The following is a 55,955-nucleotide window of genomic DNA, read 5'->3' as shown; positions in this document are numbered from 1 at the left end:
CGCGGGGTTGCCCTGGGCGAAGGCCCCGATGACCGAGCGGACCCGGTTCGGGTTGTGCAGGTCGAAATCGGGATGCCGGAGCAGGGACTGGACCCGTGCCAGTGCGCCGGGATGACGCGACATGGCCTGCACCCGGAACCACTTGTCCAGCACCAGCGGCACGTGACGCCAGCGCTGATGGAAGTCGTCCAGGGCGGCCTGCGCTGCGGCGTCGTCGCGGTCGGCCAACAGGCTGAGGGCGGCTAGGCTGTCGGTCATGTTGTCGGCTTGGTGGTATTGACGCTCGACCCGCTCATCGTCCTCGGCCGCGCCGGTGGCCGCCAGGTAGCCGAGGGCGAGATTGGCCAAGCGCCGTCCGGCAATAGCCGCCGGTTCGAGCCGCCATGGGCCCTGGGGCCGGTAGCGGCTATAGACGGTCCGCCAGGTGGCGGCCAGGGCGCCCGCCAGTTCCGCGCGCACGCCCTCGCGCGCTGCCCGGATGGCCACGGGATCGGCCTGCTCGAGCTGCTGCGCCAGGTAGGTCTCCTGAGGCAGGGCGAGGGCCTCGGCCGCCAATGAGGCGTCGAGCCCGGGATGCTCCAACACCCCCGCAAAGGCGCGCCGGAGCTTGTCCAGGTCCTCCTCCCGACGCTCGCCGTGCACCCGGCGCAGGATCACCCGCACGGCGAGCTGCTGACCGGCCTCCCAGCGGGCAAAGGCATCGCTGTCGTGGGTGAGCAGGAAGGCCAGGTCGTCGTCGCTGTAGTCGTAGTCGAGGATGACTGGCGCGGAAAAGCCCCGCAGCAGGGAGGGCACCGGCCGCTCGGCCAGGCCCTCGAAGACGAAAGCCTGCTCCGAGCGGGTCAACTCCAGCACCCGGGTCGTGGCCTGGCCCTCGGGCTCGCCGGCCAGCCGCAGGGGGAGCGCCTGCCCGTCCCGTCCCACCAGGCCCATCGCCAGCGGGATGTGGAACGGCTGCTTTGCCGGCTGACCAGGGGTGGGCGGGCACTCCTGCACTACGCGCAGGGTGTAACGCCCGGCGTCCGCGTCGAAGGCATCGCGCACTCGCAGGCGGGGTGTGCCGGCCTGGGTGTACCAGCGCCCGAACTGGGTGAGGTCCCGGCCACCGGTCTCGGCCATGGTCTGGAGGAAGTCCTCGATGGTCACTGCTTGGCCGTCAAAGCGCTCCAGGTAACGGCGCACACCGTTGCGGAAGGCGCCGTCGCCCAGCAGGGTGTGGTACATGCGGATCACTTCCGCGCCTTTGATGTAGACCGTGGCGGTGTAGAAGTTGTTGATCTCGACGTAGGCGTCGGGCCGGACCGGATGGGCCATGGGGCTGGCGTCTTCCGGGAATTGGGCCGAGCGCAGCAGGCGCACCTGCTGGATGCGCTGCACCGCCGGTGAGCCCATCGCCTCGCTGAACTGCTGCTCGCGGAAGACCGTCAGACCTTCCTTGAGACTGAGCTGGAACCAGTCGCGGCAGGTCACCCGGTTGCCGGTGTAGTTGTGAAAATACTCGTGGCCGATCACCGCCTCCACCGCCTCGAAATCGGCGTCGGTGGCGGTCTCCGGGCTGGCCAGGACGTACTGGGTGTTGAAGATGTTGAGCCCTTTGTTCTCCATGGCGCCCATGTTGAAGTCGCCCACGGCCACGACCATGTAGATGTCCAGGTCGTACTCCAGGCCGTAGGTCTCCTCGTCCCAGCGCATGGCGCGCTTGAGGCTCTCCATGGCGTGGCCGGTGCGTCCGGCGTTTGCGTGCTCCACGTAGAAGGCCAGTTGCACGTCGCGACCGGAGGCGGTGCGGTAGCGGTCGCGGTGGCAGTGCAGGTCCCCCGCCACCAGCGCGAAGAGGTAGCTGGGCTTGGGCCAGGGGTCGTCCCAGCGGACCCAGTGGCGGCCCCCCTCGCTCTCGCCGCGGTCCACGGCGTTGCCATTGGATAGAAGCACCGGGTAGCGCTCGCGGTCGGCCTCGATGGTGGTGGTAAAGCGGCTGAGCACGTCCGGACGGTCGGGGTAGTAGGTGATTCGCCGGAAGCCCTCCGCCTCGCATTGGGTGCAGAACATGCCACCGGAGCGATACAGGCCGGACAGCGCGGTGTTGTCCTGGGGCCGGAGGAGGGTGTGCACCTCCAGCTCGAACCGGTCGGGCACGCGCTCAATGGTCAGCCCCTGCCGGGTAAGCAGGTAGTCGTCGATCGCCAGCGCCTGGCCGTCCAGGTAAAGCGCCTCCAACTCCAGGGCCTCGCCATCCAGGTGCAGTGGGGTGTGCGGGTCGGTGCCCTCGGCACGGCACAGCCGCATCCGCGAGCGCACCCGGGTGTACTCCTCGCCGAGGGAGAAGTACAGGTCGATATGCTCCACCCGGAACGCGGGCGGGGTGTAGTCGCTGAGCTTCACCGCCGCACGCTGCTTGTGATCCGTCATGAGGTCCCCCGTGGCATGCCGCGCAAAGCCATATCCTAACACTCTAGCTCAGGCACACTTTACTCCGTGCGACCGGCCCGGCGGGCTGTTACAGTGTTATACAAAACTTATAAGCGAGGCGCCATGTCCCCGATCCTATACCCCGCCGTCGGCTTCTGGCCCGCATCGCGTGCCGGGCTTGAGTTGGAAACCATCTGTCGCGGCAGTCGTTCCGACGCGCCGCCGTTGCTCTTCGTGCATGGTGCCTATGCCGGCGCCTGGTGTTGGGATGCCCACTTTCTGGCCTGGTTTGCCCGTCGTGGGCGGCAGGCGTGCGCGGTGAGCCTGCGCGGTCATGGTGAGAGCGCGGATCGGGCGCACCTCCACGGTGCCAGTCTGGAGGACTACGTGGAGGACGTGCTCAGTGTGGCCGGGCGCTTCCACCGGCCCCCAGTGCTGGTCGGCCACTCCATGGGCGGTCTGGTGGTCCAGCGTTGCCTGCGGCATATGGATCCGGCCGGCGTGGTGCTGATGGCCTCGGTCCCGCCGATGGGGCTGTCCGCCTCGGCCTGGCAACTGCTTTGCCAGGATCCGGGATTGCTCTGGCAGCTCTGGTTGCTGCAGGGCCTGGGGCCGACACAGGTGAATCTGCACGTGGCCCAACGGCTGCTGTTCTCACGGCCGGTGGCGGATCGCCAGTTGCTCGCCTATGCCGGGGGGCTGCAGCAGGAGTCCCAACTGGCACTGCTGGATATGAGCCTCCCGGCACCGCCGCCGCGGCGGCGTCACGATGTGCCGATGTTGGTCCTCGGCGCCGCCGACGATGCGCTGTTCCCGGCCTGGATGGTGCGCGCCACCGCTGCGACGCACGGGGTAAAGGCCGAGATCCTTCCGGACATGGGGCACGGGATGATGCTCGACGCCGGATGGCAGCGCGTCGCCGCGCGGATTGAGCGCTGGCTGCGCGAGCAGGTCCCGTGCCCCGCTACCAGCGATGCCGCTCCCACAGCTCAGGGTTGGCCCAGTAGTCGGGGTTGAGCCAGTCCGGGGTCGTCTTATAGGTGGCGATATCAAACCCGTAGAGGGTGCCGGCCCCGGGGGCGTCGTGCAGCCGCGAGAAGCCCAGGGCGGTGAGGTCCGTGCCGGACCACTGGCAGCGGTCGTGCGCCACCAGGAGGACCACCCGCCGGGCGTAAACGTCGCGCAGCCGGGCGAGCAGCCCACTCGCCTCACGCCGGTCGAGGCGCTCCAGGGTGTCGGTCAGTATCGCGATGTCGACCACCCCTTGGCGGGCCAGCGCGTCGCTGGCCTCCCCGGTATCCAGGGCGATCTGCTTTGTTGTCTCGCGGTCGAAAAGGCGCGTAGCCACTTCCCCGGCGAGCGGGCCAACGGCCAGCACGGAGCGGGGCTGTGCGTCGGCGAGGGCGTGGGCCAGTACCTGGAAGCCCTGGTCAGACATCGGGCCGTTCCCTTTGGCTGCGGAATGCCCTACGTTGTACCACGCCACGACCACCGACGGCTAAACCTCGTCGGGCCGGAACGCAAAGGGCCCGCGTGAGCGGGCCCTTTGCCTTTGCGAGCTGGTCAGGGGCTCTAGGGCCCCTCACGCGGCCTGGGTCAGCCGGCCACCCAGGCGTTGCACCAGCCTGCCCGGGCCACCGCCTTGCCCGGGATGATCCGGCAGACACCCCATTCGGCGTCGCCACCGGCCCAGAGGGCGCAGTTGCCGCAGATCTGGCCGTCCTGGTAACGGCTGTGGGTTACCTCAGTGGCGTCGTGGCGGTAGTCGAGGCTGCGGGCAATGTCATCGTCCTCGCTTAGCCGGGGCAGGTCGGCCCTGGCCACCTGCTGCTGGAGCATCAGCCCAGTGAAGGGCACTGCGGCCACACCCAGTGCGGAGGTCTTGAGGAAACGGCGACGGCCCTGATTGATTGTGTCGGCCATGTTGGAGACTCCCTTGTTGAACCATGTGAGATGGAAGCAACAAGCGGGCTGGATGCGTCTCAAGGGTGGGAACGGCGTCCTGCCTGCCGGCTTCGCAGACTGACACTATAAGGTTTTTAGAATCGTTGCAAGGAACAAATTGCCGCACCCGAAACGCGAAGGCCCGCCATGACAGGCGGGCCTTCACGTTTCTGGCTGAGCGAGGGCGGTTCAGGCCGCCGGCACCCAGGCGTTGCACCAGCCGTCACGGTTGACGTGGTGACCGGGAATGATCTGGCAACCACCCCACTGCGCGTCACCGCCGGTCCACAGGCTGCAGTTGCCGCAGGTGGAGCCTTCCTGGTAGGCGCTGTGATCGGCCGCGTCGGCCGCATCGTGCACGTAGTCCAGGCTCTGGGCGATATCGTCGTCCTCACTCAGTTGCGGCAGGTCGGCCTTGGCCACCTGCTGCTGCAGCATGACCCCCGCGAAGGGGACCGCGGCCACACCGAGGGCGGTGGTCTTGAGGAAGTTGCGGCGCTTGGTATCGATGTCGTGGGACATGTGCCTCTCCTTTATGATGGAGCTTTGGGCTATTGGAAGCGAACCAATCCAATTGGGGATCAGTTGCAACAAAGGGTAAATAAGCCGGCGGGCGACTGCAACTATACGCTTTGTTTCGGCGCGATTCGGAGCGTTGGCCACACCGTTAACTGACTGAGACTAGGCGCTTCGTAAAAAGTTCACGACGAGGCGGCGAATGAGGCCAATAGCGTTTTTCGATCGCCATTGCGGTTTATTTTGATTGGCAATGAGAATCCTTCTCGTGCCTTATCGAGAATCATTAACAATTCGCCATGGCTTTCCACCGGCCGCCCGGCCGCTTCCAGCAGCTCATCGCCCTCCCGCAGCCCCGCCTCTTCCGCCACCGACCCTCCGTTGACAGCGACCACCCGCAGGCCGTGTTGGCCGGGCTCCACCTGGATGCCCAGCCGCAGCCGGCGCTGCGGCGTGCCGGGTTCCGGTGCAAGGCCATAAAGAGCGTCGGCCAGGCCGCTGGCTGGGGGTTCGCAATCCGGGGCCACGGGGTAGGGCAACAGGGTCAGGACGCGCTCGACCCCCAGGTCGGCCAGTTGGGCCGGCACACCGTGGCCATGGCTCATGTGCCCCCGCCCCATCAGCCCGACCACCGGCCCCGGTCCGGAGGCCCGCAGCGCCTTCAGGCCCTCGGCCATGACCCGGTCCCAGAGCACCTGCGCGCGGATAAAACGCGCCTCGTCCATCATCTCGCCATGGGGGTGCTCGGCGAGCGCATCCAATAGCCGTTTCCGGTAGTCTGGATGGGGCGCCGCCGGTGGTGTGATCATCTCGTCCAGGGCCTCGGGCGCCTCCTCCCAATCGATGCCGGCAAGACGGCGGTGGGTGGCCCGGTCCAGGTTGATGCCCTGAAGCCGGATCTGCTCCAGGCGGGCATAGTGCAGGATAGGCAGGTACCCGTCCGCCGGATGGCCCCAGTGCTCGTACCAACCGCTCTCCCGCAGCCAGTCCTCCTCGCCGATGGTGCTCTGCCCCCAGGCGGCCAGGCTTTCGTCGGCGTCGCCTGGGAGCATCTCCAGGCCCACGGCCTGCACCGGTGTGTGGCTGTGGATGGCGGCGAGCGTCAGTAGCTGCCAGCGGTGCTGGGCCCGGTTACCGTGCTCCTCCCCGAGCAGGATGACCTCGTACCTGGCCGCCTCAGCGGCCAACCCGGCGGTGGTGTGCACCTCGCCCGTGGCGTCGATCCAGCGCCCGGTCGGCGGACATTCAAGCGTGTCCCCAGCCGGTTCCGGCAACCCGCTATGGGCGCAGGCCGCCAGCAACAGCGGCAGCAGCGCCAGCAGGGGCAGGAGGAGCGGTCCGCGGGCGGTTGCAGGGTGTCGGGCTTCAGGCATCGGTGGGCACCGGATCACTGCGGGCGATGGGGGGCAGTGTACAATAGCGGTAAGGTCCCGCGGGGACAGCGAACCAACCAACTCAGGCAGGGGGAGAGATGCCCACGCTGAAAGGCATTCCGGTGGTCACCAGTGGCATGAAGGTCGAGCGCGACGGGGTGCGCGCCATCAAGGATGGAGTTAAGCACAACCCGCGGGCCGAGGCGGCGCCGCGCGGCCGCAAGCCGTCCTGGCTGCGCGCTCGGGTACCCAGTGGCGAGGGGTACCAGGCGGTGCGGGACATTGTCCGCACCCATCGGCTCAGTACCGTCTGCGAGGAGTCGCACTGCCCGAACATCGGTGAGTGCTGGAACGCCGGAACGGCCACCATCATGCTGATGGGCGCGGTCTGTACCCGTGCCTGTCGCTTCTGCGCCGTGGATACCGGCAACCCGAAGGGCCGGCTGGACCACGACGAACCGGCCCACGCCGCCGACTCGGTGCGCCTGATGGGCCTGAGCTACGTGGTGCTCACCTCAGTGGATCGGGATGACCTGGAGGACGGTGGCGCCGGCCACTATGCCGCCTGCGTGAACGCCATCCGGGAGGTCAACCCGGAAACGGCGGTGGAAGTGCTCACCCCCGATTTCAATGGCGTACCGGAGCATGTGCACAGGGTGGTGGACGCCCGACCCGAGGTCTTTGCCCAGAACGTGGAGACGGTACGCCGCCTCACCCACCCGGTGCGCGATCCCCGTGCCGGCTATGAGCAGACCCTGGAGGTGCTGCGCCTGGCCAAGGCACGGCGGCCGGACATGCTCACCAAGACCAGCCTCATGCTCGGCCTGGGCGAGCGCGACGAGGAAATTCGGGAGACCCTCGAGGATCTGCGGGCGGTCGGGGTGGACATCGTCACCTTCGGCCAATACCTGCAGCCGACGCGCAACCACCTGCCAGTAGAGCGCTACGTCTCCCCCGCCGAGTTCGCGGATTACCGCCGTATGGGTCTGGAGATGGGGTTCCTGGAGGTGGTGGCCGGGCCGATGGTCCGCTCCAGCTACCGGGCCGACAAGGTGCTGGAGAAAAACAACGTGGGCCTGGAGTCCGCCTCCTGAGGGCCGTCTGATGTGCGGAGCGGGGGTGGACCTGAGCGAATGCCTGGCGCGTTGCCTGGAGCAGGCGGATCTGCCGGAGTCCGGTTTCCTGGAGTTCAAGGGCCGGGCGACGCCGGCGGCCGTGCTGGTGCCTCTGCTCCCCGGGCCGGGAGGCTACCGTGTGGTGTTCACGCGGCGCAGTGAGCAGTTGCGTGAGCATGCCGGCCAGGTCAGCTTCCCCGGCGGGCGCAAGGAGCCCGGAGAGACCGCCGAGCGCACGGCGCTGCGGGAGGCCTGGGAGGAAATCGGATTGGAGCCGGACCGGGTCACCCTCCTGGGCCGGCTCGGGCCCTACCACACCGGTACCGGCTTCCGGGTGCGCCCGGTGGTCGGGCGGATCGAGCCGCCGGTGGTCTGGCGGCCGGACCCGCAGGAGGTGGCCGAGGTGTTTACCGTGCCGCTCTCCTTCCTGACCGATCCAGCCAATCACGGCCTCTATGAAACCGAACGCCAGGGGCGGCGTCTAACGTATCATGCCCTGACCTGGGGCGAACACTTCATCTGGGGCGCTACGGCGGGGATCCTCATGCAGTTCTGCCGGGTGCTGGAAGGCACCCGGGAGAGTGCCTGAGCGGGCCTCAACGCTGCCCCGGCCATCCATTGCCACCACCTACCAAAGATCATCTATGCCCTATCAGCTCCCGTTGCGCGCGCTGCTCACGGTCCTGTTGCTGTTCCCCCTATTGGCCGCGGCCGGTGAGGATGAGCTCCCCGCAGGCCACTACCTGCTGCCGGAGGAGGGGGACATCATCGGTCGGGTCCAGGTGGTGCAGGCCAGCCAGGACGAGACTGTCCTCGACATCGGCCGACGTCATGGCGTCGGTTTCGAGGAGATGCGTCTCGCCAACCCCGACATCAGCCTGTGGGTCCCGGGTGAGGGGACTGAGGTGGTGGTCCCCACCCGCTTCATCCTGCCACCCGGGCCGCGCGAGGGCGTGGTGGTGAATGTCGCTGAGATGCGCCTCTATTACTACCGGCCGGTCACGGCCGGCGAGCGGCGGCGGGTGGAGACCTACCCGGTGAGCGTCGGCCGCATGGACTGGGAGACACCGGTGGGCCGTACCGAGATCACCGCCAAGGCGGAGGACCCGTCCTGGTACCCGCCGGAGTCCATCCGGGAGTATGCCCGGCGGGAGCAGGGCAAGGAGCTGCCCCGGGTGGTGCCACCCGGGCCGGACAACCCCCTGGGGCGGCATGCGCTGCGTCTGGGTATCCCCGGCTACCTGATCCACGGGACCAATCGGCCCTGGGGGATCGGCATGCGGGTCACCTCCGGTTGCATCCGCATGTACCCGGAGGATATCGAAGAACTGTTCCCCCGGTTGCCGGTGGGCACACCGGTTCGACTGGTCAACGCCCCGTTCAAGGCGGGTTGGAAGGGAGACACCCTGTACCTGCAGGCCTATCCGCTGCTGGAAGAGCAGCGGGAGACGACCTCGACCAGCGAGATCCTGTCGATGGCCGCGGATGCCGTGGCGGAGGCGATGGGCGACCGGCCCCACCGGGTGGATTACAATCGGCTGCGCCGCTTGGTGGAGGCGCCCACCGGGCTGCCGGTGCCGATCTCCCGCGATGCCGATGTCACGTTGCCGGCCGGGGCGTTCCACAGCCGCTGACCGGGCAAAAAAGAACCCCGCGCTGGGGCGGGGTTCCAGGGACGCGTGGGACGGCCCTGATTACTTGTACATGGACTTCTGGAACATGCGATCGATCTCTTCGCTGTTCCGCTGGGAGGCCTCCAGGGCGGCATCGGCGTCGGCCTGGGCCTGACGGGCGGTGTCGTGGGCCTCGTTGGCGGTGGCCAGGGCCTCTTCGGCAATGCTGCGCGCCTCGGAGGCGTCCGCCTTGGCCTCATTGACCATGCTGCGCACGTCTTCCTCGGCGACGGTGGCACAACCGGCCAGGATGGCCAGCGAGGCGCCGATCGCGGAGTATTTCAGTGCATTCTTGATTTTCATCGGCATCTTACTCTCCTTGCAGACGTAAAACCCTACCTGGGTTTACAAAAATAGAGGGCCACTCACCTCTGAATCCTAGCGGATCAGCACCCGGGTGCCAATGTTTACCCACTCCACCAGGGCCTCGATCTCCTCGTTGGTTACGGCCACGCAGCCCTGGGTCCAGTGAAATCGGTCGTGAATCTCCGGGTCGCCGTCGCCGATCCCGTGGATCCCGATGTGCCCGCCCAGCGCCGTGTCCTGGGGCGGGGTCCGATGGCGCCGCAGGTGCTCGTGGTAGGCCCGGTAGTCGTCCTCGTCGAACAGGCCTGATTCCAGGGCCTCGCGCGCATGCCGGGGCGTGGGGTAGTCGAGCCCGAGAAAGATGTGGAATCGGCTGTCGTGGCTGATGCGATTGATACGGAACTCGCCGCTGGGGGTCCGGTTGCTGCCGCGATAGCGGAAGGGCGCGGTACCGGCCCGACCCACAGAGATGCGCTCAAAGACCTGGACCGGCCGGTGGCCCTGGTAGACGGTCAGTCGCGCCGTCTCGGCATCCACCTCAAGCCAGATCTCCCCGTTATAGCGGGGTTCGGCCCCGGCCGACAGGGTCAGGGCGAGGAGCAACAGGCCGGTCAGTAATCCTGCCAGGCGCTTCATGCCGATTGTTCCAAGAACTGGAGGAGATCGCTGGCGTCGAATGGCCAATCGAGACTGCGGCCCTGCCCATCGGCCAGGACCGGCAGACGCTCGCCGTAGGCGGCGAGCCACTCGGGATCGTCCATGACATCACGGGGCTGCCAGCGGACCGGGCGGTAGGCGGTAACGGTCCGCAGGAACGCTTCGGCCTCGTCACACAAGTGGCAGCCGTCGGTCATGTAGAGGTAAAGCAAGGTCATCCCCAGGTGCTGAACGTGTTGGCCGCCCATAATACGGAGCGCCGCTGGGCCGGGCAATCGCCCGAGCGGCGGCAAGGGACGGCTTGCCCGGCCGCCCCACGGCACGCGAGAATAGCGCTTCCCATACCGGCAACGACCCTCACCATGCCCCCCACTGCAACCCAGACAACCGTTACCCCGGGCGCGACCGAGCCGGACCGCCGGCTGTCGGTGGCCCCCATGATGGAGTGGACGGACCGCCATGCGCGTTACTTCCTGCGCCTGCTGGCGCCGCGCACGCTGCTGTTCACGGAGATGGTCCCGGCACTGGCGGTGTGGCACAACGACCCGGAGCGGTTCCTGGCCTACAGCGCGGCCGAACGGCCCCTGGCGGTCCAGTTCGGCGGGTCGGATCCGGAGCAACTGGCCCACTGTGCGCGGCTGGCGGAAGCCTGGAGCTACGACGAGGTCAATCTCAACGTCGGCTGCCCCAGCGACCGGGTGCAGGCGGGCGCGTTCGGCGCCTGCCTGATGGCCGACCCGGGCCGGGTGGCGGACTGCGTGGCGGCCATGGCGGAGAGCACCCGGCTGCCGGTCACGGTCAAGCACCGGATCGGGGTGGACCATCTGGACAGCTACGACCACCTGACCGGCTTCGTCGATCAGGTGGCGGCGGCCGGGTGCCGCACCTTCTATGTGCATGCGCGCAAGGCCTGGCTGCAGGGGTTGAGCCCGAAGGAGAACCGGGAGGTCCCGCCGCTGGACTACGGGCGGGTCTATCGGCTCAAGCGCGACTTCCCGGCCCTGGAGGTGATCCTCAACGGCGGCATCACCCGGACCGAAACTCTGCTGGAGACCCTGGACCGGGGCTTGGACGGGGCCATGGTGGGGCGCGAGGCCTACACCAACCCCTGGGCGCTGGCCGGCTGGGACCGGGCCCTGTTCGGTGCCGCCGGGGCCGGGGTGCCTGACCGCCACGCCGCCGTGCGCGCCTTTCTGCCCTATGTCGAGACGGAGCTGGCGGGCGGGGCCCGACTGCAGCACCTCGCGCGCCATATCCTGGGGCTGTTCAACGGCTGCCCCGGTGGCCGGCGCTGGCGGCGCCATATCAGCGAACAGGCGCACCGGAGCGGGGCCGGCCCCGAGGTAATCGAGCAGGCGCTGGCGCTGGTCCCGGAGGCCCCGGCCGTCGCCTGAGCGGCGACCGGGCCGGGGCCCGCCGGGCTACAGGCGGAAGAAGCGCCGGGCGTTGGTGGTGGTGGCCCTGGCGATGGTGGCCCGGTTGTGGCCGGTCAGCGTTGCCACCTCGTCCAGCACGTAGGGAAGGTGGGCCGGCACATTGCGGCGCGTCTTGGGCCGAGGCCGGATGGTGCGCGGCATCAGATAGGGGCAGTCGGTCTCGATCATCAACCGGTCCAGGGGGATGTCCGCGACGCACTCGCGCAGGGCCTGGCCCCGGCGCTCGTCACAGACCCAGCCGGTTATGCCGATGTGCAGGCCCAGGTCCAGGTACTCATGGAGCATGCGGCGGTCGCCGGTGAAGCAGTGGGCGATGCCGTCCACCAGATCGTCGCGATAGGCGCGGACCATGTCGCGGAACCGTTCGTGGGCCTCGCGCTGGTGGAGGAAGACGGGCAGTTTCAGCTCGCAGGCGAGCTCCAGGTGGCGCTCGAAGACCCGCTCCTGCACCGGTCGTGGCGAGATGTCGCGGTAGAAATCGAGCCCGGTCTCGCCGACGGACACCAGCAGCGGGTCGGCGGCCAGCTCTCGCAGCAGCGCCTCGGACTCGCCGTGCCACTCCGCGGCGTGATGGGGGTGAAAGCCGGCGGTGGCCCGCAGGCGCTCGGGATGGCGGCGCGCCAGCGCCAGACCGTCCACCGCGCTCTTGGCGTTGGCGCCGGTGACAATCAGCGTTTGCACGCCGACCCGGGCCGCCTCCTCCAGGACCTCGTCCAGGTCCTTGCGGAAGGAGGAGTGGCTGAGGTTGGCGCCGATATCCACCAGTTCCAGTGCCGCGTCGCTCATGGGACCCTCTTGCTGCCAGGAAACGGGCGGCAATTATCCCTTTTCCGGTGCCCGCTGGCCAGATGGGCGCTTGCCTTGCGCGTCGGTTTGCCGCGAGACTTCCGGCAGGGCCGTCGCGGGGCCCGGACATCGGGCGCCGGCCCGGGGTGCGGCCGGCAACGGTAGACCAGATCCCTGGAGGGCGCATGAGCGAGCGCAACGACTACGACAGCCTGCCCATGAACTGGGTGGGAGACTGGGCCGGGCGGCGCGCCGCACTGACCCCGGACAAACCCGCCGTGCATGATCCGGACGCGGGGCCGCCGCTGACCTTCGCCCAGATGAATGCCCGTGCCGACCGCACCGGGCGGTGGCTGACCGACACCCTGGGCCTGGCCCCGGGCGAGCGCTTCGCGGTGCTTTGCCGCAACCGGCTGGAGCTGGTGGACCTCTACCTGGCCTGTGGCAAGACCGGGGTGGTGCTGACACCACTGAGTTTCCGCCTGGCCGCCCCCGAGTTGAACGACCTGCTGGCCCGCATGGCGCCCAGCGCCTTTATGCACGAGGAGGCGCTGGCGGCCCTGGCCGAGTCGCTGGATCTGCCGCCCAGCGTACGCCGCCGGCTGGCCCTGGACGAGGCGGGGGAGGTCTGGCAGCGCCGGGTGCTCACTTCGCCCGAGCAACCGGCCAACCGCCCCCTGCCCATGCAGGCGCCCTATCTCTATATCCACACCGGCGGCACCACCGGCAAGCCGAAGATCTGCCCCATCAGCCACCGGCAGATGACCTGGAACGCCATCGATATCCTGGCGACCTCCGGCGGGGCGCTGGGGCCCCAGCGCGAGCTGGTCACCTTCCCCTTCTTCCACATCGGCGGTTGGAACACCCTGACGCCGGTCTACTACGCCGGCGGGTACAGCGTCCTGATGCGCGAGTTTGATCCGGGGCGGGCGCTGGAACTGATCGCCGCGGAGGGCATCACCCACTTCGGCGGGGTCGAGGCCATGCTCCAGTTGATGAGCAAGCACCCCGCCTTCGCCGATACGGATCTCTCCACCCTGGAAGGCATCACCACCGCCGGGGCGCCCTGCGGTGAGGCCACCATGCGCCCGTGGGTGGAGCGCGGCATCCCGGTGGCCCAGTCCTACGGGCTGACCGAGGGCGGGCCGTCCAACTTCATGCTGGTCACCGACGGGCTGGAGGCCGATGGCATCTGGGAGCTGCGCCACAGTATCGGGCAGAGCATGTTCCACACCGACTACCGCATCACCCATCCGGACGAGGGCACGGTAGTGGCCCCGGGCGAGACGGGGGTGCTGGAACTGCGCAGCCCGCACTGTTTCGACGGTTATCTCGACGACCCCGACCGCACGGATCGGGTGTTCCGGGAGGGCGGCTGGGTCTGGACTGGCGATATGGCGCGGGCCGACGCCTGCGGTCGGGTCACCCTGGTGGGTCGGGCCGACAACGTCTTCGTGAGCGGGGGTGAGAACATCGCGCCCGAGGAGATCGAGACGGTGCTCAATACCCACCCGGGGGTGAGCGCCGCCGCCGTGGCCGGCGTGCCCCATCCCCACTGGGGACAGGTGCCCGGGGCCCTGGTGGTCACCAACGGCTCGCCCCCCGGGGTGGCCGATCTGGAGGCGCACGCGGCCCTGCGGCTGGCCCGTTTCAAGCGCCCCCGCCACTGGCGCTTCGTCGACGCCCTGCCGCTGACCGGTGCCGGAAAGATCGATCGCGCCCGCGTGGCGGAGATGCTGAAACAGGATGAAAATAGTGATGCAGGTAACTGAATGAACGAAAGGAGTCCATTGGATAAAGCCCCCGTCAAGGACCGGCGCCACGGCCACCGCCGCGAGGACCCCTGGGCCTGGCTGCGCGACCCGGAGTGGCGCGAGGCCATGGCCGATCCGGCCCATCTCCACCCGGAGATCCGGGCCTGGCTGGAGACAGAGAACCGCCACACCGAGCGCGTCCTTGGGCCGCTGCAGCCCTTGCATGAGCGACTGGTGGCGGAGCTGCGGGGGCGTCTGGCCGAGGACGATCGCGGGGTGCCCCTGCCCGACGGGCCGTGGGCGTACTACTGGCGGTTCCGTCCGGGGGCCGAGCACTCGCTCATCTGCCGCCGGCCGCGGGAGGACGCCGATGACCGGCGCGAGCAGGTCCTGCTGGACGCCGACGCCCGGGCCGACGGTTGCAGTTACTACGATCTGGCGGCCTGGGGCCACAGCCCCGATCACCGCTATCTGGCCTTCAGCGAGGACCTTACCGGGTCCGAGACGCTGCAGATCCGGTTTCTCGACACCGAAACGGGGGAACTCCTCCCTGATTGCCTGGAGAATGTCCGGGGTGATTTCGAATGGGCCGCCGACAGCCGGACGCTCCTGTGGATCGAGGGGGATGAGGAGCACCGGCCCCGCCGGGTGCGCCGGCACCGGTTGGGCGAGGACGTCGGCGGCGACCGCCCGGGGCCGGTGGTCTACGAGGAGGCGGACCCCGGCTATTTCCTGAGCCTGGGCCGCACCCAGAGCGGCCGCTTCCTGCTCATCGACTGCCACGGTCACGGCAGCAACGAACAGTGGGTGATACCGGCCGGGGACCCGGACCAGCCCCCGCGCTGCCTGATCCCCCGCGCGCCGGAGCAGGAATACGCCGCCCTGGATCACGACCAGCGCTGGATCCTGCTCACCAATTGCGAAGCGGAGGACTTCCGCATCGTGGCCGCGCCGCTGGATGCCCCGGCGGATACCGGGCGCTGGACCGATCTGGTGCCCCACCGTCCGGGCCGCCTCATCCGCGACCTGCACGTGTTGCAGGACTGGCTGATCTGGAGCGAGATGGCCGATGCGCAGCCGGCCATTTACTATCGGCCCTGGGCGGACGGGGCGACCCGGCGCCTGGACTTCGGCGACGAACCCTGCGATCTGGGTCTGGTGGCCGGCTACGAATACCGCACCGACACCCTACGCACCGTCTGGAGCAGCCTCACCACCCCGACCGAGGTCCACGACCACGACCTGCGTGAGGCCAGCCGCGTGCTGCGCAAACGCCAGCCGATCCCCTCCGGCCACGACCCGGCCGCTTATACGGCCAACCGCACCTACGCCACCGCGCCGGACGGCGAGCGGGTCCCGATCTCCCTGGTGCACCGGGCGGACCTGCAGCCCGACCCCGGCACGCCCCTGCTGCTCTACGCCTACGGTGCCTACGGCATGACCAGTGAGGCGGCTTTCAGCCCCCACCGGCTGTCGCTGCTGGATCGCGGCTTCGTGTTCGCCATCGCCCACGTACGGGGCGGCAAGGAACGCGGCCAGCGCTGGTACCGGCAGGGCCGGCGCGAGCACAAGCAGAACACCTTCAGCGATACCATCGCCTGTGCCGAGGCCCTGATCGACCAGGGCTATACCGGCGCCGGCCGCTTGGCGCTGTTCGGTGGCAGTGCCGGCGGGTTGCTGGTGGGGGCGGTGCTCAACCAGCGCCCGGAGCTCTTTCATGCGGCGGTGGCCGCCGTGCCCTTCGTGGACGTGCTCAACACCATGCTCGACCCCTCCCTGCCGCTCACCCCGCCGGAATGGCCGGAGTGGGGCAATCCGGTGGAGGACGAAGCCGCCTACCACCGCATCCTCAGCTGGTCGCCCTACGACAACGTGGCCCCCCGGCGCTACCCGCACCTATTGGTCACCGCCGGGGTCAGCGACCCGCGGGTGACCTATTGGGAACCGGCCAAGTGGGTGGCCCGGTTGCGTGAGGTCTGGCCGCAGGACCGGCTGCTGCTGCTCGACACCAATATGAGCGCCGGTCACGGCGGCCCGGGCGGGCGTTTCGAGTACCTGCAGGAAGTGGCGCGACGGTACGTCTTTCTGCTGCACGTCTACGGGCTCGCCGAAGCGGAAGGCCCGTACGATACTCAAGGGCAGGACGGCTGACCCGGCGGCACGGGGCAGGCGGCAGAAGGAGGCCGGATGGCAGCAGAGCCGTTGTTCCTTGCCCAGGGAGTGACCCGTGTCTACCGTATGGGCGAGGTATCGGTCCATGCCCTGCGGGGGGTGGACCTGACCCTGGAAGAGGGGGAGTTCGTGGTGCTGCTGGGGCCCTCGGGCAGCGGCAAATCCACGCTGCTGAACATCCTGGGCGGGCTGGACCGACCCACTGACGGGCACGTGCGTTGCGCGGGTTTTGACCTGGCGCGGGCCAGTGAGGCGGAGCTGACCCGGTTCCGACGCCACGTGGTGGGCTTCGTGTTCCAGTTCTACAACCTCATCCCCAGCCTCACCGCGCGTGAGAACGTGGCCATCGTCACCGAGATCGCGCGCGACCCGATGACGCCGGAGGAGGCGCTGGCCCGGGTGGGCCTGGAGGCCCGCATGGACCACTTTCCCGCCCAGCTCTCAGGCGGCGAGCAGCAGCGGGTGGCGATCGCCCGGGCCATCGCCAAGCGCCCCCGGGTCCTGCTCTGTGACGAGCCCACCGGGGCGCTGGACTCGAAGACCGGGATCAACGTCCTGCGCGTGCTCATGGACATCAACCAGACCTTCGGGACCACCACGGCGGTGATCACCCACAACGCCGATATCGCCCGTATGGCCCACCGGGTGGTCCACTTCGCCGATGGGGAGATCCGCAACGTGGAGCGTAACGCGGCACCGGAGCCGCCGGAGGCGTTGGTATGGTGAGCGTGCGTTATGCCGGGCGCCTGCTGGTCGGGTTGGCACTGGCGGTCGGCCTGCCGGCCGCGGCGGTTGCCGAGGGCGCCGACCCCGAGGCGGCCGCCGAAGCGGAAGCGGCCGCCGAGAGCAGGCGGCGGGAGGAACGCCACGTTCGCGATGACCCCGCCACGGAGTGGTATCCGGAGGAGGATGAGGAGCGCGCCCTGATCGGACCGGTGGATCGGGGCCAGGCCGCCGTGGCCCGCGGGGTCTTTCTGCTCTCCCGGCAGTTGGACCGGATGCTGGGGACCGATGACGAACTCTACGCGGACGAGGAGTACGACTCGGTGGCCCGGCTGCGCCTGGAGCAGCGCCTCAGCGCCGAGGGTGACAGCCGGTTGGAGGCCGGGGTCTCCGGCCGTCTGCGCCTGCCCGGGGCCCAGGATCGCCTGAGCCTGATCATCACCAGCGATGACTATGACGACGAGGTGGATGCCGAGCGGGGCGTGCCGCGGGACCTGGACGAGGACCGCACCACCAGCGCGGGGTTGCTCTTCCTGCGCCCGAGCGAGAACTGGTCCACGTCGGTGGACGCCCGCCTGCGCTCCGGCAGCCCGGTGGACCTCTACACCCGGGCCCGGGTCTGGCGCGCCTTTCAGCCGGGGCTGTGGGTGATCCGTCCCCGCCAGGCGGTGTTCTGGTACGACGGACGGGGCGCGGGCACCACGACCGACATCCGCCTGGACCACCCGGTCACTGGGCGCAGTGCCGTGCGGCTGGAGGCGGGGGCCACCTGGTTTAAGCGGGAAGAGCAGTTCTACTACGACCAACGGGTCTCCTATTACCAGCAGCTCTCCCAACGCCGGGCGCTGATCTGGCAGGTGGGTGCCCGGGGCGAGAGCGAACCGAATAACCAGCTCACCCAATACTACGCCCAGGTGCGCTGGCGCTCGGTGATCCATCGCGACTGGCTCAGTCTGGAGATCCGTCCGCAGCTCCGGCGGGACCGGGAGGATGACTTCCGGACCGAGCGGCGGCTGTTCATTGCCCTGGAGGCGGCCTTCGGTCATCCCGGGGCGTACTGATGCGTCTGCCCGCCCTTTACCGGATGCTGCTGCGCGAGTTCTGGCACCTGCGTGGCCAGGCGGCGGCCATCGCGGTGGTGATCGGCGGCGGGGTGGCCACCCTGGTCATGTCGCTGGCCATCATCGACACCCTGCAGCAGACCCGGGACGACTTCTATCGCGACTACCGCTTCGGCCACGTCTTCGCCAGCCTGGAGCGGGCGCCGGAGTCGCTGGTGGAGAGCCTGCGGGCGATCCCCGGGGTCCAGTTGGTGGAGAGCCGGGTGGTGGCCGCCGCCCACCTGGAGCCGGCGGGCTTCCCGGACCCGGTGGCCGGGCGGCTGCAGTCGCTGCCGGACGGGCGTAACAGCGAGCTCAACGCCCTGTTCCTGCGCACCGGTCGCCTGCCGGAGGCGGGCATGGACCGCGAGGTGGTGGCCAGCGAGGCCTTTGCCGAGGCCCACGGGCTGCGCCCGGGCGATACCCTGAGCGCCATCATCCACGGGCACCGCCAGCGGCTGACGGTGGTGGGGATCGCGCTCTCGCCGGAGCACATCTACCAGATCCAGCCCGGTACCATGCTGCCCGACTACGAGCGCTACGGCGTACTCTGGATGAACCGCACCGCGCTGGCCGCCGCCCGCGACATGGAGGGGGCGTTCAATGACGTCAGTCTGCGGCTGCAGCGGGGGGCGCGGGAGGGCGACGTCATCCAGGCCGTGGATGCGGCGCTGGAGCGCTATGGCGGGCGGGGTGCGATTGGCCGTGCCGATCAGCTCTCCCATCGCTACCTGGAGGAGGAACTGAACGGGCTGGAGACCCTGGCGACGCTGTTTCCGGCCATCTTTCTCGGGGTCGCGGCCTTCCTGCTCAACGTGGTGGTGGGGCGGCTGGTCAGTACCCAGCGCGAGCAGATCGGGGTCCTCAAGGCCTTTGGCCGCAGCAACCTGGAGGTCGGTCTGCACTATGTCCGGCTGGTGCTGATGATCGTCGCCCTGGGGCTGGTCATCGGGGTGGGCGTGGGGCTCTGGCTGGGGGGTGGCATGGCGGCAATGTATGCGGAGTTCTTCCGCTTCCCCTACCTGAGCTTCCACCTTGGCCCGCGGGCCTTTGTGATCGCCGCTCTGGTCACCGTGGCGTCCGCCCTGCTGGCGGTGGCGCTGGCGGTGCGCCGGGCGGTGGTGCTGCCGCCCGCAGTGGCCATGCAGCCGGAACCGCCCCCCGCCTTCCGGGCCACGGTGGTGGAGCGGCTGGGCCTGCAGCGCTGGTTCAGCCAGCCGGTGCGGATGATCCTGCGCAGCCTGGAGCGCCGCCCGGTGCGCGCGCTGATGGGGATCACCGGGGTCGCCTTCGCCTGTGCCATCCTGATGGTGGGACGCTTCCAGGACGCCGCCATCCACCAGATGGTCGGCATCCACTTCGGGCTGGTGGAGCGCGACGATATCACCGTCACCTTCACCGAGCCCACGGCCCGCAAGGCCGTTCACGAGCTGGAGGCCCTGCCGGGCGTGGTCCGTGTCGAGCCCTGGCGCAGTGCCAGCGTGGAGCTGCGCTCGGGCCACCGCACCTGGCGGCTGGCGTTGCAGGGCCAGGAGCCCGGCGCGGAGCTGCGGCGCCTGCTGGACACGGACTTGCGCCTGCAGCCGATGCCCGAGCACGGCCTGTTGCTGACCGACTGGCTGGCCCGGGAGCTGGACGTACGGCCGGGGGACCGGCTCCAGGTAACCTTTCTCGAGGGGCGCCGGACGTCACACGAACTGCTGGTGGGCGGCGTGATCACAGAGCTCATCGGGGTGAACGCCTACCTGCCGTTGGCGACCCTCCAGCGCCTGCTGGGCGAGGGGAGCGCTGTCTCCGGGGCGCGCCTGCAGTTGCTCCCCGGCGACCGGGCGTCGGTGGTGGAGGCCCTGCGCGAACGCCCCGGTATCGCTGGCATCGCCGAGCGCGAGGCCGCCATCGACAGCTTTTACGATACCCTGGCGGAGACGGTGTTGATGTTCACCTTCATCACCACCCTGCTGGCCGGCAGCATCGCCTTCGGAGTGATCTACAACGGTGCCCGGATCAGCCTCTCCGAGCGGGCCCGGGAGTTGGCCAGCCTTCGGGTGCTGGGTTTTACCCGGGGCGAGGTCGCCCGCATCCTGCTGGGGGAACAGGCGGTGCTGATCCTGGCCGGACTGCTGCCCGGTTTCCTGCTCGGCTGGCTGCTCTACGGCTGGGTCGCCCGCGCCGTCGAGTCCGATCTCTACCGGGTGCCGGTGGTGCTCACGCCGTCAGGCATGGCGTTCGCCGCGCTCATCGTGGTGCTCGCCGGCCTCCTCTCGGCCTGGGTGGTCCGACGCCGGCTGGACCGGCTGGACCTTGTCGAGGTCCTGAAGACCAGGGAATGAGGCCATGAATTGGAAGCGACTGACCGTGTGGATCGGCGGCCTGGCGGTGGCGGCCCTGCTGCTCTACCTGGGCTTTCGGCCGCAGCCGGTCTGGGTGGATATCACCGAGGTGAGCCGTGGTGCCGTGCACCAGACCGTGGAGGAGGAGGGGCGGACCCGGGTCATGCACCGCTACGCCATCTCAGCCCCGGTGCCGGCACACGCCCGCCGGGTGGCGTGGGAGGTGGGCGATGCGGTGCAGGCGGGGGAGGTGCTGGTACGCCTCGACCCGTTGTTGCCCCAGGCGCTCGACCTGCGCAGCGAACGGCAGGCGCAGGCCCGTGTTGAGGCTGCCGAGGCGGCTCTGGCCACGGCCGGCGAAGAGCACCAGGCCGCCCGGGCCGGTGCCGATTTCGCCGCCCGCGAACAGGAGCGGCTGTCCCGGCTCGGGGAGCGGGGCGCGGTCTCCCGGCACGACGTGGACCGGGCGGCGGCCCAGGCCCGGCAGGCCGAGGCCACGGTCGCCGCGGCGCGCCACCGGGTCAATGCCGCCCGGGCGGAGCTGGAGGCGGCCCGACTGGCGCTCGCGTTTGCCGGGCAGCGGGACGAGGAGACCCCCGAGGTCATCGAACTCCAGGCACCGGCCAGCGGTCGGGTGCTGGCGCGCCATTTCGAGAGCGCGCGGGTGGTGCAGCCGGGCGAGCCGATCCTGGAGCTGGCGGACCCGCAGGCGCTGGAGGTGGAGGTGGAGGTGCTCTCCGCCGATGCCGTACGCATCCGCCCGGGCATGGCGGTTGCGTTGCAGCGCTGGGGCGGGAGGGATGACCTGGACGGGGTGGTGCGAAGGGTGGAGCCCAGCGGTTTCACCAAGTTTTCGGCCCTGGGGGTGGAGGAGCAGCGGGTCCGGGTTATTGTGGATTTCATCTCCGACCCGGCGGACTGGGCCGCCCTGGGTGATGCCTATCGGGTGAACGCCCTCTTTCTGCTGGACAGCCGCGAGGACGTGTTGCGGGCACCAATCAGTGCCCTGTTCCGCGATGGCGATCACTGGGCGGTGTTCGTGGTCAGCGATGGCCGGGTGCGGCTGCGGCGGGTGGAGCGGGGCCTGCGCGGTGGTGGCGATGTGGAAATCCTCTCGGGGCTGGAGCCGGGCGAGGCCGTGGTGGTGCACCCCGATCGGGACCTCAGCGACGGGCGCCGGGTGCGGATCCGCCCGGCCCCGTGAACCGCCGGCACCGGAGGCCGGGAGCGGCTGGTCGGATCCGGGCGTTTGCGTCAACAGTTGTATTGTCGTGTTCTACGCTGGAGTATATGGCCCTCAAAATTTCTGGGGAATTCTACATTCGATGACGAGCAACCCTGACGCGGGTTCAAACCTATTGACCTCGATGGCGCAGACGCAATTTGATCTGCTGGCGGACAGCTTCCCCGGGGAGGTCCTGTTCTGCCGGCTCGGGATGGATGGGGCAATCCGCTTTACCGCGCGTGGCCCCGGGCTGGCACGGCTCCACCGCGTGGGTGAGGGCAGTGGCCCCTGGGCGGAACACCAGCTCTTCCGCTTTGTGCCGGAGCCCGACCGCAAGCGATTGCTGGAGAGCCTCTATCACTCGGCCAAGCGGCTCACTCCCTGGCGCTGTGAGTACATGGTCAAGGCGGGCCGGCGGGCCCGTGTGCACCTGGAGCTCTCCGCCCGTCCGGAGTCGCGGCGGGACGGCGGGGTGGAGTGGGTGGGCTGTGTGCTGGACGTCTCCGAGCGCTACTACCTGGAGCAGGCCCTGCTTCGGGCGCAGGAGAAGTTCCGCTTCCTCGCCGAGAGTACCCGCGACCTAGTCACCCTCCACGCCCCCGACGGCGAGTTCATGTACGTCTCCCAGTCGGTCCGCCACCTGCTGGGCCACACACCGGATCAGCTCACCGGGGTCAGCCCCCTCGACTACGTCCACCCGGGCGACGTGGAGCGGGTGCGCGACCTGTTCCGCAAGCTCGCCGTCCAGGGCGAGACCGAGCGCGACGTGCAGTACCGCATCCGCCGCCGGGACGGCAGCTACGCCTGGCTGGAGAGCCGGGCCACCGCCTACCTGGACGGCGAGGGCCAGCTGATCGCCCTGCAGTGCACCTCCCGGGATATCACCGAGCAGCGGGCGCTGATGAGTGCATTGGTGGAGAGCGAGCAGCGGGCAACCGGCCCCGTCGGTCCGGCGCTGGAGTTCTTCTGGGAGGTGGATGAGCACGGCCGCTACATGTGGGTATCCGCCCAGGCGGAGACCATCGCGGGTATCCCGCCGGTGATCCTGGAGACCCTGAGCCCCTTCGACCTGATGCCGCCGGAGGAGCGCACCCGGGTCTGGAACTGGTTCAGCGGCCTGCGGGACAGCGGACGGGGCTTCTCGGAGATCGAACATCGGGTGCTGCGCAACGGTGAGCTGCGCTGGTGGCGGGTGAGTGGCATGCCGCTGTTCAGCGCCACCGGGGAGCTCACCGGTTATCGCGGGGCGGCGCGGGATGTCACCGAGCAGAAGCAGGTTCAGGGGCGACTCACCCAGATGGCCGGCGCTGAACCGGTCAGTGGGCTGCCCAATGAACGGGTGCTCGCGGTGCACTTCGAGCGCGCCCAGACCCGCGCCAGCATCAAGGACCTGGGCATTGTCATCGTCCTGGTGCAGGTGGAGGTGGCGGAGCCGTCCGGTGATGCGGCGCTTGAGGCCCTGGTGGCGGCGCGGTACAGCCTGATCATCCAGCGCCTGGAGGCCCTGCTGCGGCCATCGCAGACCCTGGCCTGCATCGAGCCCGGGCAGTTCGTGATGCTGCTGCCGGACCTGGTGCGCGACGAGGCCGTTTCGGTGGCCCAGCGCATGCGCGCCCGGGTCGAGGAGAGCCTGCGTCGCTCGGGGCGGGAGCAGCCGGTGGGCCCGGGCTGGGCGCACGTGGGGACCGCCATCTTCCCGGGGCAGGGGGAGATGCTGGCCGCACTGCTGAGCCGGGCGCGCCAGCAGTCCGAGCCAGTGCGCCTCGCGGAGGAGGATTCCTCGCTCGGTGAGGGGGAAGACGACGACCGTGGAGACGGGTGTTGAAGGTCGCCGACGAGCACGATCTGGAACAGGCGCTGATCAAGGCGCGGGGCAAGCAGGTTCGGCGCCTCGGCGGCATCCTCCTGGAACGGGGCCTTATCGACGAGACCACGCTGCGTGCGGCCTTGGACACCCACCGGGCGCAGCCGCACCTGCAGCTTGGCCGCTGGCTGGTGGAGCATCGCCACATCACCCGGGAGCAGCTCGAGGACGCCCTGTGCGAGCAGCTCGGGATCCCTCGGGTGGATCTGGCGGGGTTTGTGGCCAAGCCGGAGGTCGCCGGGCTGATCCCCTACGAGATGTGCCTGCGACTCAACGTCCTGCCCCTGGCGCGCCACCGATCGGTGCTGATGGCTGCCACCGCCACCCCGACGGACGAGGAGTTGCTGGCCAACCTCCGTTTCCATACCGGACTCAACGTGGAGCCGGTCCTGGCGCCTCCCCATCAGATCAGCAGCGCGATTAATCGCTCCTATAAATCCCTGGCCATCGGCGGTGAGGAGGGCATGGACACCCTGCTGACCACCGATGAGGACCGGGACCTGCGCCGCGACCAGGAGATAGAGAGCCAGGCCAGCAGCCGCCCGGTGGTGCGGCTGGTCAATACCGTCATCCTGCAGGCGATCAGCCGCGGGGCGTCCGACATCCACTTCATGCCACGCGAGAACGACCTGGCGGTGATGTTCCGTATCGACGGCGCCATCCAGCGGGTGCGACTGGTGGACAAGGCGCAGCTGGCGGCGGTTGTCGCCCGCATCAAGATCCTGGGTCGCATGAATATTGCCGAAAAGCGCCTGCCCCAAGACGGCCATGCGCGGGTGCGGGTGAGCGGCAAGGCGGTGGACCTGCGCATTTCGGTGATGCCCACCTACACCGGCGAGAGCGTGGTCGTCCGCATCCTCAACAAGGCCCACGGACTCAAGCGGCTGGAGGAAATCGGGTTCTCTGAGCGCGACGACCGGATCGTCCGCACCCTGATCCAGCGCCCCCAGGGGATGATCCTGGTCACCGGACCCACCGGCTCGGGCAAGTCCACCACCCTCTACTCCCTGCTCCAGGAGGTGCGTCGTGCCGAGCCCCACATCCTTACCGTGGAGGAGCCGGTGGAGTACGACATGGAGGGGGTGGAACAGATCCAGGTGAATGCCGGCATCGGCTACACCTTTGCCCGGGCGCTGCGCAATATCCTCCGCCACGATCCCGATGTGATCATGGTCGGGGAGATCCGCGATCTGGAGACGGCCGAGATCGCCACCAAGGCGGCGCTCACCGGCCACATGGTCCTTTCCACCCTGCACACCAACGATGCACCCAGCGCCGTGACCCGCCTGGTGGACATGGGGGTGGAGCCCTACCTGGTGAGTTCCACCGTGATGGGCGTGCTGGCCCAACGGCTGGTCCGTGTTATCTGTACCCATTGCCGGGTGGCGCATGAGCCAGAGGCGCTGGTGCGCCAGGTGATGGGCGTCGGCGACGAGCCATTCTGGACCGGGACCGGCTGTGATCGCTGCGACTATACCGGGTTTCACGGGCGTGCCATGGCCTATGAACTGCTGGTGGCCGATCGCAACATGGCCACCCGTATCGCTCAGGGCATCACCACCGAGGCGCTGAGGGAACTGGCCGTGGAGGGGGGTATGCGCAGTCTGACCCGGCACGGCCTGCACCTGGCGCGTACCGGGGTCACCACCCTGGAAGAGGCCTTCCGGGTCCGGCTGGAGGACCTGGACGATGTCAAGAAGGTGGTGGACGCGGGTTACTGAGCCAGGGCGTCGGGGTGTACCCGGCCGGCCAGCGCCTCGGCCAGCGCCTCTGCCATCAGCAGCACGCAGCGGTGTCGGGCGGGATAGGCGCGTAGCAAGGTGAGGGGCTCCAGCGGCGCGGGCAGCAGGCCGTCGTCGTTTCGTTTCAGGGCCGCATCCAACTGTGCCGGCCAGAGGGCCAACCGGGCCGCGCTGGTTCCCGGCAGCCGCTCGCAGCAGAGCGAGGCGGCCGCCATGCACACGGCGCAGCCGCGACCGTGAAAGCCCATCGCCGACACCCGGTCGCCCGACAGCGCCAGTCCCAGTTGCAGCTCGTCACCGCAGAGGGCGTTGCGCGCCTCGCCGCGCAGGGGAAAGTGCTCCACCGGGCCGAACCGCCGCGGATGGCGGTAATGGTCCAGGATGATATCGCGATAGAGGTCGTCCACGGGCTTACACCTCGGGGGTCGGCGTCGGCAGGGGTTTGATGTCGCGCAGGCGTCGGCCGCTGCCGTTGCGCCGCAGCATGACGATCTCGGCCAGGATGGCGAGCGCGATCTCCTCCGGCTCCCGCCCGCCCAGATCCAGCCCGGCCGGCGCCACCACCGCGCTCAACCGCTGCTGATCGTGGTCGTCCTCGCGCAGTCCCTGCAGGACCAGGGCGGCGCGCTTGCGGCTGGCCACCAGGGCGATATAGCCGGCGCCGCAGGCCAGGGCGCGGGCAATGGCGTGGTGATCGCCCTTGTGCTGGGTGGCCACCACCACGAAGTCACCGGGGTCGGGGCATAGGGCGGCGTAGTCCAGGTCGTCCGCGTGGATGGCGCTCGCCTCCGGGAAGCGTTCGCGGCTGGCCCGCGGGTCATTGACCACGACGCGCAGACCGGTGGCAGCGGCCATCCGGGAAAGGGTCTCGGTGAGCCGGCCCGCGCCCAGCAGCCAGAGCGTGGGGCGGGGCAGCACCGGTTCCACCCAAACCCGCATGCGTCCGCCGCAGGGCACGCCGGTGCCCAGGATCTCGTCATCCATATCCACCAGGATCAGCTCGCCCCGCCCGCCCTCCAGACTTCGACGCGCTGCCTGGGCGGTGGCCGCGTCGGCGCAACCGCCACCCACCCAACCGGCGAGCAGGCGGCCCTCCCCGTCGAAGACGGCCTTGGCACCCGTCTCCGCTGAGACCGAGCCCTCCACCTCCACCACCGTGGCGAGCGCATGGGGCGCCCCCTGGTCGCGCAGCTCCACCAGTACATCGAGCACCTCGCGCCCACTCATGACACCGCCTCCTGCAAGAAGTCCCGGTCCTCCGGGGTGTCCAGGTCGATCACGTAGTTGGGGCTGGCCATCTCCACCGCCTTCACCCGCTCGGGGCAGCGTTCGATGAGCCGGCGACAGCCCAGGTTGCGCCCGCCCCGCAGGATCGCCTCCCGCTGCCCGGGGTCCAGGGCAATGGGGTTGCCCCGCTGGCCCCGGTGGGTGGGCACGACGATGGTGTGGTGCCCCCGTTCCCGGTAACAGCGAATAAGCCGGGCCACATCCCGGGGCTGCAGGGTGGGCTGGTCGGCCAGCGCGATCAGGATGCCCTCCGGCCGGCCGCCCAAGGCGCTCAGACCGCAATGGACGGAGCTCATCTGCCCCTCGGGGTAGCGGGGGTTGAGTCCGGTCCGCAGGGGCAGGTCGCTGAGCAGGGGCTGCAGCCGCGGCGCCTCATGGCCCAGCACCACCAGCAGGTCCCCCACGCCCCCCTCCAGCAGGACCCGGGCGGTCCGCCGCACCAGCGGCTCACCGTCCACCTCCAGCAGGAGCTTGTTGACCGGGCCCATCCGGCGGGACTCGCCGGCGGCCAGCAAGACCGCGGCCATGTACGGGCTCATACACCACCTCCACAGCAGCTTGGGGTCTCCGGACGGGCGGCCGGGGCCGCTTCCGGCTCCGTTGCCACCCCGCTGTCCTCGGCCCCGGCCTTCGCGGCCGGGGTGCTGTCCGCGCCGCGCCGCCACTGCACCAGTTGTGCCACCACCGACAGGGCGATCTCGGCCGGGGTACGGGCCCCGATGGGGACGCCGGCCGGGGTCCGGATGCATTGCAGCCGGCTGGGACAGACGCCGCGCCCGCGCAATTCGTCCCGGAGCTTGTCCCGCTTACGGGGGCTGGCGATAAAGGCCACCGGGTCGGCCGCTGTCTGCAGGGCGGCCTCCAGCGCGGGGCGGTCGCCGCGGCCCTGGGTGGCCACCACCGCCCATTGTGGCGCGGGCCAGTCCTCCGGGGTGGGGAAGGCGTTGTGGTGGGCGGCGGCCTCGGGGAAGTCGGCGAGCGTGGTCCCGGGGGCCAGTACCTGCACCCGCAGGTCCATGCGGGCGGCCAGGGCGGCCAGGTGACGCGCCACCGGGGCACTGCCGTAGAGATTGACCACGGGGCTGGGCAGCAGGGGGTCGATGAAGATATCCAGGGTGCCGCCACTGTGGCAGGCCATATTGAAATCGGTGATGCCCGCCACTTGCGGTTGATCGCCCTTCCCGGGTGAGATCCGGATTAACCGCGCGGCACCGTCCGCCAGGGCCTCGCGGACGGTGCCCAACACCGCCGGTTGGGCGCAACCGCCACCGATCCAGCCGTGGATGGCGCCCTCCGCGGTGACCACCGCCTTCTCCCCCGGCTTGGCCGAGGTGGGCGAGACGGCGCGCACCACAGTGACCAGCGCGCAGGGGGTGCCGGCCGCGGTCAGTTGCTGCAGTTTCCGGAGTACGGCGCTGTTGTGTTCCATCGGACGGGCTCCCCCGCGCTAGAGGCGGATCAGTTCCTGTTCCAGGGCCAGCAGGCTGTCCAGGGTGTGGGCCGGTGCCAGCCGGTCCAGGTAGGGCAGGGCGCTGCGCATCCCCCGCGCCTCCGGGGCATAGCCACTGCGCCCCATCAGTGGGTTGAGCCAGAGCAGGCGTCCGGCGCGGCCGCGCAGTTCGGCCAGGGCCCGGGTGAGGGTCTCCGGGTCGCCGGTGTCCAGACCGTCGCTGAAGATCAGCACCACGCTGCGCCGGCGTACCCCCTCACCGTACTGGCGGTTGAAGCGCGCCAGGCAGGCGCCGATGCGGGTGCCGCCGGACCAGCCGGTGGAGAGCAGGGCCAGCTTCTCCCGCAGCCGCTCCGGACGGGCCTCCTGCAGGGCGTCGGTGATGCGGACCAGTTCGGTGTGAAAGATAAAGGCCTCGCTGCGCGGGAAGGCCTGCAGGGCACTGCCGGCGAAGCGCAGGAACCGGTAGCTGTACAGGTTCATGGAGCGGCTGGCGTCCACCAGCAGGATCAGCCGCGGGGGTTGCCGACGCGGTCGCCGCCAGACCGGATCAAAGGGCACTCCGCCCCGCGCCAGGCTGCGGCGCAGGGTGGCCCGCGGCGCCAGCCGCCGGCCCTTCTGCAGGGCCCGCCAGCGGCGCCGGACGCGGCGCTGCCAGCGCCGCGCCATGCGGTCCATCAGGGCGTCCAGGGCGCGGGACTCCTCCGGGTCGCAAAGGTGCCGGAAGTCGGTGCGGCCCAGCCCCGCCTGCGGGCTGGCCCCGGCACGGGCGCCGGCGGGATCGGCATCCCCGGCGTCACCCGCGGCGGGGCGGTCCGGCTGCGGGGCGGCCTCCTCTACGCCGGCCCGGCCCGGCGCAGGGTGCAGCCCGCCACCCGGGCCCAGGGCGCGGCTCCGCACCCCGCGCCGGGGCCGCCACCACTGCTCGAACAGGGCCTCGAAGCCGTGCCACTGCTCCCGGGTTCCGCAGCACAGCGGGCGCAGGGCCCGCGCCAGTCGCCGCGGGTCCTCCAGCCCGGTCTGCTCGGCAACCCGCAGCACATCCTGCTGTTCCTGCAGGCCGATGGGCCAACCGCGGGCGCGCAGGGCGCGGGTGAAGGCGAGGAGCTGCTCGGCGGCGGGCAGGGTCATCCGGCGCCTCCGGCGGCCAGCGCCTGAAGCCGCTCCGGGGTCAGGGCGTCCCGGTCCTGCCGGGTCTTGATCAGGCAGGCCAGGGTTTCCAGCACCGCCTCCGGCTCCCGGTCCAACTGCTCCACCCCCAGGCCGGCCAGGGCGGCGGCCCAGTCCAGGGTCTCGGCCACCCCGGGGGATTTGCGCAGGCCCTCACGGCGCAGCCGGTGGACGAAGGCCACCGCCTGCCGGGCCAGCGCCTCGGGCAGGTCCGGCACCCGGGCATGGACGATGGCGATCTCGCGGGCCGCGTCCGGGAAGTCGAGATAGTGATAAAGGCAGCGCCGGCGCAAGGCGTCGGAGAGCTCGCGGGTGGCGTTGGAGGTGAGCACCACCCGGGGCCGGGTATTGGCGCTCAGGGTGCCCAGTTCCGGCACCGTGACCTGGAACTCGGCGAGCACCTCCAGCAGATAGGCCTCGAACTCCTCGTCGGCGCGGTCGATCTCGTCCACCAGCAATACCGGTGGCTCGGGTTGGCTGATGGCCTCCAGCAGCGGGCGGCGCAACAGGTAGCGCTCGGAGAAGATGGCCTGTTCCGCCTCCTCGCCGGCGCGGCCCTCCGCCTCCAGCAGCCGGATGGCCAGGAGCTGGCGCTGGTAGTCCCACTCGTAGACGGCCGATTGGGCATCCAGGCCCTCGTAGCACTGCAGGCGGATGAGCCGGCAGCGGTGCACCTGGGCCAGGGCCTTGGCCACCTCGGTCTTGCCCACCCCGGCCTCGCCCTCGAGCAGCAGCGGCCGGCCCAGGCGGTCGGCCAGGCTGAGGGTGGCGGCGAGGCCGGAGTCGGCGATGTAGCCGGCACCGGCCAGGGCGTCCCGGTAGCGCTGCGCGGAGAGCATGGTCAGCGCCGGCCCCCGAACCAGCTCTTGATCATCTGCCAGAGCAGGGCCAGGGCGCTCAGCTCCTTGGGCCCGCTGGCCACCCGCTCGCGGGCGGCCTCCGCCTTGCTGCCCTCGCCGCCGGCGGCCACCCGGTTCTCGAAGTTGGCGACGAACTGGGAGAGCAACCGGTCGGAGATGTTCTCCAGCATCCGCCCACCGAAACTGGCCAGCTTTCCGGTCAGCTCGATGGTGCAGACCCCCTCCAGCCGGCACTGTGCCTCCGTCTCCGGGACGATGCGCGCCTGCAGCGTCATGCGGGCACTGGAGCTGCCCTTGGTGTCGCCGCCCTCACCGCGCAGGCGCAGGGTCTGGCGTGTCGGGTCCAGGTCCAGCACCTCGATATCGCCCTTGAAGGCCGAGGTGATCGGGCCCACCTTGAGGCGCATCTCGCCCAGATAGGTGCGCTCGCCGGTCTGCTCGACGATGGAGGCACCGGGCATGCAGGCGGCCACCTCGCGGATGTCCTGCATCAGCGTCCAGGCCGGGTCGGCGGGGACATCCAGGCCGTAGTCCCGCTCCAGCCGAACCTCCATGCCCTTGGCGCCGGCCGCTTTCCCGGCGGGCGCCTCCGCCGGCCGTTCCGTCGCCGCGGCCTTGGGCCGGCGGGCCTTCGGCTGGAAGGGTGCGACGGTGTCGGCCTCCGGGTGGCGGTCCAGCTTCAACGCGTGCAGTGTCTGCCAGACGCGGTAGGCGTTGTGGGGCATGTCCACGTGGGTGACGCCGAACGGGGACAGAGCGTCATTGACGGCGTTGGAGATGCAGGGGATGCCCCCCACGTGGGAGGACTCGCCCACGCCCTTGGCCCCGATGGGGTGGTGGGGCGAGGGGGTGACGGTATGGTCGGTCTCCCAGTGCGGGCTCTCCACCATGGTGGGCAGGAAGTAATCCATCAGCGAGGCCCCCTGGATGTTGCCGGCGCCGTCGTAGGGCAGTTCCTGGCCCAGGGCGACGCCGTAGGCCTCGGTGAGTCCGCCGTGGACCTGGCCCTCGATCACCATCGGGTTGATGCGGGTGCCACAGTCGTCCAGGGCGTAGAAGCGCCGGACCCGGGTCTCGCCGGTGTAGCGGTCGATGTCCACCACGCAGAGGTAGGCGCCGAAGGGATAGGTCATGTTGGGCGGATCGTAGTACTCCACCGCCTCCAGCCCCGGCTCCATCCCCTCCGGGGTGTTGTTGTAGGCGGCCCAGGCGATCTCCTGTATGCCTTTGGTCTGGTCGGGCACGCCCTTGACGCGGAAGCCCTCGCCGGTCCACTCCAGGTCCTCGTCGCTGACCTCCATCAGGTGGGCGGCGATCTTTCTCGCCTTGTCGCGGATCTTGCGCGCGGCGCGGGCGGTAGCGGCGCCGCCCACCGGCGTGCTGCGCGAACCGTAGGTGCCCAGGCCGTAGGGGGCGGTGTCGGTGTTGCCCTCCTCGATCTGGATGTCCTCGGAGTTCAGGCCCAGCTCGGTGGCGATAATCTGGGCGTAGGTGGTCTCGTGGCCCTGACCCTGGGTCTTGGTGCCCATGCGGGCGATCACGCTGCCGGTGGGGTGGACCCGGATCTCGGCGCTGTCGAACATGCCCACGCCGAGGATATCGCACTTGCGGCCCGGGCCGGCGCCGACGATCTCGGTAAAGGTGCACAGGCCGATGCCCATGATCTCGCCGCGCTCGCGCCGCTCCTTCTGCTCACGCCGCAGGGCCGGATAGTCGCAGGCGTCCAGCACCTGCTGCAGGGCGCGCGGGTAGTCACCGCTGTCGTACTCCCAGCCGAGCGCCGAGGGGTAGGGGAACTGCTCGGGCTGGATGAAGTTTTTGAACCGGATCTCCGCCTTGTCCATGTCGAGCTTCTGGGCCAGCACGTCGATCATGCGCTCGATCAGGTAACAGGCCTCGGTGACCCGGAAGGAGCAGCGGTAGGCCACCCCGCCCGGGGCCTTGTTGGTGTAAACCCCGTCCACCCGGGCGTAAGCGGTCTTGATGTCATAGCTGCCGGTGCAGATGTTGAAAAAGCCGGCGGGCCACTTGCTGGGGTCGGCGCAGGCGTCGAAGGCGCCGTGATCGGCGAGCACGTGGGCGCGCAGGCCCAGGATCTTGCCGTCCCGGGTGGCGGCCAGTTCGCCGGTCATGTGGTAGTCGCGGGCGAAGGCGGTGGTGGAGAGGTTCTCGATGCGGTCCTCGATCCACTTCACCGGCCGGCCGAGCACGATGGAGGCCACGGTCGCCACCACGTAGCCGGGGTAGACGCCCACCTTGTTGCCGAAACCGCCGCCGATGTCCGGGGCGTTGATGTGCACCTTGCTCTCGGGAATGCCGGAGAGCATGGAAAAGACGGTGCGCACCACGTGGGGCGCCTGGGAGGTGAGGTTGACGGTCAGCTCGCCCTTCACCTTGTCGAAATCGGCGACACAGCCGCAGGTCTCCAGTGGGCAGGGGTGCACCCGCTGGTAGAGCATCTTCTCGCTGACGGTGACCTCGGCCTCGTCGAAGAGCTTGTCGGTGGCGGCCTTGTCGCCCACGTCCCAGGTGAAGATGTGGTTGTGGTGCACGCGCTTGCTGTGCGCACCCTCGCTCTGGCCCGCCAGGTCCTCGCGGATCACCGGGGCCTCATCGTCCATGGCCCGGTGCGGGTCCACCAGCGGCTCCAGCGGCTCGTATTCCACCTCCACCAGCTCCAGGGCATCGGCGGCGATGTAGCGGTCGTCGGCGATGACCATGGCCACTTCCTGGTTCTGGAAGCAGACCTTGCCGTCGGCCAGCACCATCTGTTTGTCGCCGGCCAGGGTCGGCATCCAATGCAGGTTCAGCGGGGCCAGGTCCTCGGCGGTGAGCACGGCGTGGACACCGGGGTGGGCCAGGGCCTTGTCCTTGTGGATGGCCTTGATGCGGGCGTGGGCGTGGGGGCTGCGGACGAAGTCGCCGAACACCATGCCCGGCAGTTGAATGTCGTCCACGTAATGGCCCTTACCCTGGATGAAGCGCGGGTCCTCCTTGCGCTTGCGGGAACAGCCGATGCCGCCCAGCTTTTCGTTGCGGTCCAGTTCCTCTGCGGGGGTCGCCATGATCTCAACTCCTGATCCTGAAAACGGTGCGCCGTTCGTTGCGGTCGGCCCTGGCCGGGCTCAGGCCGGCTGCTTGGGGTCGGCCTGTTCCTGCAGCTTGCGGGCGGCGTACTGAACGGCCTTGACGATGTTGTTGTACCCGGTGCAGCGGCAGAGGTTGCCGGCCATGCCGTAGCGGATCTCCTCCTCCGTCGGATCGGGGTTCTCCTGCAGGAAGCGGTAGGCCCGCATCAGCATCCCCGGGGTGCAGAAACCGCACTGCAGGCCGTGCTCCTGCATGAACCCCTCCTGCACGGCGTGCAGGCCGTCGGCGCCGGCGAGGCCCTCCACGGTGGTGATCTCGGCACCGTCGCACTGGACCGAGAGTAGGGTGCAGGCCTTCAGCGAGACGCCGTCCATGTCCACGGTGCAGGCGCCGCAGTGCGAGGTCTCGCAGCCGATGTGGGCGCCGGTCAGGCGCAGCCGCTCGCGCAGGGTGTGGATCAGCAGCTCCCGGGCGTCCACGGCCACGTCGTGGGCCTGGCCGTTGATGTGCAGGGTGATCGCGTGTTTCGCCATGATCGGTCTCCCTTACTGGCCGCGGGCGCGTTGCAGCGCCAGGCGGAGGGCGCGGCGGGTCATCTCGCCGGCGATGTGGGTCTTGTATTCGGGACTGCCGCGCAGGTCCTCCGCGGGCTCGCAGATGCTCATGGCCGCCTGGGCGGCCTGTTCGATCCGCCCGTCGTCCAGGGTCTGGCCCTGGAGCAGGTCCTCGGCGTCCTCCGCGCGCAGGGCGGTGGGGCCCACGTTGGTGAGGCTCAGGCGCGCCTTCTCCACCGTCCCGCCGGCGAGGCTGAGCAGGCAGCAGGCGGCCGCGGTGGCGTAGTCGCCGGTCTTGCGTTTGAGCTTGCAATAGGCGTAGCCCTGGCCGGGCGGGCACTTGGGGATGCGGATTGCGGTGGCCAGCTCGTCGTCGGCCAGCCGGGTCAGGTAGGGGCCCAGGTAGAAGCCGTTGGCCGGTTCCCGCCGCTCGCCCTTGGGCCCGCGGATGACGAACTCCGCCTCCAACGCCATCAGTACGGCCGGGTGGTCGTTGCCCGGGTCGCCGAGCAGGGCGTCGCCGCCGATGGTGCCCCGGTTTCGCACCTGGGGGTCGGCGATCAGCGCCACCACCTCCGGCAGGACCGGGCAGTGGCGGGCGACCAGGTCCGATTGCTGCAGGGCCGACTCCGTCGTCATGGTGCCGATGAGCAGATGATCGCCGTCCTCGCGCACCCCGCGCAGCTCCTCAATGGGGTTGAGGTCGATCAGGTGGGCCGGTTCCGCGAAGCGCAGCTTCATCATCGGCAGCAGGCTGTGGCCGCCGGCCAGCAGCTTGCCGTCCTCGCCGTACCGGGAGAGCAGTTGCAGCGCCTCATCCACGCCGCGGGCGGCGTGGTACTCGAAGTTGCCGGGTATCATGGTGTTCACCTCTGCGGGTGTTGTTGTCCGGGCCCGGTCGGGCCGGGTCCCGTTCTCCTCCTGGGAGGGGTTGTCGGATGCGACAATCCGCCTCTCTTACCCTTCAAGTAGAGGTCAGCCCACGGGCGGCAACAACCGCCAATTCACCAATGGTGGAATGCGGTGCATGAACGGCGGTCACGCTGCGGGAATGGCGGCGCGGCTCAGGCCAGGCCGAACAGGGCGCGGACCCGGGGGGCGTTGCCGCGGCTAACCGGGATGCGGGTCTCATTGCGGTCCTGCAGCACGAGCTGATACTGCTCGCCCTCTTTTTCGAGGGCGACGGCGAAATGCAGGTTGACCATGTGGGAGCGGTGCACGCGCATGAAGCGCGTCGGGTCCAGGCGCCCCTCCAGATCGGCGAGGGACAGGTTGCAGAGGAAGTGCTCGCCGTCCTGGAAGACCTCGGTGTAGTGGCCCTCGGCGCGCATGCGCACCACCTGCTCCAGGTTCAGCAGCACCACCCGTTGGTTCTTGTAGACGGGTAGCTTCAGCAATTGCCGGGGACGTGGTGCCACGGGGTCCCGGGGCGCCTCGCGGGAGGTCACCTCGGTGAGGTCGTAAAAGACCAGGCAAGCGCCCGCCGCCCGGCCCTCCGGGCCGTACATCCGTGACAGCTTGATCAACAGGACCCGGTCGGGGATGTTGATCATCATGGTCATGGGCGGCGGTGATTTGACCGGACAGCCATCGGCCGCGTGGGTCGATTCCAACAGCCAAGCGATCTTGCCGCGGCTTTTCTCCGGGTGCAGTTGCAATACCTCCTGACCCAGCACCTCGCCCGGGCGCACGCCCAGGATGCGGCTGGCTACCGCGTTCATGGCCGTCACCTGGTTGTCGTCGTCGAGCCAGATGACCCCGGGATCGAATTGCTGCAGTTTGTGCTCGAAGCTTTGCATCGGGGGCTCTGCCACGCTGACGCCGGTACCCTAAAGCTGAAGCATAGTCTGGCTGCCGGGCGACCGGCCCTCAATCAAGACGGCGGATGGGGCTTGTTGTACACTGCGGCTGTGGGGTTTTTGTGCGCCTTGTCCTGTCGTATGCCAAGGGCCGAGAGGGCGCCTGAGGGCGCCTAACACCCTGCCTGTTATCTGAGTATAAGAGAGATAAAGCCGGCGGCGGAGGAGAGGATATGCCGGAGTCACTGCGGGTTGTCATCGCCGAGCCGGACCCCGCGATACAGGAGCGCATCACCCGGGCCCTGCAAGGCCCGGGGCATACGGTGGTGGGCCGGGCCAGCCACCCGCTGGAACTGATCGCCGAGGTGGAACGGTCTGCGCCGGACGTGGTGCTGGCCCGCGACACCTGGCCCGCCGAGGGTGACGAGCACCGGGGGCCTCTGCCCTGTGCACCCCACGTGCCGGTGGTGGTCTGGGTGCCAGAGCCGGACGCCCGGCCCCCGGATCGGGATTATCCGCCCGAGGGGGCAGCGGCCGTGCTCGCGGGCGCGCTGGAGGAGGATGCCCTGGCGGCGGCATTGGCAACGGCGGTGGCCCGCGGGCGGGAGCAGCACCGCTGGCGACGGCATGCGCTGGCCCTGACCCGGGAGAACACTTTGCTTCGGGTGTTGGCACGCTGCAACCAGGCGGTGATCCGTGCCCGCTCGGAGCAGACGCTGCTGCAGGAGGCCACCCACCTGCTTGCCCGCGACGCCGGCTATGAACTGGTCTGCGTCCTGGGTGCGGGACGAGCGGGCGGACCGGTGGAACGGTTGGCGGCGGCAGGCGAAGAACAGGGCTACCTGGACTGCCTGACCGGCGACCAGGGGTTCAACGTCCGTAGTCACGGGCCGGCGGGCGCCGCCCTGCGCAGCGGACAGACCACGGTGCTGCGCGAGCTGGCGCAACGGCGCTCGCCCCGTCCCTGGCGGATCGAGGCGGTGCGGTGCGGGTTTTCGGCTATCTGCGCCCTGCCGCTGGTGGCCGGTCGCGGCGGCGAGGGGCCTGTCTTCGGGGTACTGGTCATCCACAGCCGGGACCCGAGTGCGCTGGATGCGGCCGCCGTGCGGGTGCTGGACAACCTGGCGGCCAACCTCTCCCACGGCGTTTGGGCGCAGCGGTTGCGGGGACGTCAGCGGCGCATGCGATCAGAGCTGCGCAAGCACGCGCGGGCCACCGAGAACAGCCCGGTCTCGGTGCTCATCACCGACGCCGAGGCCCGCATCGAGTACGTCAACCCCTCGTTCACCCGCCTGACCGGTTACGCCCCGGAAGAGGTGATTGGGCGTGACCCGCGCATGCTGGGCTCCGGCCACACGCCGCCAGAGGTCTACCGCGAGCTCTGGGAGACGGTCCGGGCGGGTCGCACCTGGCAGGGCACGGTGCAGAACCGGCGCAAGGACGGGCAGTTGATCTGGGAGCGCCAGGTCATCTCGCCGCTCAGGGCCGCCGACGGCACTATCACCCACTTCGTGGCCGTGCGCGAGGACATCACCGAGAGCAAGCGGGCCGAGTCGGCGATCCGGCTGCGCGAGCGGGCGCTGGAGTCCACCGCCAACGGCATCCTCATCTCCGATCTGCGCCTGCGGGACAACCCGATCGTCTACGTCAATCCCGCCTTCGAGCGCATCACCGGTTACCCCCGGGACGAGGTGGTCGGGCGTAACGGCCGTTTCCTGGTCCGGGACGACAAGGACCAGCCGGGGCTTGAGGAGATCCGCAGTGCCCTGCGCTCGCGCCGGGAGGCCCACGCGGTGATCCGCAATTACCGCAAAGACGGCACGCTCTTCTGGAATGAGCTGTTCGTGGCGCCGGTGCGCGAGGATGATGGCGCAGTGCACTACATGGTGAGCGTGATCAACGACGTCACCGAGCGCAAACGCTACCAGGCCGAGCTGGAGCAGCGCACCCACTACGATGCCCTCACCGGCCTGCCCAACCGCAACCTGCTGGTGGATCGCCTGCACCAGGCCCTGCTGTACGCCCGCCGTTCCGGGCGCCACGTGGCCCTGTTGAACGTCGACCTGGACCGCTTCCAGATTATCAATGAGAGCCTGGGGCACGCGGCCGGGGATCAGCTGCTGCGCACCGTGGCCGATCGGCTGACCGCCGCCCTTCGGGGTTTCGACACCGTGGCGCGCATGGGCGGTGATGAGTTCAACATCGTGCTCACGGAGCTGCGCAATACGCGGGACGCGGAACTGCTGGCCGGCGAGCTGCAGGAGGCGCTGGCACCGTCCATCTCGGTGACCGGACAGGACGTCTTCCTGTCGGTGTCCGTGGGCTACACGGTTTTCCCCGATGATGGCGATGGCCCGGAAGACCTCATTCGTCGCGCCAGTGTGGCGATGCACGAGGCCAAGCGCCAGGGTGGCGGGGTGATCATCCGCTACTCCGAGCGGTCCGAGCCGCGCCAGATCAACCGCCTGACTCTGGAATCGGACCTGCAGCGGGCCATTGAGCGCGGCGAGCTGCGGCTCCACCTCCAGCCTCAGGTGGACCTGGACACCGGCGCGATGAGCGGCGCCGAGGCGCTGCTGCGCTGGGAGCACCCCCGCCACGGCCTGGTCTCGCCCATGCAGTTCATCCCCCTGGCGGAGGAGGTGGGGCTGATCATCCCCATGGGGCGCTGGGTACTGGAGACGGTGGCCACCCAACTGGCGCACTGGCAGCAGCAGGGCCTGCCGGTGGTGCCGGTGGCGCTGAATATTTCGGCCCGCCAGTTCCTCCATGCGGAGCTGGTGGAGGATGTCCGCCAGATCCTGGAGGGCCACGGTGTCGCCCCGTCGCTGTTGGAGCTGGAGCTGACCGAGAGTCTGATGGCGCGCAATCCGGAGGTGGCGGTGCAGATCCTGCGGGAGTTGAAGGCGATGGGGCTTCGGCTTGCCCTGGACGATTTCGGTACCGGCTACTCCAGCCTGGCGCACCTGAAGCGCTTCCCCATCGACACCCTGAAGATCGATCAGTCGTTCGTCCGGCACGTGAACGAGGACGGGGACGACGCTGCCATTATCAACGCCACCATCCGCATGGCCCATTCGCTGGGGCTGAACGTGGTGGCCGAGGGGGTGGAGCGCGAGGACCAGCTTGAGCATCTCAAGCGCCAGCGGTGTGATTACGCCCAGGGCTACTTCTTCAGTCGGCCGTTGTCGCTGGAGCGGTTCGCAGCCCGGCTGGCCGGCGACGAAAGCGGCCCTGATCCGGCCCCCGCGGAGGCGGGGGCGCCGGGCGCCCGGACTATGCCATAATCCTTCGCTGGACCGACTTTTCAACGAGGCCGCCATGGAACGAATCAGCGACAAACCACTCGACCTGGATACCCTGCTGGAGGAGACCGCCAATCCGGAGAGCGGGGCGCTGGTGGTCTTCTCCGGTACCGTGCGAAACCACCACGAGGGCCGGTCGGTGAAGGCCATCAGCTACACCGTCTACAAGCCGTTGGCGGAACGGGTGTTGGCGGAGATCGAACAGGAGGCGGTGTCACGCTTTCCGATCCAGTCCTGTCGGATTGTGCACCGAATCGGTGAGCTGGCCGTGGGTGAGGACAGCGTACTGGTGGTGGTCCGCTCGGCGCACCGTGGCGACGCCTTCGACGCGGCCCGGTTCGCCATCGACACGCTCAAACAGCGGGCGCCGGTCTGGAAGAACGAGGTCTACGCGGACGGCAGTTCCCGCTACCAGGATGGGGTCCCGCTGGAAGGGCAATGACCGGGCCCACAGCCCCTAACCTGGCGTGGGCGCGTGGCCGCGCATTGGCGCCTATACTTGCCACGGTCAACCCTGGCTGACGGTGAGGGCGGTAAGCAATGCGCAGAAGAACCTTCATGCAGGCCTGTGCCCTGGGTGCCGGCTGCCTGGCTGCGGGTACCGTGGCCGGCGTGAGCGGCCCGGTGAGCCTGCGCCACTACGCAAGGGTGCGGCTTCGGGACGAAGAGGGCGTGCCGCTGGCCGCGTCGGATCTGGCGCCCAAGACCAACTACGTCTTCCATTACCCCTATATCGCCACCCCCTGCTTCCTACTCCGGCTGGATCGGCCGTTGGAGCCGCAGCAGCTCACCGACAAGGAGGGGCGCCCCTACCGCTGGCAGGGGGGCGTGGGACCGGATCGCACCCTGGTGGCCTACTCGGCCATCTGCGCCCACCGGATGGCGCACCCGACGCCGAGCGTCAGTTACATCAGCTACCGCCCGGAAGTCACCGACCTGGGGAGCGGCGCCGGGGTGATCTCCTGCTGCGCCGAGCACAGTGTCTACGACCCCTGCTCCGGTGCCTCGGTGCTCTCCGGCCCCGCCGACCAGCCGTTGGCCGCGGTCCTGCTTGAGCACGACCCGGCGACCGACGGCCTCTACGCCGTGGGCACCCTGGGCGGCGAGATGTTCAACCGCTACTTCGACGAATACTGGGAACGGCTGCGGTTGGAAGCCCGGGGGCGCGACCCGGATGTGCGGGTGACCGATAACTGCCGGGTCCAGCGCCTGGAGGACTATTCCCGCAATATCATTCGCTGCGCCGCAGCACAGCCCGATCCCTCCTGAGTCGCTTGCTGCGTTATGATGTTCGCGGGTTGCCGGCCGGATGGCCGGCCAAGCGAACGATGCTGGAGGTTGAGCGATGAGTGATCTGCGTGCGCAGGTGGAAGCGGCGCTGCAGGAGGTGGTGGACCCGGCCCTGGAGATGGACCTGGTCAGCGCCGAGTGCGTCAAGGAGATCGCCGTGGACGGCGACCGTGTGCGCATCGACGTGCAGTTGGGTTATCCGGCGGACACGGTGCGCAAGGAGCTGGCGGAGCAGTTGCGAACGGCAGCGGAGGGCGTTCCGGGCGTGGCCGCGGCCGAGGTGACCCTGCAAAGCGTCGTCGAGCCCCACACGGTGCAGCCCGGCGTCAAGCTGCTGGACGAGGTCAAGAACATCATTGCGGTCGCCTCCGGCAAGGGCGGCGTGGGCAAATCCACCACCGCCGTCAACCTCGCCCTGGCCCTGGCCGCGGAGGGGGCCCGGGTGGGCATGCTGGACGCGGACATCTACGGGCCCAGCCAACCGCGGATGCTGGGTATCTCCGCCCGCCCGGAATCCCGCGACGGCAAGAAGCTCGACCCGGTGGTCAACTACGGCATTCAGGCCATGTCCTCGGGCTTTCTCATCGATGAGGAGACCCCGATGGTCTGGCGCGGCCCCATGGTCACCCAGGCACTGGATCAGCTGATCCGCGACACCCGCTGGGAGGGTCTGGATTACCTGATCGTGGATATGCCGCCCGGGACCGGCGATGTGCAACTGACCCTGGCCCAGCGGGTGCCGGTCAGTGGGGCGGTGATCATCACCACTCCCCAGGACATCGCCCTGCTGGACGCCCGCAAGGGCCTGAAGATGTTCGAGAAGGTCAATGTGCCGGTGCTGGGGGTGGTGGAGAATATGTCCATCCACATCTGCAGCCAATGCGGGCACGCGGAGCACATCTTCGGCGAGGGTGGCGGCCAGCGCATGGCCGATCAGTACGGCGTGGACCTGCTGGGCTCGCTGCCGCTGGACATTTCCATCCGCGAGCAGGCGGACTCGGGGCGGCCCTCAGTCATCTCCGAGCCGGACGGAAAGGTCGCGGAGAGCTACCGCCAGATCGCCCGCCGGGTGGCCGGGAAGCTGTCGCTGCAGAAGACGCACTCCGGCGGTGCCTTCCCCCATATCAGCGTCTCCGATACCTGACGCGGGTCCGCTGCGTATCAGTCCCCGGGCCGGTGTGGCCCGGCCCGGGGGTCCGGTCCTGTTCCGGCGCGGTCGGTCCGGCCATCGCCGCGGTCGTCACGCCGCCCGGCGATTGACCACCGCCTGATCGTCGCCGTCCGGGTTGCGGAGCTGCTGCAGCACCGCTTCAGAACGCTCGTGAGCCGCCTCGCGGGCCATCCGGAAGGGCTCGATGCTCTCCAGGCCGCGCAACCGCACGCCGCCCGCCTTGACCGTCCAACTGCCGCGCCGTTCCTGCCGCCAGGTGATGCCCCGGCAATCGTCCTCGGAAAGGGTGATCCGACCCTCGCTGGGGGGCAGGCGCAGCACCGCCATGGCGAACATCCACAGCGACAGCGCGAGGGCCGCCACCGCGGCCAGGCCGAGGGTGCTGGCGGTGGTGGCGTCGTTCAGCTCCAGTCGCGCGGCCCAGATCAGCGTCGCCAGGCTGGCGAGCAGGGCGGCCAGCCACCCGGTCCGCTGAACCATACCCCAGTAGCGCGCCCGCGCGTTCAGCCGGTAGGGGATGGTGATCCGCCCGCTGCGCGTATCGCGAATAGGTGCCATGGTGTCGATGCCGCGCCCTTCCTTCATGACCGTGCTCCCGGAAAACCTGCCGCTGAAACCCTGCCTGGGTGGATGCTGCGTTGCAGCAATCGCCATCCAAAGGAAAAGACCAAACCGAGCGTCGCGGGTTCCCGATGGGCCGCTCGGAGTGAAAACCGCTAATGCTGGAATGGACCACGGGCAGAACGCCCTTGACGTGTCGCTGCCAGACCGAACGTCAAGTGTAAGCCACGCCGTCCCGGCCGGGAAGGGGTGGAGCAGAGTGTTTCCTGATGCGCGGCAGGGGGCTGATAAGGGCGGCTTATTCAGGGAAGCGGCGCCCGCTTCGGACAAGCGGGTCGGGTGGGGATACACCGGGTGCGCCGGTGTATCCCGCGAAGGGTCAGGCCTTGGCGAGCGCCTCGCGCAGGTGCACACCGAGCATCAACGGCCAGATGACAAAGGCGAACAGCACCATGAAAAAGCGCTCGCCGCCAAAGACCTTGAGCTTGGGGTTGTCCCCCCCTTCACCCATGATCACGAAGCCGATGGTGAAGAAAATGCCCGCCACCCAGAAAACTAATGTACCCATCAGGTCTCCTCCTACATCGTATGGATCAAGACGTAATCTGTTGACCGGGATGCGATCTGCCCGCCCCCGATTTCTGGCAGCAGCATAACCTGTCAGCGCGCGCGGGCAAAGCGCCGCACCGCCGCCGCGGACCGGGGCGCGCCCGGCTCGGCGCCAGCGGTACCCTGGGAGGGGCCTGGGGCTACCAGATCGAGTTCGACTTCGCCGGTGGCGATGTCAGCTACAACGACCTGAAGGTGACCTACGACCTGGGCCCGGGCACACTGCAGTTGGGCCAGTTCAAGGTGCCGCAGGGGATGGAGGAACTGACCAGCTCCAACCGCATCAGCTTCATCGAGCGGGCCTCCTCGCAGGTGTTCACGGACTCGCGCCGCATCGGCCTGGGCTACGACCAGTCCGGTGACAACTATCACTTCGCGGTCATGGGCTACAGTCACGCCATCGAGGACGACCCCGATGCGGACATGCCGTTGGGCGCCGCCGGGCGGGTCACCTTCAACCCCATCCGGGGGGCGCAGACCCTCCACCTGGGCGCTTCCCTCTCCCACGAACGCTTCGACAGCGACGGCCGGGAGGGCGTGGTGCGTTTCCGTGATCGCCCGGAGTCCCGGCCCACCGAGGGCACCCGCCTGATCGACACCGGCGGCCTCGATGCCAAGTCCACCACCAAGGGCGGCCTGGAGTTCGGCTTTCTCAGTGGCCCCTTCCACATGAGCGCGGAGTACCTGCAGGCCGATATCAACGGTGATGGCGATCAGCGTGATCTGACCTTCGACGGCTGGCACGTCCAGGCCGGTTACGTGCTGACCGGCGAGACCCGCGGCTACCGGCCCACCGGCTTCCGCACCGTCAGCCTGGCCAGCCCGGCAGGGGCCTGGGAGATCGCGGCCCGCTACAGCTCGGTGGACCTGAACGACCGGAACGTCCGCGGCGGTGAGCAGAAGAATGTCACCCTGGCGCTGAACTACTACGCCACCGACAACCTGCGCTTCATGGCCAACTACATCATGGTCGACGTGGAGGACAGCGCCGCGGTGGAAGGTTTCACCGGTGGTGCAACGGACGAGGACAGCCCCAACATCTTCCTCGCCAGAATGCAGTACAACTTCTAAAGTCCGCGCCAGTACACTGGTTTTACGACGGTTATCCTCCGGTAGGCCTTGAGCCTGCCGGCGGATTTTTGCGTCCAGGGGCCCGCGCCACGAAGGACGGGGCCGCACCCAGACCGATGACAGGCCGTTCATGCCTGTGATAAAGGTTTCGGCCCTGTGCGCCGGTCCCGCTCCGGCGGCCACGGAATCTTCACCGGCAACACCGGGGTGTGTCGGATAAACTGGACTGCAATGCCACTTGCGAGGGGAAGCCGCCATGGACGAAGAGAAAAACGAACCAGCCCGCGAGAAGGACACCGGCCGGGTGCTGGCCTGCGGGCTGGCGCCGATGCTGCTCTGCCTGCTGGCCGTTTCGGCGCTGGCCGGGCTGGTGATCGGGGTACTGGCGCTCGGTAATCTGACCGCCGCGGGGATCGCCCTGGGGGTGACGACCCTGGTCATCGCCGGCTTGCTCCGCGACTGGCTCATGCCCCTGTTTTCCGCCCTCTCCCAGGGGGCCTTTGCCTGGTCGGTCTACATGGCCATCCGCCAGGGGGAGCTGGTCTTCTCCGGGCTGCGCATGACCGATGGCCTCACCCTCGCGGGCACGGGGCTGCTGTTCTCCGCGTTCCTGATGGCGCTGATCCTGTTGTTCAGTCGAGGTGTCAACCGTAAGTTTCTGTTTTATTGGTCACTGATGATCCCGCCCCTGCTGCTCTTCTCGCCCCTTAGCGTGGGGTTGCTCGCGCTGGCCGGGTTGCTGATCATGGCCGGCCGGGTCGGCGGCGATCTGCGTCCGGTGGAGCAGTGCGCGGCGGTAATCCACCGGATTCGTCGCACCGGCTGGACCCGGGAGACCCTGATCGCTGCCGGTCGGACCCCCCGGGGGGAGTGAGCACCATCCGTCCTGCTACGCTTTCAGACATCCGCCCGTGCCGGCGCGCGGGCGACCCGGCCTTTCCTTTCCGGGGCTGATCAGCCCTGCCGGCAGGAGTGCAGTCGATGAGTGAGAACCGCCGCAGTCGGGTCGTGACCGCAGGCCTGCGCCGCACCCCCAACCGGGCCATGCTGCGCGCCACCGGCTTCCGGGACGAGGACTTCGACAAGCCCATCATCGGCGTCGCCAACGCCCACAGCACCATCACCCCCTGCAACATGCATATCGCCGCGCTCACCCGGCGGGCGGTGGAGGCGTTGCAGGCGGCCGGTGCCATGGCACCGGAATTTGGCGTGCCCACCGTCTCGGACGGCATCGCCATGGGCACGCCGGGGATGCGCTACTCGCTGGTCTCGCGCGAGGTGATCGCCGACGCCATCGAGACGGTGTGCGAGGGCCAGAGCCTGGACGGCGTGCTGGCCACCGGCGGCTGCGACAAGAACATGCCCGGGGCTATGATCGCCATCGCGCGCATGAACATACCGGCCCTGTTTGTCTACGGCGGCACCATCCGCCCCGGCTACTACAAGGGCGAGCGGCTGGACATCGTCTCGGCGTTCGAGGCGGTGGGCCAGGCCTCCGCGGGCAGGATGAGTGACGAGGACCTGCTTGGGGTGGAGCGCAACGCCTGCCCCGGCGCCGGCTCCTGTGGCGGGATGTACACCGCCAACACCATGTCCAGCGCCTTCGAGGCCATGGGCATGAGCCTGCCCGCCAGCTCCACCGTGGCCGCCGAGGCGGAGGAGAAGGGCGACGACGTGGCGGCCGCCGCGCGGGTGCTGATGGAGGCGGTGCGGGCGGATCGCAAGCCCCGCGACATCCTCACCCGCGAGGCCTTCGAGAACGGCTTCGCCCTGGTGATGGCCGTGGGCGGGTCCACCAACGCGGTGCTGCACTTGCTGGCCATCGCCGATGCGGCCGATGTGCCGTTGTCGCTGGACGACGTGGAGCGTATCCGGCAGCAGGTGCCCGTGCTCTGCGATCTGCGGCCCTCGGGCCGCTACGTGACCACTGAATTTCACGAGGTGGGCGGCACGCCGCAAGTGCTGCGCCTGCTGCTGGACGCGGGCCTGCTCCACGGCGACTGCCTCACTATTACCGGGCAGACGCTTGCCGAGACCCTGGCCGACGTGCCCCCGACCCCCGCGAAGGATCAGGACATCATCCGGACCCTGGACAACCCCCTCTACCCGGTGGGCCATCTGGCCATCCTGCGTGGAAACCTGGCAGAGGAGGGGGCCGTGGCCAAGGTGTCCGGCCTTAAGCAGCGCCGCATCGTCGGACCGGCGCGGGTATTCGAGGGTGAGGAGGACTGCCTGGAGGCGATCCTGGCCGGCCAGATTAAGCCCGGCGACGTGGTGGTCATCCGCCACGAGGGGCCGAAGGGCGGGCCCGGCATGCGCGAGATGCTCTCGCCCACCGCGGCGTTGATGGGGGCCGGGCTGGGGGAGAGCGTCGGCCTGATCACCGATGGGCGCTTCTCCGGTGGCACCCGGGGGCTGGTGGTGGGCCACGTGGCGCCGGAGGCCGCAGCGGGTGGCACCATCGCCCTGGTCCGGGAAGGCGACACCGTCACCATCGATGCGGACGCCAACCGGCTCACCCTGGAGGTGGACGAGGCGGAGCTCGCCCGCCGGCGTGCGGCCTGGCAGCCGCCGGAACCGAGAGCGACCCGGGGCGTATTGGGCAAGTACGCGCAGATGGTCGGCTCGGCGGCGCAGGGTGCGGTCACCGATCGCTGGAGCGGCGGCGCGTGACCGGCGTGCCCGACCCGCAGCGCCGCCCCGGGGCGGCCGCGCCGGCAGGGTGCCGGTCGGGCCCCCCGCCGGCCACCGAGGCCGAGTGCCTGGAGCGGCTGAAGGCCTGGGCCAGGGCGGACTGGCGCGCGCTCTGCCGGCAGTGGCCGGCCCTGCAGGGCCTCCCGGCGCCCGAGGTGGTGCTCTACCGCCGGGGCAGCGCCCTGGGGCGGGCGTGGCTGCGCCCGCATCGCATCGGGCTCAATGCCCCGCTGATCCGGCGGCCCGACGGCTGGCGGGAGGCCCGCGACACCGTCGCCCACGAGCTGGCGCACCTGGCCGCCTGGACGCTGTTCCGCGATCGGGGGCATGGGGCGGGCTGGCAGCAGGTCATGGCGGTACTGGGCGCGCCCCCCACGCGCACCCACGCCCTGGACGTCAGCGGCATACCAGGCACCCAGCGCCGGTGGCAATACCGCTGCGGCTGCAGCACCCATCGCATCACCACCACCCGCCACAACCGTATCCGCCAGGGCCGAATGCGCTACCACTGCCGCCGCTGCGGCGAGGCGCTCAGCCGCGACGCGGACAGCGGCTGAGGGGTTGACACCCAAAGGGCCTGTCCCTATCATTTGCCCACGCTTTCGGGGCGGTTAGCTCAGCGGGAGAGCACTGCCTTCACACGGCAGGGGTCGCTGGTTCAATCCCAGCACCGCCCACCATAAAACCGAACGAGAACAGCCGCCTGCGGAAAACCTAGGCGGCTTTTTTCGTTGCCGGATGCGACCCCGGCTCAGGATCTTCAAACGGCGGCTCGCTACTGCTGGCCCACGGCCAGATCTTTGGCGCCCCCATGGGCCCGCATGCTCATGCGTGACCCGGCGGATGGCTGATGGTGCGTCCGGACAGCTCCTCCATGGCCACCTCCGTCGCCAGGCTCTCGGCAACCGGATCGCTTTCACCGCCAAGCGCACGATGCCGGTAGTACCACCCCATGAGCAGGTTGGCCAGGTTCTCCTCCGGTGGGTCCATGAACTCCTCCGGGGCGATGTCGTTGGCCTCGCAGATCTGCTCGATCACGGCCCAGTCGAAACTCACCGACCCGTCCGACTCCCTGGTCAGGTGCAGATCCGAGAACGTGAGGTCGCCGGGGATTTCAATACGCATGGTTCGGTGTCCCATAAAGCAGTTCCCTTATCACCTCGCGGTCACTAGTCTCTAGAGAGCGCCGGTTCTGTAAACAGGTCCTGGTGGCTGTTTTTATTGGACTAGATATAGCCAGTTTGGGTTCCAAGCCCGAGGCACCATTCAGCGACCCTCGGCCGGTTTGTCCCGGCGCGCGGACTTGGGTCGAAAGGCCTTGCAGACCGCGGGATCCGTCTCGATGTAGGGGCCCCCGATCAGCTCGACACAATAGGGCACCGCGGCGAATATGCCGTGCACCGGTGGGGCATGGTCGGGCAGGCCGCTCAAGGTTTCCGCGATGGCCTTGGGCTGCCCTGGCAGGTTGATAATCAGGGCCTGGCCCCGAATGACGGCCACCTGCCGTGACAGGATGGCAGTGGGCACGAAGGTGAGACTGATCTGGCGCATTTGCTCGCCGAAGCCCGGCATCTCGCGGTCCGAGACCGCCAGGGTCGCCTCCGGCGTGACGTCCCGGGGCGCCGGTCCGGTCCCACCGCTGGTCAGCACCAGATTGCAGCCCAATTGGTCGACGAGCTCCGTCAGCGTGTCGCTGATGGTCTGCTGGTCGTCCGGAATGAGCCGGGTCTCCCATTCGACCGGATTGCACAGCGCCTGCTCCAGCCAATGCCGCAGTGCAGGGATCCCCTTGTCCTCGTAGGCACCGCTGGAGGCCCGGTCACTGACGGACACCAGGCCAATCCGTACTGCCGGTAATGCCGATGAATCCATAATCGCGACGTTCCCTTACCCGAGTGCAGACAGGAGTGTGCCACAGCAGCGCGGCAACCGGGGACCCGGCCGCCAGCGCAGCGATCCACATTAGTCCGGTCGGCGATACCAGAACCAGCTCAACTGCCGGAACCGTCCCGCCCAGGGAAAGACCACGAAGACCAGTGCCACCAGCGCGTGCTGCCAAGTGGCGTACCAGTCCAGCTTTCGCCCGGAGGTGGCCACCGGTTCGGCGTCCAGGATGCCGAAGCGAAGTCGGCGCTGCCGAGCGATGCGTTGCAGTCGCCGGGAGTGCCCCACCTCCTCGCCGGCATACACATGCTCCGGAAACCCGCCCACCGACCGGTGCAGCTCTGCCCGTACAAAAAAGAAACAGCCCGCCGCCAGAGAGAACCGGCGCGACAGGGCGTTCCAGAGGGACAGCCCCAGCGCCGGAAAGCGGGGCAGGGGACGATCCATGGCGACGGGCACACCTCCGCCGGCCCATTCGCCCGACAGCGCGTCCCACACGGCAAGGAGGTGAACAGGGGTCACCCGGGTGTCCGCATCCAGGAATAGAAGCCAGGGAGCCGTCGCGATTTCGGCGCCCCGGTTCCGTACCCGGGCAATGCGCCGTTCCGGCTCGTGCACCACCCGGGCGCCTGCCTGGCGGGCGATCGCTGCCGTCTCGTCCTCGGAGTCGTTGTCCACCACGATGACCTCCGCACTGAGGCCTGACCCATTGATGGCCTCCTCCAGCGCGCGCAGGGTGGCCGGTAACTCGCGGGCCTCGTTCCAGGCCGGGATGATGACGGAAAGGCTGGGTGGGGCCATGCGGGTACATTCACTCTCCTAGCTGTCCTGCTCAGCAGACGGCTTTTCCCGCAGCTCTCGCCGTCCCAGTAGGGACATGATGCACAACACCAAGGCCACGAAGCCCCAGATGGCCATGTCCTCAAAGGCGGTGCTGGTTCCGACCGAGAAACCCGTCGCTGCGGCGATCCCGAACATCACCGCGGAAACCGTGGGTTTGCCCAGCGCGAACGCCGCGCCCAGGACGAACAGGAAGGCCACCATGACGCCGGCGGCCCCCCCGGCAGCGGTGTCCTCATCGGCCATGAGTTCAGCGCCGACACCGACGGCGCAGGACTGTACTCCGATGATCATGACCAAGGATAGACTGATAATCAGCACTGCGATTCGCATCTTTTTCCCTCCTCTTTATGGATGCTCCAGATGTGCCTGCGCTGCGTTGAGCGCCGGTGAGTCCTATCGTCCTGGGTGTATGCGACGTCTGAGGTCGCAAAAAGGCGGAGGCTGATTCTGATGCGACACGATAAGTCGCACGGCCGGTCGACACTGGCGGCAAACCCGGCAGAGGAGGGCAACCGAATGACTGATTCACTATCAGACCCCGACGTCATTCCGGACCACTGCGGCGGTGCAACCCTTACCGACTTGGCGGGCCGCGTGCGGGTAGCGCATGGCCATCTGCGGGCACTGGACGTGGCCCGCAGTCCCGACCTTGTCGGCCTGGATCTGGCGCATTGTCCGCCCGGGTTGCACCTGACCCTGCAGGATTGCGCCCGTCTTGAATGGATCCGCTTGCCGGCGGGCGACACCGGGGCGACCGTGCACCTGGACGCCGGGGATGGCCGACCCGAATTACTCGTCCTTGGGGCCGTCGAGCGGCTGGATTGCTGCTGGTCCGGGGGTACCTTTGAGGTGCAGGCGCCACGGCATGCCCGGCCTCTCAACGGTGTCGCCATTCAACCCTCGCCACCGGATTGCCCGGTGGAGGGCTGGGTGGCCCTCTCACCATCGCTGCCCCGCTCCTGGACCGTGCCGCCGGCCCTGCGCCAGGTCTGGCTGCACCGGCCGCAGGGCCTGGTCGACGTGCACGTGGAGGCGTCGGGGCGGCTCGACCACCTGGTCGCCACCGACGCCGAGGCGCTGGCCCGACTCCGACTCGCCAGGACCGGCGTGCGGGTGCAGCTCCGCACCTGCCCGGGCCTGAGCGAGGCATACAACGAGGACGGCGTGCTGCACATGACCGACTGCGGCCACCGCGGTGCGATCCTGCATGCCAAGGGGGGCTGGCGTCGCCTCACGTTCCAGCGCTGTAGCTTCTTCGATGTCCACGCCGAGACCGTCGAGGTGGTCATCCAGCGCAGCCCCCGCGTGAACCACCTGCACGTCCCGGGCGGCGTGCACGCCATCACCACCCACGGCCATTTCCCGGTCCTGAACGGCGCCCTGGGCTGGTATGGCAGTGAGGCCAACGGCGTCCGGCAGTTGCTCGGCACCCACCGAGATCGAGACGACGCGCTATCCACCCTGTACGGCTGGACGTGGCTGGAGCGCACCCGCGCCCAGCGCCTCTCCGCGCTGCGCGCGCTGGAGGAGGCACTGGATGAGCATGACCCGGAACTGCTCTGGCGCCTGCGGTGCCTGCTCCACCTGCGGGTCAGAAGCCAGCCGAAACGGCCCCCCGACATGGACGAGGCCCTTCGGGTGGCGGGCAACCGCTGGCACTGGGATTTCAACAGCGATCTCTGGCTGGAGGGGCGGGCCTCTGACCTGGCCCTCTACCGGGCGGTTGCGGATCAGCCGGTGGGCGAGGGCTTCGGGCGGTTGCTGCACTGCCCGGGGGATCCGCACACCCTGCACGGGCTGGCCTGGACGCTGCGCCGCTGGCATGGCCGTGGCGACGACTGGCCGGACGACTGGACGCAGGCCATCGACAAGGGACTGCGCCGCATCACCCGCCGGGGGTACATGAACCGGGCGATCCACGACGCGGTGCAGGCGGTGTTGCAACTCGCCGTCCGGCTACGTGACCGGGCGCTGGCCGATCTGATCTTCGCGTTCGCGCGGGACCGGCTCACGCCGGAGCACGGCGCCCCGCTGTTCATCACCCTCGCGCAGCATGGCTATGCCCCGGCCCGACCCCGGTTGATGGTCGTGAGCCGGAAGTTGAACTGGCTGCAGGAGGACCTGCGCCAGCAGGCCGCCGCGGCGGCCATCGCTCGCGTCCGCACCCACGCCTTCAGCATCGATACCGAGACCCCCCAGGAGGCGTCCATATGAACCGTCCCGTCCGATCCCGGTCCAGAACCGACATGCCCGATCTCGCCCCGGATGTCCCATCCACACCCGGCACGGACGTGGCGCGCGTCCGTCGTCTGCTGCGTCATCAGTTGCACGCCCTGTGGGACCATCCCGAGGCCCCGCACGCCGTGCCGCCGATGATGCTCTGGGGGCCGCCCGGCGTGGGCAAGAGCACCGTGATCCGCGAGCTGTGCGAAGAGGAGGGGATCGACTTCATCGACATCCGTCTCGCCCAGCGCGATCCGGTGGATATCCGTGGTCTGCCCGTGCCGAAGGACGAAGCCGTGGACTGGCTGCTCTCCTCCGACTGGCCACGGGACCGGGACAGCCGCGGCATCATCCTGTTCGACGAACTCACCGCCGCGGATCGCAGCCTGCAGGTCGCTGTCTACGAGATCATCCTCGACCGTCGTCTCGGCAGTCTCTACGAACTGCCCCCCGGATGGATGGTCTGCGCGGCCGGCAATCGCAGCGAGGACCGGGCCGTGGCCACCACGTTCTCCAGCGCGCTGGCCAACCGGCTCTGTCACCTGGAGATCACCCCGGACCTGGAATCCTGGCTGCCCTGGGCCCGGAGCCGAGGCATCCACCCGGACGTGATCGGCTTCCTGCGCTTCCAGCCCCACGCCTTTTTCTCCATGGACGGCAACCTGGAGCGGGGCTGGCCCTCGCCACGGACCTGGGAGCGGGTCAGCGACACGTTGCACCGGGCGGAGCGGACCGGGCTGCCGCAGGAGGACGTGAGCCTGCTGGTCCAGGGCCTGGTCGGCCCCGGTGCCGGAGTGGAGCTGATGGCCTTTCGTGCCTGGCACCGTACTCTGCCCGACGTCCCGGCGATGCTGCGCGGAGAGGCGGAAATCACTATCCCCGAGCGGGCCGACCACCGCTATGCCCTGTGTGCCGCAGCGGTTTACTACCTCTGGCAGGGGCCGCAAGGGGGCTCGGATGCACTCGTGGAAGGCTTCTTCCGGCTCACCCTGGCACTGCCGTCGGACTTTGCCACCCTGGCCCTGGTGGATGCACTGAACGCGCCGGACGAGGCAGAAACCGAGCGCCGCTCCGAGCGACTGCTGATGCACCCGGCCTTCAACGCATGGAGCGAGCGGCACGGCCAGGCCTTCGCGCAGCGCTGGGACGGCGTGTCGGCATGAAGCGGGCCGAGGTCAAGGAAAAGGCGCTCGCGCTGTGGGAGAACGACCGGGCGCGGCTGGTCTTCGAGCAGCCGTTCATCGGCATGCTGGCCATGCAACTGGAACTGCAACCGGTGGTGGACGGGGCCCTGCCCACCGCTGCCACCGATGGCCGCACGGTTTTCGGCAATGCGAACTTTCTCTGCCGGCTCAGCGACGAGGACCGGCTCTTCGTGCTGGCGCACGAGGTATGGCACTGCGCGGCCCTGCATCACCTGCGCCGCCAGGGTCGGGACACGGTCCGGTGGAATCACGCGGTGGACTACGAGGTGAATGGCCTGCTCGCGGAGACCGGCATGACCGTGCCCAAAGGCGCGCTGTACAGACGGCACTGGCGCGGATGGAGCGCAGAGTCCATCTACGAGGTTCTGCCGGAGGACCTGACGGATGAGGGCCGGGGCCGATTCCGGGACAGGCACACCTGGCGCGCCCCGTCCCTTGGCCGTAGCGATCCCGACCTCTGCCCGCGACCCGACGAGCGTATCTGGAAAGGTTGGCAGCAACGGGTGGTGGGGGCCTGGCAGCAAGTGCAGGCCCGGGGCCACGGTGGTCGGGGCATCGGGCGTCTGCCCGGCGTCATGGGCAGCCTGGTGCGCAGCCTGACCCGTCCGCAAGTGCCCTGGCAGACTGTCCTGAGACGCTACCTTGTTCCCCGCCTGGACCCGGGCAGGCGTCAATGGACCACACCGAACCGCAGGTACCTCAGTCGTGAGCTTTACCTGCCCGGGCCGGCGCGGGAGCGGGTGGACCTGGCGGTGGCCATCGACACCAGCGGCAGCACGCAGGACTACCTGCCCGCGTTCCTGGCAGAGTTGCGGGGCATTGCGGGTCAGTGGCCGGATACGCGGATTCGGTTGATCCAAGCGGATGCCGATATCCAGAGCGATGAGTACGTGACTGCTGCGGATCTGAGGCCTGAGATGATTCTGAAGGGGGGTGGGGGGACGGACTTCAGGCCGGTGTTCGAGGCCTTGAAGTCGGATCCGCCGAGGGTGCTGGTGTATTTCACGGATGGGTTCGGTCAGCTACCTGGCCGCCACGAGGTGGAGGCTCTCGATGTTGTATGGGTCATATGGCGTGATACGATCACCATAAAATGCCGCTATGGAGCGGTTGTTACAACTGGACAACCCTTGTCGCTATGGCAATAAAATTCGGGAACATCCTGCGTGGGGGGAGTAATGGGTCGTTCCAAAAGGTGGTGTTTAGTCTTGGTGTCAATGATCCCTTTTTTCGGTTTGGTTTTTCTATTTGGAAGAACTGATCTTGGTTTTTCTTTGCTTTTTGGTGTGGTTTTTTTGGTTTTATGGGGTGCTGCCTATGATGTTCAGATGGTGCTGCGAAACTCCGTAAAAGTATTCTTTGAGAAAGGTTCCGTGCTTCGTGCGTTCTTTGAGAAAAGTGGGTCCGCCTGGCAGCTATTAGGGTCTGCGGCTTTTGCCTTTATATTGTCCATTATCTTTTCTCTGGTTGCGAAAGGAGCGGTTATAAGTCATGGTGTGGTTCCTGTCTTCTTTCTGCTTTTGATATGTGCTTTCTTTGTCTCTTATTTCTTGGGGAGCGCTGCAGTCAAAGGTATTCAAGATAGAAATATTTCGAAGGATGCAGCAAGTGCTTCTGGTGAGAATGAGGGTTCTCCAAAAAGTTGCAGTCCTATAGAAAATAAAGATGGAGATATTAAGGCTGGAAGAGACGGTTCTGAAAGCGCGGGCGCAGGAGGTGATGCTGGTCGAAATGTTTTGGGGTTAATCCTGGCCATCGTTGTTATTAATGTCGTTCTTGCGGGTGTGCTGAGTGCGAAAGACCTTCATTCTTTTTTTGTTTCTAATGTAGGCTACGATTACAATTCAGATCTCGGGCAGATTGACTTCATTGAGTATGCAGAAAATAATCAGGTGCCGAGTTTGGGGGGTAATGAAATATCCCGGCCGCTAATAAATATGTACCTTATTCTTGATGCGTTCAAGCTCGCATCGGCGAATGAGTTTCTTGACATATGGGGTTTTTCTGACGAGGATCGGCTAGACGGGTTTTATGCGTTTTACGCGCTTGTTTTTTTGTTTAACCTTCTGAAGATGATGCCACTTTCCATTGCCATGGTGTTGCTACAGCGTGGGATGGTGGATCGAGTTTTTCCTGTTTTCCATAGGTTGTTTTGTCTCGTGCCGAGGCGTCATATCGCAGAGAATTTCGCGAAGCGATCAATTGCCTGGCTAAAGGGGGGTCCGGAATCCCGGAAGGAAAGTAATGGCTAAGATTAATTCTGTGATCCTGGGTGTTGTTGTTGCAGTCGCCGTTGTAGCCTGTAGCAGTGAGGATGCCGCTCGGTACGTGCTTGACCGGGCAGTTAAGTCAGAAGTGGAGCGTGCGCTCTCCCAAGCAGAGAGAGCGGGGCTCTCCGGTGGGGATGTCCGACCAGAAGAAATCGACTTTGATGATCCGGAGCAGGTCATTAAAAGTCTCATTTCAATACAGGACAATCTAATCCGAAAAAATAAAGAGCTCGAGTCAGAAAATGAGGTGCTGAAGGATAATTTAGATGATGTTTTGGATGAATCAGATAGCAGGAGAAGCAGGTTGAGGGATATGCTCAGATAGATTTCAAGCGTTGAGTTGGAAAGATGAGGCTCATGTCATGCGTTCTCACTGGCCGCGTACCGAGGAAGTGAGTGTTCAGCGTCTTTCTCTCAAATAAATATTTATTATAAGCGTACAGTATTAGTATGCTCACACACAGAGCATTATGCGTGGGAGCGCAGTGCCCTATCGGTCAACGTAGTTGTCGCCTCTATGCAACCAGCAGGTGACAACCATGAAGCACTACTCCGCGGAGCGTAAGGAAGCTGTCCTGCGCAAGCTGGCACCACCGATGAACCGCACTGTCCCTGATGTGGCCGAGGCCGAGGGGATTTCCGCGGCGACCTTGTACAATTGGCGTAAACAGGCCCGCTTGAGGTGTCGAACTTCGGGGGACTGGGCGAGGAGCGGGCCTGGCGCAGTGCCACCAACGGGCGTGGCCCGTGGTGGAATGCCGGGGCGTCGCACCTGAACCAGGCGCTGCCCAAGAAGCACTTTGATCAGCTTCAACTGGTATCGCTGATGGACCACTACCATGGGCTCAAGCGTCTTACGTGAACCGCCGTGGTACGGAACCGTATGCCCGGTGGTGTGAGAGGACGGGGGTGGTAACACCCCCTCCTACTCGATCCCCATAAGTACGCCGTTCTTACGTTACTTGGAAACGGATCCCTTCGCGGGAGACTTGACAGGCTCAAGTGATTTGGCGAGTAGCGAATCGATATAACTGGCCTTGTCCTCCTGCTGGAAAAGAACATGCCAGGCTTCCATCTGCGCCTTGTCCACCCCCCAAAGCAATCGCATCTCATGCGCTGGCGTATTGGAAATCACGAAACTGTTCAGCGTCACAGTTGAATCGCCAAGCCGATCTTCGATTTCCTTGATGGTCTGGTGGAACTGGATTTTCGGGTCCTGGGCACCGAGGTTTCGAATCCCTTTGGGATCGACGAACGAGATGTACTCCTGACCATCAGCGATCAACCAAACGATGAAATCGGGATGGAAGTTACCTGCCTCAAAGAAGCCTACGCCGCGGCCCTTGCTCAGGTTACGTAGCAGATAGAGTTCCTTGTCCTGCAGTAATGCCGGTTTCGAGTCACAGTAGTCCCTCAGGTCTTCCACGAAGCGCCTCTCGCCCTGGTTCAGGGGTGCGGGACTGATCTCGACGGTTGAGCCCGCCAGATGCAACA

General features: G+C 68.1%; 53 protein-coding genes, 1 tRNA gene and 1 pseudogene (2 of these 55 running past the window's edge). 29 read left to right on the top strand and 26 right to left on the bottom strand.

Translation table 11 applies throughout. From position 1 onward, the window contains the following. Positions 1 to 2,409: the 5' portion of an aminopeptidase N gene (pepN, locus tag MLG_RS08130; protein ID WP_011629333.1), read on the bottom strand. The gene continues 237 nt to the left of window position 1, outside the view; only the first 2,409 of its 2,646 coding nucleotides appear in the window; the start codon lies at positions 2,407 to 2,409; the stop codon falls past the left edge of the window. Between the two features lie 123 nt (positions 2,410 to 2,532). Here pepN and MLG_RS08125 point away from each other — a divergent pair, with 123 nt between their 5' ends. Then, complete coding sequence (locus MLG_RS08125; RefSeq protein ID WP_011629332.1) at positions 2,533 to 3,426, top strand: alpha/beta hydrolase; 894 nt, start codon at positions 2,533 to 2,535, stop codon at positions 3,424 to 3,426. On the opposite strand, the gene MLG_RS14840 is transcribed toward MLG_RS08125, so the two are convergent. The 4 genes from MLG_RS14840 to MLG_RS08105 form a co-directional block, all read right to left on the bottom strand. Next, complete coding sequence (locus MLG_RS14840) at positions 3,374 to 3,847, bottom strand: DUF6231 family protein (protein WP_011629331.1); 474 nt, start codon at positions 3,845 to 3,847, stop codon at positions 3,374 to 3,376. The genes MLG_RS08125 and MLG_RS14840 overlap by 53 nt on opposite strands. Positions 3,848 to 4,005: 158 nt before the next feature. Continuing rightward, positions 4,006 to 4,332 carry a high-potential iron-sulfur protein gene (locus MLG_RS08115; RefSeq protein ID WP_011629330.1) on the bottom strand — a complete coding sequence of 109 codons (327 nt, stop codon included), beginning with the start codon at positions 4,330 to 4,332 and terminating at the stop codon, positions 4,006 to 4,008. Between the two features lie 210 nt (positions 4,333 to 4,542). Beyond that, entirely contained in the window at positions 4,543 to 4,875 is a 333-nt protein-coding gene (locus MLG_RS08110; protein WP_011629329.1) for a high-potential iron-sulfur protein, read from the bottom strand. 179 nt (positions 4,876 to 5,054) lie between these two features. Next, positions 5,055 to 6,242: a ChaN family lipoprotein gene (locus MLG_RS08105; RefSeq protein ID WP_011629328.1), complete on the bottom strand. Its 1,188-nt coding sequence runs from the start codon at positions 6,240 to 6,242 to the stop codon at positions 5,055 to 5,057. 98 nt (positions 6,243 to 6,340) lie between these two features. Between MLG_RS08105 and lipA the strand changes: the two genes are divergently transcribed. From lipA to MLG_RS08090, 3 genes are read left to right on the top strand one after another with little or no spacing between them, the layout of a single operon-like run. After that, complete coding sequence (lipA, locus tag MLG_RS08100; RefSeq protein WP_011629327.1) at positions 6,341 to 7,336, top strand: lipoyl synthase; 996 nt, start codon at positions 6,341 to 6,343, stop codon at positions 7,334 to 7,336. A gap of 25 nt (positions 7,337 to 7,361) precedes the next feature. Beyond that, positions 7,362 to 7,946 carry an NUDIX hydrolase gene (locus tag MLG_RS08095; protein ID WP_049753547.1) on the top strand — a complete coding sequence of 195 codons (585 nt, stop codon included), beginning with the start codon at positions 7,362 to 7,364 and terminating at the stop codon, positions 7,944 to 7,946. A gap of 55 nt (positions 7,947 to 8,001) precedes the next feature. Beyond that, positions 8,002 to 8,991, top strand: coding sequence for a L,D-transpeptidase family protein (locus MLG_RS08090; RefSeq protein ID WP_011629325.1), 990 nt, complete (start codon positions 8,002 to 8,004; stop codon positions 8,989 to 8,991). Positions 8,992 to 9,051: 60 nt separating this feature from the next. Here the strand turns inward: MLG_RS08090 and MLG_RS08085 are convergent, their stop codons facing one another. The 3 genes from MLG_RS08085 to MLG_RS08075 form a co-directional block, all read right to left on the bottom strand. Further along, positions 9,052 to 9,333 carry an Lpp/OprI family alanine-zipper lipoprotein gene (locus MLG_RS08085; protein ID WP_041717977.1) on the bottom strand — a complete coding sequence of 94 codons (282 nt, stop codon included), beginning with the start codon at positions 9,331 to 9,333 and terminating at the stop codon, positions 9,052 to 9,054. Positions 9,334 to 9,408: 75 nt separating this feature from the next. Continuing rightward, on the bottom strand, positions 9,409 to 9,972 hold the full coding sequence (locus tag MLG_RS08080; protein ID WP_011629323.1) for a L,D-transpeptidase: 564 nt from the start codon (positions 9,970 to 9,972) through the stop codon (positions 9,409 to 9,411). Next, positions 9,969 to 10,211: a glutaredoxin family protein gene (locus MLG_RS08075; protein ID WP_011629322.1), complete on the bottom strand. Its 243-nt coding sequence runs from the start codon at positions 10,209 to 10,211 to the stop codon at positions 9,969 to 9,971. The genes MLG_RS08080 and MLG_RS08075 overlap by 4 nt, the downstream gene beginning before the upstream one ends. Before the next feature lie 144 nt (positions 10,212 to 10,355). On the opposite strand from MLG_RS08075, the gene dusA reads away from it, so the two are divergent. After that, entirely contained in the window at positions 10,356 to 11,387 is a 1,032-nt protein-coding gene (gene dusA / locus MLG_RS08070; protein ID WP_011629321.1) for a tRNA dihydrouridine(20/20a) synthase DusA, read from the top strand. A 27-nt stretch (positions 11,388 to 11,414) separates the two neighbouring features. On the opposite strand, the gene MLG_RS08065 is transcribed toward dusA, so the two are convergent. After that, entirely contained in the window at positions 11,415 to 12,215 is an 801-nt protein-coding gene (locus MLG_RS08065; protein ID WP_011629320.1) for a TatD family hydrolase, read from the bottom strand. 185 nt (positions 12,216 to 12,400) lie between these two features. On the opposite strand from MLG_RS08065, the gene MLG_RS08060 reads away from it, so the two are divergent. The 8 genes from MLG_RS08060 to MLG_RS08025 all read left to right on the top strand — a co-directional run bounded on the left by MLG_RS08060 (position 12,401) and on the right by MLG_RS08025 (position 25,104). Then, complete coding sequence (locus tag MLG_RS08060; RefSeq protein ID WP_011629319.1) at positions 12,401 to 13,987, top strand: class I adenylate-forming enzyme family protein; 1,587 nt, start codon at positions 12,401 to 12,403, stop codon at positions 13,985 to 13,987. Between the two features lie 18 nt (positions 13,988 to 14,005). Beyond that, complete coding sequence (locus MLG_RS08055) at positions 14,006 to 16,120, top strand: S9 family peptidase (protein ID WP_232209236.1); 2,115 nt, start codon at positions 14,006 to 14,008, stop codon at positions 16,118 to 16,120. A 36-nt stretch (positions 16,121 to 16,156) separates the two neighbouring features. Further along, complete coding sequence (locus tag MLG_RS08050) at positions 16,157 to 16,867, top strand: ABC transporter ATP-binding protein (protein ID WP_011629317.1); 711 nt, start codon at positions 16,157 to 16,159, stop codon at positions 16,865 to 16,867. Further along, positions 16,861 to 17,925: a hypothetical protein gene (locus tag MLG_RS08045; RefSeq protein WP_011629316.1), complete on the top strand. Its 1,065-nt coding sequence runs from the start codon at positions 16,861 to 16,863 to the stop codon at positions 17,923 to 17,925. Before MLG_RS08050 ends, MLG_RS08045 begins: the two co-directional genes overlap by 7 nt. Beyond that, complete coding sequence (locus MLG_RS08040) at positions 17,925 to 20,294, top strand: ABC transporter permease (RefSeq protein ID WP_011629315.1); 2,370 nt, start codon at positions 17,925 to 17,927, stop codon at positions 20,292 to 20,294. The genes MLG_RS08045 and MLG_RS08040 overlap by 1 nt, the downstream gene beginning before the upstream one ends. Positions 20,295 to 20,298: 4 nt before the next feature. Then, positions 20,299 to 21,498 carry an efflux RND transporter periplasmic adaptor subunit gene (locus tag MLG_RS08035; protein WP_011629314.1) on the top strand — a complete coding sequence of 400 codons (1,200 nt, stop codon included), beginning with the start codon at positions 20,299 to 20,301 and terminating at the stop codon, positions 21,496 to 21,498. A 163-nt stretch (positions 21,499 to 21,661) separates the two neighbouring features. Further along, complete coding sequence (locus MLG_RS08030; protein WP_041717975.1) at positions 21,662 to 23,344, top strand: sensor domain-containing diguanylate cyclase; 1,683 nt, start codon at positions 21,662 to 21,664, stop codon at positions 23,342 to 23,344. Continuing rightward, a complete protein-coding gene (locus MLG_RS08025; protein WP_011629312.1) occupies positions 23,341 to 25,104 on the top strand; it encodes a GspE/PulE family protein in 1,764 nt (587 codons plus the stop codon). Before MLG_RS08030 ends, MLG_RS08025 begins: the two co-directional genes overlap by 4 nt. On the opposite strand, the gene MLG_RS14835 is transcribed toward MLG_RS08025, so the two are convergent. The 10 genes from MLG_RS14835 to MLG_RS07975 all read right to left on the bottom strand — a co-directional run bounded on the left by MLG_RS14835 (position 25,098) and on the right by MLG_RS07975 (position 35,335). Further along, the gene (locus MLG_RS14835) at positions 25,098 to 25,532 is read right to left on the bottom strand and encodes an iron-sulfur cluster assembly scaffold protein (protein ID WP_011629311.1); all 435 of its coding nucleotides are present in this window, start codon (positions 25,530 to 25,532) and stop codon (positions 25,098 to 25,100) included. The genes MLG_RS08025 and MLG_RS14835 overlap by 7 nt on opposite strands. Before the next feature lie 4 nt (positions 25,533 to 25,536). Then, positions 25,537 to 26,352, bottom strand: a complete 816-nt coding sequence (locus tag MLG_RS08015; RefSeq protein WP_011629310.1) for an XdhC family protein — start codon at positions 26,350 to 26,352, stop codon at positions 25,537 to 25,539. Further along, positions 26,349 to 26,951 (bottom strand): nucleotidyltransferase family protein, encoded by a 603-nt coding sequence (locus tag MLG_RS08010; protein ID WP_011629309.1) that lies wholly within the window; start codon positions 26,949 to 26,951, stop codon positions 26,349 to 26,351. Before MLG_RS08010 ends, MLG_RS08015 begins: the two co-directional genes overlap by 4 nt. Then, positions 26,948 to 27,841, bottom strand: a complete 894-nt coding sequence (locus MLG_RS08005; protein ID WP_011629308.1) for an XdhC family protein — start codon at positions 27,839 to 27,841, stop codon at positions 26,948 to 26,950. The genes MLG_RS08010 and MLG_RS08005 overlap by 4 nt, the downstream gene beginning before the upstream one ends. Before the next feature lie 18 nt (positions 27,842 to 27,859). After that, positions 27,860 to 28,993 (bottom strand): vWA domain-containing protein, encoded by a 1,134-nt coding sequence (locus tag MLG_RS08000; RefSeq protein WP_011629307.1) that lies wholly within the window; start codon positions 28,991 to 28,993, stop codon positions 27,860 to 27,862. Further along, positions 28,990 to 29,871, bottom strand: coding sequence for an AAA family ATPase (locus tag MLG_RS07995; RefSeq protein WP_011629306.1), 882 nt, complete (start codon positions 29,869 to 29,871; stop codon positions 28,990 to 28,992). The genes MLG_RS08000 and MLG_RS07995 overlap by 4 nt, the downstream gene beginning before the upstream one ends. A gap of 2 nt (positions 29,872 to 29,873) precedes the next feature. After that, positions 29,874 to 32,957 (bottom strand): aerobic carbon-monoxide dehydrogenase large subunit, encoded by a 3,084-nt coding sequence (locus MLG_RS07990; RefSeq protein WP_011629305.1) that lies wholly within the window; start codon positions 32,955 to 32,957, stop codon positions 29,874 to 29,876. A gap of 60 nt (positions 32,958 to 33,017) precedes the next feature. Then, positions 33,018 to 33,515: a (2Fe-2S)-binding protein gene (locus MLG_RS07985; protein WP_011629304.1), complete on the bottom strand. Its 498-nt coding sequence runs from the start codon at positions 33,513 to 33,515 to the stop codon at positions 33,018 to 33,020. 12 nt (positions 33,516 to 33,527) lie between these two features. Next, a complete protein-coding gene (locus tag MLG_RS07980) occupies positions 33,528 to 34,397 on the bottom strand; it encodes an FAD binding domain-containing protein (RefSeq protein WP_011629303.1) in 870 nt (289 codons plus the stop codon). A gap of 203 nt (positions 34,398 to 34,600) precedes the next feature. Further along, positions 34,601 to 35,335, bottom strand: coding sequence for a LytTR family DNA-binding domain-containing protein (locus MLG_RS07975; protein WP_156774655.1), 735 nt, complete (start codon positions 35,333 to 35,335; stop codon positions 34,601 to 34,603). A 233-nt stretch (positions 35,336 to 35,568) separates the two neighbouring features. Between MLG_RS07975 and MLG_RS14830 the strand changes: the two genes are divergently transcribed. The 4 genes from MLG_RS14830 to apbC all read left to right on the top strand — a co-directional run bounded on the left by MLG_RS14830 (position 35,569) and on the right by apbC (position 41,074). Continuing rightward, on the top strand, positions 35,569 to 38,622 hold the full coding sequence (locus tag MLG_RS14830) for an EAL domain-containing protein (protein WP_011629301.1): 3,054 nt from the start codon (positions 35,569 to 35,571) through the stop codon (positions 38,620 to 38,622). A gap of 34 nt (positions 38,623 to 38,656) precedes the next feature. Next, on the top strand, positions 38,657 to 39,082 hold the full coding sequence (locus MLG_RS07965; RefSeq protein ID WP_011629300.1) for a molybdenum cofactor biosynthesis protein MoaE: 426 nt from the start codon (positions 38,657 to 38,659) through the stop codon (positions 39,080 to 39,082). A 98-nt stretch (positions 39,083 to 39,180) separates the two neighbouring features. Next, entirely contained in the window at positions 39,181 to 39,909 is a 729-nt protein-coding gene (locus MLG_RS07960) for a twin-arginine translocation signal domain-containing protein (protein ID WP_011629299.1), read from the top strand. Between the two features lie 76 nt (positions 39,910 to 39,985). Then, entirely contained in the window at positions 39,986 to 41,074 is a 1,089-nt protein-coding gene (gene apbC, locus MLG_RS07955; RefSeq protein WP_011629298.1) for an iron-sulfur cluster carrier protein ApbC, read from the top strand. Between the two features lie 96 nt (positions 41,075 to 41,170). Here the strand turns inward: apbC and MLG_RS07950 are convergent, their stop codons facing one another. Together MLG_RS07950 and MLG_RS07945 are read right to left on the bottom strand one after the other, a co-directional pair. Further along, positions 41,171 to 41,686: a hypothetical protein gene (locus MLG_RS07950; RefSeq protein WP_011629297.1), complete on the bottom strand. Its 516-nt coding sequence runs from the start codon at positions 41,684 to 41,686 to the stop codon at positions 41,171 to 41,173. A 355-nt stretch (positions 41,687 to 42,041) separates the two neighbouring features. Next, positions 42,042 to 42,230 (bottom strand): hypothetical protein, encoded by a 189-nt coding sequence (locus tag MLG_RS07945; protein ID WP_041717974.1) that lies wholly within the window; start codon positions 42,228 to 42,230, stop codon positions 42,042 to 42,044. Positions 42,231 to 42,286: 56 nt separating this feature from the next. Between MLG_RS07945 and MLG_RS07940 the strand changes: the two genes are divergently transcribed. The 5 genes from MLG_RS07940 (at position 42,287) to MLG_RS07920 (ending at position 46,716) form a co-directional block, all read left to right on the top strand. Continuing rightward, a complete protein-coding gene (locus tag MLG_RS07940) occupies positions 42,287 to 43,342 on the top strand; it encodes an OprO/OprP family phosphate-selective porin (RefSeq protein ID WP_198003278.1) in 1,056 nt (351 codons plus the stop codon). A gap of 256 nt (positions 43,343 to 43,598) precedes the next feature. Beyond that, positions 43,599 to 44,216: a hypothetical protein gene (locus MLG_RS07935; RefSeq protein WP_011629295.1), complete on the top strand. Its 618-nt coding sequence runs from the start codon at positions 43,599 to 43,601 to the stop codon at positions 44,214 to 44,216. Positions 44,217 to 44,323: 107 nt separating this feature from the next. Then, on the top strand, positions 44,324 to 46,015 hold the full coding sequence (gene ilvD / locus MLG_RS07930; RefSeq protein ID WP_011629294.1) for a dihydroxy-acid dehydratase: 1,692 nt from the start codon (positions 44,324 to 44,326) through the stop codon (positions 46,013 to 46,015). Next, positions 46,012 to 46,593, top strand: coding sequence for a SprT family zinc-dependent metalloprotease (locus MLG_RS07925; protein WP_011629293.1), 582 nt, complete (start codon positions 46,012 to 46,014; stop codon positions 46,591 to 46,593). The genes ilvD and MLG_RS07925 overlap by 4 nt, the downstream gene beginning before the upstream one ends. A gap of 48 nt (positions 46,594 to 46,641) precedes the next feature. Further along, a tRNA-Val gene (locus MLG_RS07920) sits at positions 46,642 to 46,716 on the top strand. A gap of 145 nt (positions 46,717 to 46,861) precedes the next feature. Here MLG_RS07920 and MLG_RS07915 read toward each other — a convergent pair. The 4 genes from MLG_RS07915 to MLG_RS07900 all read right to left on the bottom strand — a co-directional run bounded on the left by MLG_RS07915 (position 46,862) and on the right by MLG_RS07900 (position 49,093). Then, the gene (locus MLG_RS07915) at positions 46,862 to 47,161 is read right to left on the bottom strand and encodes a hypothetical protein (RefSeq protein ID WP_156774654.1); all 300 of its coding nucleotides are present in this window, start codon (positions 47,159 to 47,161) and stop codon (positions 46,862 to 46,864) included. Positions 47,162 to 47,302: 141 nt separating this feature from the next. Further along, positions 47,303 to 47,908, bottom strand: a complete 606-nt coding sequence (gene mog / locus MLG_RS07910; RefSeq protein WP_011629291.1) for a molybdopterin adenylyltransferase — start codon at positions 47,906 to 47,908, stop codon at positions 47,303 to 47,305. Between the two features lie 90 nt (positions 47,909 to 47,998). Continuing rightward, positions 47,999 to 48,721 carry a glycosyltransferase gene (locus MLG_RS07905; protein WP_011629290.1) on the bottom strand — a complete coding sequence of 241 codons (723 nt, stop codon included), beginning with the start codon at positions 48,719 to 48,721 and terminating at the stop codon, positions 47,999 to 48,001. Between the two features lie 18 nt (positions 48,722 to 48,739). Continuing rightward, entirely contained in the window at positions 48,740 to 49,093 is a 354-nt protein-coding gene (locus MLG_RS07900; RefSeq protein ID WP_011629289.1) for a hypothetical protein, read from the bottom strand. A gap of 186 nt (positions 49,094 to 49,279) precedes the next feature. Here MLG_RS07900 and MLG_RS07895 point away from each other — a divergent pair, with 186 nt between their 5' ends. The 7 genes and pseudogenes from MLG_RS07895 (at position 49,280) to MLG_RS15715 (ending at position 55,323) form a co-directional block, all read left to right on the top strand. Then, complete coding sequence (locus tag MLG_RS07895; protein ID WP_041717973.1) at positions 49,280 to 50,977, top strand: hypothetical protein; 1,698 nt, start codon at positions 49,280 to 49,282, stop codon at positions 50,975 to 50,977. Further along, a complete protein-coding gene (locus MLG_RS07890; RefSeq protein ID WP_198003217.1) occupies positions 50,974 to 52,149 on the top strand; it encodes an ATP-binding protein in 1,176 nt (391 codons plus the stop codon). The genes MLG_RS07895 and MLG_RS07890 overlap by 4 nt, the downstream gene beginning before the upstream one ends. Next, a complete protein-coding gene (locus tag MLG_RS07885; RefSeq protein ID WP_011629286.1) occupies positions 52,146 to 53,339 on the top strand; it encodes a vWA domain-containing protein in 1,194 nt (397 codons plus the stop codon). The genes MLG_RS07890 and MLG_RS07885 overlap by 4 nt, the downstream gene beginning before the upstream one ends. A gap of 30 nt (positions 53,340 to 53,369) precedes the next feature. Further along, positions 53,370 to 54,443, top strand: coding sequence for a hypothetical protein (locus MLG_RS15435; protein WP_232209235.1), 1,074 nt, complete (start codon positions 53,370 to 53,372; stop codon positions 54,441 to 54,443). Then, positions 54,436 to 54,786, top strand: coding sequence for a hypothetical protein (locus MLG_RS15430; RefSeq protein WP_156774652.1), 351 nt, complete (start codon positions 54,436 to 54,438; stop codon positions 54,784 to 54,786). Before MLG_RS15435 ends, MLG_RS15430 begins: the two co-directional genes overlap by 8 nt. Positions 54,787 to 55,000: 214 nt before the next feature. Then, positions 55,001 to 55,135: pseudogene (locus MLG_RS15720) on the top strand (transposase); the annotation flags it as partial. Positions 55,136 to 55,143: 8 nt separating this feature from the next. Continuing rightward, positions 55,144 to 55,323, top strand: a complete 180-nt coding sequence (locus MLG_RS15715; protein WP_041717972.1) for a hypothetical protein — start codon at positions 55,144 to 55,146, stop codon at positions 55,321 to 55,323. Positions 55,324 to 55,419: 96 nt separating this feature from the next. On the opposite strand, the gene MLG_RS07875 is transcribed toward MLG_RS15715, so the two are convergent. Beyond that, positions 55,420 to 55,955, bottom strand: partial view of a DEAD/DEAH box helicase family protein gene (locus tag MLG_RS07875; RefSeq protein WP_011629285.1) — the final stretch only. The gene runs 2,779 nt beyond the window's last position; the window shows 536 of its 3,315 coding nt (coding positions 2,780-3,315); its start codon lies off the right edge, out of view; its stop codon occupies positions 55,420 to 55,422.

It is taken from the genome of Alkalilimnicola ehrlichii MLHE-1 (assembly GCF_000014785.1).
GTDB classification, from domain to species: domain Bacteria; phylum Pseudomonadota; class Gammaproteobacteria; order Nitrococcales; family Halorhodospiraceae; genus Alkalilimnicola; species Alkalilimnicola ehrlichii.
This window is presented reverse-complemented; position numbering and strand designations above follow the sequence as displayed.

Coding starts and splice junctions, on each gene's coding strand:
- MLG_RS08125 (WP_011629332.1), top strand. CDS start 2,533: ATGTCCCCGATCCTATACCCCGCCGTCGGCTTCTGGCCCGCATCGCGT.
- MLG_RS14840 (WP_011629331.1), bottom strand. CDS start 3,847: ATGTCTGACCAGGGCTTCCAGGTACTGGCCCACGCCCTCGCCGACGCA.
- MLG_RS08115 (WP_011629330.1), bottom strand. CDS start 4,332: ATGGCCGACACAATCAATCAGGGCCGTCGCCGTTTCCTCAAGACCTCC.
- MLG_RS08110 (WP_011629329.1), bottom strand. CDS start 4,875: ATGTCCCACGACATCGATACCAAGCGCCGCAACTTCCTCAAGACCACC.
- MLG_RS08105 (WP_011629328.1), bottom strand. CDS start 6,242: ATGCCTGAAGCCCGACACCCTGCAACCGCCCGCGGACCGCTCCTCCTG.
- lipA (WP_011629327.1), top strand. CDS start 6,341: ATGCCCACGCTGAAAGGCATTCCGGTGGTCACCAGTGGCATGAAGGTC.
- MLG_RS08090 (WP_011629325.1), top strand. CDS start 8,002: ATGCCCTATCAGCTCCCGTTGCGCGCGCTGCTCACGGTCCTGTTGCTG.
- MLG_RS08085 (WP_041717977.1), bottom strand. CDS start 9,333: ATGAAAATCAAGAATGCACTGAAATACTCCGCGATCGGCGCCTCGCTG.
- MLG_RS08080 (WP_011629323.1), bottom strand. CDS start 9,972: ATGAAGCGCCTGGCAGGATTACTGACCGGCCTGTTGCTCCTCGCCCTG.
- MLG_RS08075 (WP_011629322.1), bottom strand. CDS start 10,211: ATGACCTTGCTTTACCTCTACATGACCGACGGCTGCCACTTGTGTGAC.
- dusA (WP_011629321.1), top strand. CDS start 10,356: ATGCCCCCCACTGCAACCCAGACAACCGTTACCCCGGGCGCGACCGAG.
- MLG_RS08065 (WP_011629320.1), bottom strand. CDS start 12,215: ATGAGCGACGCGGCACTGGAACTGGTGGATATCGGCGCCAACCTCAGC.
- MLG_RS08060 (WP_011629319.1), top strand. CDS start 12,401: ATGAGCGAGCGCAACGACTACGACAGCCTGCCCATGAACTGGGTGGGA.
- MLG_RS08050 (WP_011629317.1), top strand. CDS start 16,157: ATGGCAGCAGAGCCGTTGTTCCTTGCCCAGGGAGTGACCCGTGTCTAC.
- MLG_RS08045 (WP_011629316.1), top strand. CDS start 16,861: ATGGTGAGCGTGCGTTATGCCGGGCGCCTGCTGGTCGGGTTGGCACTG.
- MLG_RS08040 (WP_011629315.1), top strand. CDS start 17,925: ATGCGTCTGCCCGCCCTTTACCGGATGCTGCTGCGCGAGTTCTGGCAC.
- MLG_RS08035 (WP_011629314.1), top strand. CDS start 20,299: ATGAATTGGAAGCGACTGACCGTGTGGATCGGCGGCCTGGCGGTGGCG.
- MLG_RS08030 (WP_041717975.1), top strand. CDS start 21,662: ATGGCGCAGACGCAATTTGATCTGCTGGCGGACAGCTTCCCCGGGGAG.
- MLG_RS08015 (WP_011629310.1), bottom strand. CDS start 26,352: ATGAGTGGGCGCGAGGTGCTCGATGTACTGGTGGAGCTGCGCGACCAG.
- MLG_RS08010 (WP_011629309.1), bottom strand. CDS start 26,951: ATGAGCCCGTACATGGCCGCGGTCTTGCTGGCCGCCGGCGAGTCCCGC.
- MLG_RS08005 (WP_011629308.1), bottom strand. CDS start 27,841: ATGGAACACAACAGCGCCGTACTCCGGAAACTGCAGCAACTGACCGCG.
- MLG_RS08000 (WP_011629307.1), bottom strand. CDS start 28,993: ATGACCCTGCCCGCCGCCGAGCAGCTCCTCGCCTTCACCCGCGCCCTG.
- MLG_RS07995 (WP_011629306.1), bottom strand. CDS start 29,871: ATGCTCTCCGCGCAGCGCTACCGGGACGCCCTGGCCGGTGCCGGCTAC.
- MLG_RS07990 (WP_011629305.1), bottom strand. CDS start 32,957: ATGGCGACCCCCGCAGAGGAACTGGACCGCAACGAAAAGCTGGGCGGC.
- MLG_RS07985 (WP_011629304.1), bottom strand. CDS start 33,515: ATGGCGAAACACGCGATCACCCTGCACATCAACGGCCAGGCCCACGAC.
- MLG_RS07980 (WP_011629303.1), bottom strand. CDS start 34,397: ATGATACCCGGCAACTTCGAGTACCACGCCGCCCGCGGCGTGGATGAG.
- MLG_RS07975 (WP_156774655.1), bottom strand. CDS start 35,335: ATGCAAAGCTTCGAGCACAAACTGCAGCAATTCGATCCCGGGGTCATC.
- MLG_RS14830 (WP_011629301.1), top strand. CDS start 35,569: ATGCCGGAGTCACTGCGGGTTGTCATCGCCGAGCCGGACCCCGCGATA.
- MLG_RS07965 (WP_011629300.1), top strand. CDS start 38,657: ATGGAACGAATCAGCGACAAACCACTCGACCTGGATACCCTGCTGGAG.
- MLG_RS07960 (WP_011629299.1), top strand. CDS start 39,181: ATGCGCAGAAGAACCTTCATGCAGGCCTGTGCCCTGGGTGCCGGCTGC.
- apbC (WP_011629298.1), top strand. CDS start 39,986: ATGAGTGATCTGCGTGCGCAGGTGGAAGCGGCGCTGCAGGAGGTGGTG.
- MLG_RS07950 (WP_011629297.1), bottom strand. CDS start 41,686: ATGAAGGAAGGGCGCGGCATCGACACCATGGCACCTATTCGCGATACG.
- MLG_RS07945 (WP_041717974.1), bottom strand. CDS start 42,230: ATGGGTACATTAGTTTTCTGGGTGGCGGGCATTTTCTTCACCATCGGC.
- MLG_RS07935 (WP_011629295.1), top strand. CDS start 43,599: ATGGACGAAGAGAAAAACGAACCAGCCCGCGAGAAGGACACCGGCCGG.
- ilvD (WP_011629294.1), top strand. CDS start 44,324: ATGAGTGAGAACCGCCGCAGTCGGGTCGTGACCGCAGGCCTGCGCCGC.
- MLG_RS07915 (WP_156774654.1), bottom strand. CDS start 47,161: ATGCGTATTGAAATCCCCGGCGACCTCACGTTCTCGGATCTGCACCTG.
- mog (WP_011629291.1), bottom strand. CDS start 47,908: ATGGATTCATCGGCATTACCGGCAGTACGGATTGGCCTGGTGTCCGTC.
- MLG_RS07905 (WP_011629290.1), bottom strand. CDS start 48,721: ATGGCCCCACCCAGCCTTTCCGTCATCATCCCGGCCTGGAACGAGGCC.
- MLG_RS07900 (WP_011629289.1), bottom strand. CDS start 49,093: ATGCGAATCGCAGTGCTGATTATCAGTCTATCCTTGGTCATGATCATC.
- MLG_RS07895 (WP_041717973.1), top strand. CDS start 49,280: ATGACTGATTCACTATCAGACCCCGACGTCATTCCGGACCACTGCGGC.
- MLG_RS07890 (WP_198003217.1), top strand. CDS start 50,974: ATGAACCGTCCCGTCCGATCCCGGTCCAGAACCGACATGCCCGATCTC.
- MLG_RS07885 (WP_011629286.1), top strand. CDS start 52,146: ATGAAGCGGGCCGAGGTCAAGGAAAAGGCGCTCGCGCTGTGGGAGAAC.
- MLG_RS15435 (WP_232209235.1), top strand. CDS start 53,370: ATGGGTCGTTCCAAAAGGTGGTGTTTAGTCTTGGTGTCAATGATCCCT.
- MLG_RS15430 (WP_156774652.1), top strand. CDS start 54,436: ATGGCTAAGATTAATTCTGTGATCCTGGGTGTTGTTGTTGCAGTCGCC.